Genomic DNA, 57290 nt, shown 5'->3' on the forward strand with positions numbered 1-57290 from the left:
TTTCCGACTCTACCAGACCGTTTTCCGATCCGATTTCCTCGGTGCTTTCCAGGTCTCCCGCTTATCTCGCGGTTTCCCTTTCCGGCGGTTCCGACTCTATCAGACCCTTTCGGTTCTGATTCCCGGTCAGCGGGAGTCGCCTTCCCGGCTGTTGGGCCGTTCCGACGTCTCAAACCTTAGCGGATCCGTTCGGCAGTTGCTAATCGAGCTGCCGGCCCCCGATCGAATTGAATTCGGGCACGCCGAATTCAACCCCGGAGGAGATCGTGCTGATGGTTTGTGTGCCGCTACTGCGGCGGAGGCGCTACCGGAGAACCGTTACGGCTCCGCGGCAACCCGAAGAACTCTACGGATCTGGGACGGCACTGTCAACCGCCCCTGTCAAGATCTTTTAGGCCGAACGGGCGCGGACCGTTCAGTGGACCGTTCAGTCGAGATCGCTGAGCCGGCCGCCCGCATCCGGCTGAGCGTGCTCGACGCGGCGAAGGAGCCTGGTCAGGACCTCGCCGAGGGTGGTGCGCTCCGCGGCGGAGAGGTCCTGGAGGAGATCTTCCTCGAAGACCGTCGCCATGCGCATCGCCCTCAACCACTTCTCGCGGCCCTCGGGCGTCAGCTCCACGATCACCCGGACCCGGTTGGTCTCGTCCCTCTCACGGGTCACCAGGCCCTCGGTGACCATGCGGTCGATCCGGTGGGTCATCGCGGCCGGCGTCAGGCCGAGCCGCTTCGCCAGGTCGCTCGGCCCCAGGCGATAGGGAGCGCCGGAGAGGACGAGCGCCTTGAGGACCTCCCATTCGGCGTTGCTGATGCCGAGGTCGGCGGTCTGGCGGCCGTACGCGACGTTCATCCTGCGGTTGAGGCGGGAGAGCGCCGAGACGATCTTCTCGACCTGTGGATCGAGGTCCTGGAACTCGCGCTGGTAGGCGGCGATCTGCTCTTCGAGAGTCGGCTCGCTGCCGAGGCCGGTGCCGACCGTGCCGGGGTTGTCGCCCATGGGAACAAGTATCGCACGGGGCGCGTTCGTGTTGAAGTCCTTCGATGTGTACAGTTTAGCTTCGAACTTTAGCTTCTAAGTCTTCGGTCCTAAGGGCTGAGGGCTCCTACCTGATTGAGGTGAACGTGACCAGGGCGATGGGCGCAGCGATGCGCCGGATCCACGTGGGCAACGCACTCAGCGCGTTCGGGCTCGGTTTCACCGTCCCCTACCTGTACGTCTATGTGGCGCAGGTACGGGGGCTGGGAGCCATGACGGCGGGGACGGTGCTCGCCGTCTTCGCCGTCGCCGCGCTGATCGTGCTGCCGTTCGCCGGCCGGGCGATCGTGCGGCGCGGTCCACTGCCGGTCCTGCTCGTCGCCCTGGTCACCGCCGCGCTGGGCGCGATGGGCCTGGGGCTGGCCGGCACCGCCGCCGCCGTGCTGGCCGCCGCGGCCGCGCTCGGAGCCGGGCAGGCCGTGATGCAGCCCGCGCTGGCGACGATGATCGTGGACTGCTCGACCGCGGAGACGCGCTCGCGGGCGTTCGCGACGCAGTTCTTCCTGCAGAACCTCGGGCTCGGCGTGGGCGGCCTGATCGGCGGGCACCTCGTCGACACGACGCGTGTCTCGTCCTTCACCCTGCTGTTCGGCATCGAGGCGGCGATGTTCCTGTTGCTGGCCGTGGTGATGTCGACGGTGCGGCTGCCGCGGGCCCCTCGCGTCGAAGCTGCCCCGCAGTCCGCGCGGGGCAGCTGGAAGCAGCTGCTCGGCAACCGGGCCATGGTGCAGCTGTGCGTGCTGGGCTTCGTGCTGTTCTTCGCCTGTTACGGACAGTTCGAGTCGGGGCTGGCCGCGTACGGGGTCGAGGCCGCGGGCATCTCGACGTCCGCGCTCGGGACCGCTCTGGCCGCCAACACGGCGATGATCGTGGTTGCTCAATTCGCCGTGCTGAAGTTCGTGGAGCGGCAGAAGCGGTCGCGGGTGATCGCGGCGGTGGGGCTCCTCTGGGCCGTGGCGTGGGTCGTGGCGGGGTACGCCGGGCTCGGGCACGGGAGCCGGGAGATGGCGACGGCCGCGTTCGTCTCCACGTACGCGCTGTTCGGGCTCGGTGAGGCGATGCTGTCGCCGACGCTCGCGCCGCTGGTGGCCGATCTGGCTCCGACCGGGATGGCGGGGCAGTACAACTCGGCGTTCGCCCTGGTGAAGCAGCTCGCGCTGGCCGTGGGGCCGGCGGTGGGCGGGCCGATGGGGGCTTCGCTGCACGCGCCGTACATCGTGACGTTCCTGCTGTTCTCGCTGGGGATCACCTACCTCGCGCTGCGGTTGGGGCGGCAGCTGACCGCCGTCCAGGACCAGCCGTGGCTGGTGCGCAAGCGGGTGGTGGCCCGGGGTGGGGCCGCCGTGCAGCCCGTGGCCGCGGAGGCCTGAGGCGCTCGGGGCGGATCGTGTACGCCGCACGGGGAGAGGCGGCCGTCGTTCTTGGACGATGCCCGCCTCTCCTTTTCCGTGTGCTCAGCGGACCGCGGTCACCAGGGTCGCCGTGAAGGGGAAGGTGGTCGTCGCGGCGGGGAGCTGGGCCCGGATCGTCTCGGCGGCCCGGGTGAGGGCCTCGTCGCCGCCGGTGTCGACGAGGGTCTGGCCCCAGGGGATCGAGGAGAGGTGGCCGGCGATGTAGTCGTCCAGTGGCGGGAGGTCGATGGCGAAGGTGAGGTCGCGGCGGGCCGTGGAGCGGAAGCCGGCGCTGTCGAGGGCTGCGGTCACACGGTCCGCGGCGTCGAAGGCGGCCCGGAAGCCCGCCGCGGCTTCCGGGCCGTCGTACTGCTCGAGTGCCCGGCACTGGGCCACGAAGTACGGGGAGTCGTCCAGCCGGGCCCAGAGCGTGGCGGCGAAGCGGCCTGTGGGCCGGGTGACCCGGGCCGTCTCCCGCAGGGCGGCGTCGAGGTCGGGGAAGAACTGGGCTCCCTGCTGGCAGAGGACGGCGTCGAAGGTCGCGTCGGGGTAGGGCAGGTCGTCGGCGGGGGCTGCGGTGAACTCGATGTCCGGGTAGAGGCGCGGGTGACACGCCTGGGCGATCTTGAGCATTGCCTCGTTGAGGTCCGCGCCGGCAACCCGGCCGGTGGGGCCGGCCTGTGCGGCGGCGGCGCGGGCCGCGAAGCCGGTGCCGCAGGCGAGGTCGAGGACGGAGGCGCCGGGGAAGAGGTCCACGGCGTCCACGAGTGCGGTGACGAAGGGCGCCATGAGGGGCGCGACGTAGTGTTCGTAGCGCTCGGGGGCGCTTCCCTTGAGGTGAAAGCCCGTTGCGTCTGCCATGCAGAGCTAGTAGCACCGGGGGGCGTGTTCGCCTAGGTGCCGCGCGCGGGGGAATGCGTGTTCGGCCGTTTTCCTGCGCGCCGTCGTCCCGTCGTCGGGCGTGGTCGTCCGGTCATCGGGTGCCGTCGTCCGGTGATGGGCGCGGTCGTCCGGTCATCGGTGCGTGGTCATTCCGCCGGTTTCGGCAGGACGAACTCGCACCAGACCGCTTTTCCGCCGCCCGGGGTGCGTCTGCTGCCCCAGTGGGTGGCGATGGTGGCGACGATCGCGATGCCGCGGCCGGACTCGTCCCCCGGTTCCGCGCGGCGGCGGCGCGGCAGGTGGTCGTCGCCGTCCGTGACCTCGATGATCAGTCGGCGGTCGGTGCGGCGCAGCCGGAGTCGCATGGGCGGGATGCCGTGCTGGAGCGAGTTGGCGACCAGTTCGCTGGTGGCGAGGACGCCCAGGTCGTGCAGGTCGGCGGGGAAGCGCCAGCTGGTGAGGACGCCCGAGGCGAAGGCACGCGCGCGCGGGGCCGCTTCGACTCCGCCGAGGAGCTCCAGGGCCGCGTTGCGGAACAGTTCTCCGTCGGGTCCGGTGCGGGCCGGATGCTGGAGGACGAGGACGGCGACGTCGTCGTCGTGGTCGGCGGTGACGCCGGCCGAGCGGACGAGGCGGTCGCAGACGACCTGGGGCGTGCCGGTGGCTCCGGCCAGGGCGCGCTCCAGGGCGGCGATGCCTTCGTCCAGGTCTTCGTTGCGGCGCTCCACCAGGCCGTCGGTGTAGAGGACGGCCGTGGAGCCGGGGCCGAGCGGGATCGTGCCGGAGGCGTGCATCCAGCCGCCGGTGCCGAGCGGCGGGCCGGTGGGCTCGTCGGCGCGCAGCACGGTGCCGTTGTCGTCGCGGACGAGGATGGGCAGGTGTCCCGCGGAGGCGTACACCAGCCGGCCCTCGTTGGGGTCGTGGATGGCGTACACGCAGGTGGCGATCTGGTTGGCGTCGATCTCCATGGCGAGGCCGTCGAGGAGCTGGAGCACCTCGTGCGGGGGCAGGTCGAGGCGCGCGTACGCCCGGACGGCCGTGCGGAGCTGGCCCATGACGGCGGCGGCGCGGACGCCCCGGCCCATGACGTCGCCGATGACGAGGGCGGTGCGGCCGCCGCCGAGGGTGATGACGTCGTACCAGTCGCCGCCGACCGCGGCTTCGGTGCCGCCGGGCTGGTAGGTGGCGGCGATGCGCAGGTCGTCGGGCTCTTCGAGCTCCTGTGGCAGGAGCGAGCGCTGGAGCGTGACGGCGGTCTCGCGCTGGCGGCGTTCGCTGGTCCTGAGGCGTTCGGCGGCCTCGGCGTGGTCGGTCACGTCGGTGGCGAAGATCAGGACCGCGCCTTCGCCGTTGTCCTCGGCGGCGGGGGTGCAGGTGAAGGTGTAGTGGCGGCCGTCGGGGGCCTTGCGCGACTTCAGGGTGCGGGGCTTGCCGCTGCGCAGGGCCTGGTCCAGCAGCGGCATGAGCCCGAGGTCGCGGAGTTCGGGCAGAGCATCGGCTGCCGGTTCGCCGCAGGGGCGCGCGCCGAAGGCCGCCGTGTAGGCGTCGTTGACGTAGGCGAGGCGGTGGCCGGGGCCGTGGACGAGGGCCACGAGGGCCGGGACGCGGTCGAGAACCTCACGCACCGGGAGTTCGTCGACGGCGGGCACAGGGGGCGTGCCGGTGAGCTGTTCGGCGCGGGCCGCGGGCACGGAGCCCTCGCCGCGCCGGTCCGTGGTGGTGACCGGGTGCTCGGCCCGCGCGGCGGCGCGGCGCTGTGTTCCGGGGAGCCGGGCGCTCCAGCGCGTGAAGTTCACGAATCCTTGCCTCGTGTCAGTCGTCGTCGGCCGGCTCCGGGCCCGGCCTGCTCCGGGGGCCGCGCGGCGGTGGCCGCACATTGTTGCAGCACCCGGGGTGTGGAGCTGGTGGGGACGGCCTGGTGGGTTCGGCGGGAGCCTGCGCCGGCCCGCCGGGGCTCTGGAAGGGGCGGTGAAGGGACTTGGAGGGGACGCGGAAGGGGGTCGGGGCGGTTCGGGAGCGGCTCGGGATGGGCTCGGGCGCTCGGGATCGGGCTATGAGCAGGGAGCAGTCTGACAGTGTGGCCGCCGTCCGGGCCGACATTCGTCAGACGTGGGGGCGGCCGGTGGAGTTCCTGTTTCGGTCAGGACTTTCGGTCAGGACGACCCCTTCGGGTCGTCGGAAGACTCCTCAGAAGGCTTTCCACCGGCAGCGAGTTCGAACTCCGCGCGAGGATGTTCGAGTGATCCGAGCGAGACGATCTCCCGTTTGAAGAGTCCGGAGAGGGTCCACTCGGCCAGCACCCGCATCTTGCGGTTGACGGTGGGCACGCGGCTGAGGTGGTACGCGCGGTGCATGAACCAGGCCGGGTAACCCTTGAGCTTGCGCCCGTAGACGTGGGCGACGCCCTGGTGGAGCCCCAGTGAGGCGACCGAGCCGACGTATTTGTGGGAGTACGTCTGCAGGGGTTCGCCGCGCAGGGAGCGCACGATGTTGTCGGCGAGGACCTTGGCCTGGCGGACGGCGTGCTGTGCGTTGGGTGCGGTCTCCCTGCCGGGCTCGTCGACGGTGACGTCGGGGACGGCCGCGGTGTCTCCGGCCGCCCACGCGTGCGGGACGCCGTCGACGGTCAGCTCGGGGGTGCATTTCAGCCGACCTCGTTCGGTGAGCGGGAGGTCGGTGGCGGCGAGGAGCGGGTGGGGTTTGACGCCGGCGGTCCACACGATCGTGCGGGTGGGGAAGCGGGCGCCGTCGCTGAGGACGGCGACGCGGTCGGCGCAGGAGTCCAGGCGGGTGTTCAGGCGTACGTCGATGTTGCGGCGGCGCAGTTCACTGACCGTGTAGCGGCCGAGGTCGGCGCCGACCTCGGGCAGGATGCGATCGGACGCCTCGACGAGGATCCACTTCATGTCCTCGGGCTGGACGTTGTGGTAATAGCGCGTGGTGTAGCGGGCCATGTCCTCCAGCTCGCCGAGGGCTTCCACGCCCGCGTAGCCGCCGCCGACGAAGACGAAGGTGAGGGCCGCGTCACGGATGGCGGGATCGCGGGTGGAGGAGGCGATGTCCATCTGTTCGATCACGTGGTTGCGCAGCCCGATGGCCTCTTCGACGGTCTTGAAGCCGATGGCGTGGTCGGCGAGCCCGGGGATGGGCAGGGTGCGGGAGACGGAGCCGGGCGCGAGGACGAGTTCGTCGTACGTCAGCTGCTGGGGGCCGGCGCCCTCTTCCTCGGTGGCGAGGGTGGTGAGGGTTGCGGTGCGTTTGGCGTGGTCGACGGCGGTGACCTCGCCGACCACGACCCGGCAGTGGGGCAGGACGCGACGCAGCGGCACGACGACGTGCCGGGGGGAGATGGACCCCGCGGCCGCCTCGGGGAGGAAGGGCTGGTAGGTCATGTACGGGTCGGGGGTGACGACCGTGATCTCGGCGTCGCCGCGGGCCAGTTCCTGTTTCAGCCTGCGCTGCAGCCGCAGGGCCGTGTACATCCCGACGTAGCCGCCGCCGACAACGAGAATGCGCGCACGTTCCTTCACCATCCCATGACGCACCCGGCGCTTGCGTTTGTCCACAGCCTCGACAATTTGTGTGACCGCGAGCCGGGTGGCCGAGGGGTTGGCCGAAACACCGGAGTGCGGGACAGAAGCGCAGGTCAGGTGGGGCGTATCGGAGCGCTGGAGGGGGCGCAATCGGGACGTATGCCGCTCGTACTCCGATCGGGGGTCGCTCCGTGCGGAACGTGCCCCTTCTGAATTGACTCTCTCTCAACTATGTTCGTCTGACGACGGGGTGTCAGGGGGAAGCGCTCTGCGGGTCCGCGACGGGCGGGCCCGTGGCGACCGTCCCCTGTGTTCCACGCCCCGGCTTTCGATGGCGGGGAAAGTCTCCGGGGGGAGACGTCATTACCGGGGGATTATTCATGCACATGCAGAGTTCGCATTGGTCGTCGACGGCGTCCACGTCGGCCCTCGCGCCCAGCGGCGCGGTCGGGGCGGCACTGGGCGGCGGACGCGGAGAGGGCGCGCGGACAGCGCCGCTGCGCGTGGATGCACAGCGCAACCTGGAACACGTACTGCGGGCGGCACGCGAGGTGTTCGGCGAGCTGGGCTACGGCGCGCCGATGGAGGACGTGGCGCGGCGCGCGCGGGTCGGCGTCGGCACGGTGTACCGGCGCTTCCCCAGCAAGGACGTGCTGGTCCGGCGGATAGCCGAGGAGGAGACCTCCCGGCTGACGGACCAGGCGCGCACGGCGCTCGGTCAGGAGGACGAGCCGTGGTCGGCGCTGTCGCGCTTCCTGCGGACGTCCGTGGCGTCAGGCGCCGGGCGGCTGCTGCCGCCGCAGGTGCTGCGGGTCGGCGTCGCGGAGGACGACGGGGAGAGCGTGCCGGTCGAGGCGGCCCGGGTGCCGCAGCAGCGGACCCAGCCGGGCTCCGGCGAGCTGCGGCTCGTCCCGGAGGACGGCCCGACGGCGACTGTCGACGACAACGGGGCGACGGCGCTGCTCGAGGTCGTGGGCCGGCTCGTGGAGCGGGCGCGGGAGGCGGGCGAACTGCGCGCCGACGTGTCGGTGTCGGACGTGCTGCTGGTCATCGCGACGGCGGCGCCCTCGCTGCCGGATCCGGCGCAGCAGGCGGCGGCCTCGGCGCGACTGCTGGACATCCTGCTGGAGGGTCTGCGCTCGCGGCCTTCCTGACTCGTGAGGGTGACGGTGGGCGGGGGTCCCGAGCGGCCCCCGCCCGCCGTGCACCACGGCCGGCGGACCGGGGCATGCGCATGCCGTCTACAACTCCCCTGCACAGCAGGGGAGTTGTCTCTGTCCCCTTGAGGGGGGAGACGCGGTGCCGGACTGCGACAGATCCCCACGGACGAGTGGACGGCCCGTCCGACGGGGTCCTGACCGAAAGCCAATATGGCACTCTGACCCGGTGGTCGGGACGGGTGGGGCAGGCGTCGGGAGTCTTCCGCGATGAGCGTTGACGGTCGGGACGAACAGGTGCCGAGCCAGGGCGGACGCGCGAGCGGCCGGGCGGGCGACCCCGCGGCGACCCCGCCCGACCACGCTTTCGAGGGCACGGTTCCGGCCCAGCGGGAGCGGCGGGCCGACGGCGGCGTCCTGCCGCCGCCGCGGGATCTGCCCCCCGCAGACACCGACCTGATCGGCCGGATGCGCTCGGGCGACGACACGGCCTACGAGGAGCTCTACCGGCGCCACGCCGACGCCGTGCGCCGCTACGCCCGTACCTGCTGCCGGGACGCGCACACCGCCGACGACCTCACCGCCGAGGTGTTCGCGCGCATGCTCCAGGCGGTGCGCGGCGGCTCCGGACCCGAGTACGCCGTCCGCGCCTACCTCCTCACCTCCGTACGGCGGGTGGCCGCCGGCTGGACGCGGTCGGCGAAGCGGGAACAGCTCGTGGACGACTTCGCGGTGTTCGCCGCCCGCTCCGCCCGCGCTTCGCAGATGTCCGACGACGACACGCTCGACCTGGGCGCCGACGTCCGCGCGATGCACGAGGCCGAGCAGTCCATGGCCATGCAGGCCTTCCGCTCCCTTCCCGAGCGCTGGCAGGCCGTGCTGTGGCACACCGAGGTCGAGGACGAGTCGCCGAGCGAGGTCGCCATGCTCTTCGGCCTCGACGCCAACGGCACCCGCGTGCTCGCCAGCCGTGCCCGCGAGGGCCTCAAGCAGGCCTACCTCCAGGCGCATGTCAGCGCCACGCTCACCAGCGACGAGGAGTGCGCCGGCTACGCCGACCAGCTCGGCACCTACGCCCGTCGCCGGCTGCGCACCCGCGCCGAACGGGGGCTGCGCAAGCACCTGGAGGAGTGCTCCAGGTGCCGGCTGGCGGCGCTGCAGATCGAGGAAGTGGCCGGCAGCATCCCCGCCGTGGTGCCTGTCGCGGTCATCGGGTGGTTCGGCGCGGCCGGCTACGCCAAGGCCCTCGCGCTCCTCGGCGGCGCCGGGGCGGGGGCGGCGGGCGCCGCGGCCGCCGGGGGCGGTTCCTCGGGCGGGGCGGGCGCCGGGGGCGGTGCGCCGGCCTCGGAGGCACTGGCCGCGCCCGTGAAGGCCGGCATCGCGGCGGGCGTGGTCGCGGTGGCGGCCGCCGCGGTGGCCCTCGCGCTCGTAGGCCACGACGCCCCCGCCCGGCAGCCCGAGGCACGGCCTGCGGCCTCCGCCCCCGCGCCGGTCGCGCAGCCCGAGCAGCCGACGCCCGCACCGACACGCGCGCGGCGGCCCGAGCCGCAACCGCCGGTGATCGTGCCGGCCGCCGCCCCTACGCCGACGGCCGCCTCCGAGGCGCCGGCCACCCCGGCCTCCCCGGCCCCCGCTGCCACGACCGGCCCGCCTCCCCCGACCGCCGCGGAGCCGACGCCCCCGCCCGCTCCGACACCCACCCGGACACCCCCGCCCGCCCCTCCGCCCGCCCCGGCCGTCTATCCGCTGGGCGAGCTGCCCTTCGACGTCGTCGGCGACGGGACCGGGCCCGAGATCCGGCTCCGCGGGAGCAGCTGGGTGTGGCAGCGGTCCGCGCTGTCCGTCGCTGACCAGCGGTACGCGGGCGGGGTGACCGTGCACGGCGGCTCCTCCGTCACCGTCGACCTCCACCGCGCGTGCACCGCGTACGACGCGCTGGTCGGCCTCGACGACCTGACGCTCAGACTCGGCGGGGTCGCCTTCTCCGTCTACGGCGACGGGAACCGGCTCTGGTCGTCCGGGACGGTCGGGGGCGGCGACCCGGCAGTCCCCGTCCATGTGGACCTCGCCGGCCGGACGACCGTGCGACTGGTCGTCGAACCGCGAGACGCCCTGGGCTCGGTGGCCCTCGCGGACTGGGCGGAGTCCCGGTTCACCTGCTCGTAGACGCCTGCGCGCCCTCGGTGTCACCGGCGTCCGCCGGGTCGGCGGAGGAGGCGTCGACGGAGTAGGTGTCGGCCGGGTCGGCGTACGGGGTGTCGGGCAGATCGGCGGACGGGACCGGGTGGTCGTGGACGGCCGCGGTGATCTCGTGCAGGGCGTCGTCGGACGTCATGTGGGACGCCCGGGCCCGCTCGGCCGCATGCCGCTCGGCGCCCAGGGCCTCACGGACGGCGGCCTCGGCGCCTTCGGCGCGGGCGTTCTGCGGCATGGGCCGCGGCTGGGGGTCGCGCAGACCGTCGGCGGCCGCGAGGAGCCGTGCGGCGCGCGGGAAGTCGCCGAGCCGGACCAGCAGGACCGCCGCGTCGTCCACGATCGACGACGTGACGGAGTCGGCGCACTGGTCGGCCATCGCCTGCCGCAGCGTGTCGGCGAGCATCGGCAGGGCGTGCCGAGGCCCGGCCTCGACGGCCGCGAGTTCCGCCTCGAGCATGCTCAGCGCCGCCGCGAACTGCGGTGGCGGTGTCCCCGCGCCCGCCGCCGCCCGGCCCTCGTCGCAGAGCGCTCGCGCGTGGACCGCGTCCTCCTCCACGTACAGCGCGATATGGGCGCGCAGCAGCAGGACGAAGGCACGGACGTCCGGCACGCCGTAGCGGTCGGCCGCGCTGCTCGCCTCGTCCAGGGTGGCCAGGGCGTCGTCCACGTCCCCCGAGCGGTAGGCGATCTCCGCGAGCCGGGCGATCAGGAACGGGGTCTCGGCGTACGCCCCGACCTCGTAGGCGAGCCGCAGCGCCTCGCGGTACTCCTGCTCGGCCTCAGCGAAACGGCAGCGCGCCATCTCCGCCTCGGCGGCCGCACCGCACACCTGGGCCCGCATCCAGCGGTCGCCGACGCGCAGGCTCAGCACGCGTACTTCCGCCAGGTCGTCGTCGACGCCGTGCAGCCCACCGGGAGAGTCGACGACCATGTGCGTGCGGAACATCAGGGCGCAGCCGAGCTCCCAGTCGCCGCCGTACAGCCGGCAGTTCTCGACCGCCTGGTCGAGGATTCCCCGGACGTCCACCGTGTCCCGCATCTGGAAGGCCGTGACCGGCCAGATGAGGCCGGGCATCCGCGCCGCCTGCGGGCCGCCGGGCTCGTAGCGGGCGCGCAGCCGGGCCAGGTACTCCGGGTAGCGCGGGTCCGTCGAGGTCTCGGTCGGCTCGGACTCGGACAGCAGGAACAGATGCAGCATCCGCAGGTTCGTCCGCTGCGCGGACCGGGAGCGGACGTCACCCCCGGCAGCACCCTCCGCGAGGGATTCGGCGTCGGGCTCGGCGTCGGGCTCGGCGTCGGGCTCGGCGAGGAAGATCCCGACGGGGTCGACAGAAGCCATCCGGGCCGCGAGGTCGGCGGGGAGGCCCGGGCCGACGGCACAGGCTTCAGTTTCCCGAGCGGCGGAGGTCTCCGTTCCCGGCGGCCGGAGGGAGTCCAGGACCACGCCGAGGCGCAGGGTCCGGTCGGTCCACTGCGCGCCCTCGTGCCGGTAGTTGCGCAGCCACCAGAACCAGCCCGCGGCCAGGCATACGGCGGCGGCCTCCTCCTCGTCGCCCGCCGTGAGCGAACGGTCGAGGCCCACGCGGATGTTGTCGAGCTCGGTCTCCAGACGGGCGATCCAGGAAAGCTGTTCGGCGGAACGGAGCAACGGGTCGGCACGCTCGACCAGCGCACGCACCCACGCGCGATGTCGTCGCTCCGTCGCCGCGCGGGACCGCGGCTGCTCGGCCGCGCGTTCCAGGGCGTACTCGTGGATCGTCTCCAGCATCCGGTAGCGCATGCCGTCGCCGGCCTGTCCGGCGTGCGGGGCGGCCACGACCAGGGACTTGTCCACGAGCGCTCCGACGAGCTCCGCCACCGGGCCGGTGCACACGGCCTCAGCGGCCTCCAGGTCCCAGCCGCCCGCGAACACGGACAGCTCGCGCAGCAGGGTGCGCTCGCGTTCGTCGAGCAGGTCCCAGGACCAGTCGACGACCGCCCTCAGGGTCTGTTGGCGGGGCAGGACCGTGCGGCTGCCGGAGGTGAGCAGCCGGAAGCGGTCGTCCAGGCGGTCGGCGATCTGCCGTGGGGTCAGCAACCGCAGGCGGGCGGCGGCCAGTTCGATGGCGAGCGGCAGACCGTCCAGCCGTCGGCAGATCTCCGCGATCGCCTCCTCGCTGCGCAGGGCGGTCGCCGCGTCCGGGCGGACGGCGGCCGCGCGCTCGGTGAAGAGGCGGTGCGCGTGGTCGGGGAGGAGGGGCTCGACCGGGCGGACCGCCTCGCCCGGCACTCCCAGGGGTTCGCGGCTGGTGGCGAGGATCGTGAGCCCGGGGCAGCGGGTGAGGAGGGTCTCGGCGAGGTCGGCGGCGGCGCCGATGACATGTTCGCAGTTGTCAAGGATCAGGAGATGGCTGCGCGGGGCGCAGTACTCGACGAGCAGGGCGACCGGGTCGTCCTGCGCGGGGGCCAGTTCGGTGGTCATCAGCACCGTCTCGCGCAGGCCGAGGGCGCTGACCACCGCGCCGGGCACCGCCTCCGGCCGGTCGAGCGGCGCCAGCTCGGCCAGCCACGCCTGCGGAAGCCCGGCGGCGGCTTCTTCGGCGAGACGGGTCTTTCCAGAGCCGCCCGGTCCGGTGAGCGTCACGAGACGGGCCCTGTGCAGATCGGAACGGATGGCGGCGATCTCGGGTTCCCGGCCCACGAAAGAGGTAAGCCGCGGACGGAGGTTGCCGGTGCGTTCGGGAAGCCCGGGTGGGAGCGGGGAATGGGGTCCGCGCGTCCGGCCTCCCCCGGCGCCGGACCCGGGGGCCCCCTCGGAACCCCCGGGAAGGAGGGACGCATGGGGCTGGGGGGAAGGCGCCGGTCCTGGACGGGAGACGGACCCCGGGCGGAGGGCGGACTCCGAGCGAAAAGCGGGCTCCCAGCGACGAGCCGGCTGCGGGCCATGGCCCTGCTCCGGACCTCGGCCGGGCTCTGGACCGCGGCCGGGCTCCGGACCGCGACCGGGCTCCGCGCCGCCGCTCCGCTTCGCGCCGTGGGCGGACTCCCGGTCGTCCAGGTTCAGGAGTCCGGCGTGCAGGGCGCGCAGCTGGGGGCCGGGGTCCGCGCCGAGGCCGTCTGCGAGGGTACGGCGGGCGGTCTCGTAGGCCGTGAGGGCGTCGGCGGCGCGGCCGGAGTCGCGCAGGGCCCGGATGAGGAGCGCGTGCAGCGCTTCGTCGTAGGGATGCGCGGCGGCCAGCTCCGTCAGGCGGGGCACGGCCTCCCGGGCGCGGCCGAGGAGCAGGTCCGCCTCGAGGCGGGCGCGGGACGCCTCCAGATGGAGGGCTTCCGGACGGGCGGCGGGCGTGCGGTCGGGCAGGTCGGCGAGCGCGCGTCCGCGCCACAGGGCGAGGGCGTCGTCGAGGGAGTCGGCGGCGGCGGAGGCGTCGCCCTGCCGCAGGGCTTCGACGCCCCGGCGGACCAGTCGCTCGAAGACGAAGAGGTCGACGTCGTCCTCCGTCGCGGCGAGCCGGTATCCGCCGGGTGCGGAGGTCACGGCGTCCTTGCCGACGGCGCGGCGAAGTCGGCCGATCAGGGCTTGGAGAGCGGCGGGGGCGTCCTGGGGCGGCGCCTCGGGCCAGACCTCGTCGATGAGGGTCTCCGGGGCGGTGAGACGGCCGGGGCGGAGGGCCAGGGCGGTGAGGAGGGCGCGCAGGCGTGCTCCGGGAACGGGTACGGCGACGCCCTGGTCGTCCTCGGTCTGGGTGACGCCCAGGATTCTGTACCGCACCGGGTCATTGTCGTCCGGGGCGAGGCGTGGGGCACGCGATTTCGCGACGCGAGGACAACGGCGGTCCGCGGCTCGCGGCTCCGCGCCCGGCGGCAACAGCTGGGGCTAGGGCAACGACGACGGCAATCGTCGTCCCCGACAGGACCCGCCCGTCAGCCTCCGAGGCGACCGCGCACCCTCCGGAAGAGACCGCCCGCCACCCCCCCAAGAAGACCGCGCACCCTCCGGAAGAGACCATCCGTCACCCCCCGGAGGAGACCGCCCGTCTCTGGGGAGCGATGCCCGCGGGCACGGCACGCGCGCGTGCCGGGGTGCCGGTCCAGCAGGTGCCCCGGCGGGAGAGCAGCCGGCGGAGCCAGATCTCCAGGGAGATCAGGTCGGCGAGGCCGTCCAGGGGAAGGGGCTCGCCCGCAGCCGCGGCGCGCAGGGCCCTGCGGACGACTCTCGCCTCGATCAGCCCCGCTTCCGCGAGCAGCGGGGCCTCGAAGAGGCTGAGGAGAGGGTCGATGGCCATGCGCAGGCCCGCCCGGGCGGCGGCGGACGCGGAGGCCTGCGAGGGGGCGCCCCAGCCGGGAGGCAGGTCGGTGACGCCCGCGCCCTTCAGGACGGTGCGCAGGATCGCGGCGCGCGCCCCGGGTTGCACGCGCAGGGTCTCGGGGAGCGCCCGGCAGGCGCGGACGACCTGGTTGTCGAGGAACGGCGCGTGCAGTCGCTGGGAGCGGATCTCCGCGGCCTGTTCCAGGACCCGCAGGTCCATGGCGTGCCGGGTGAGGGCCGCACGCGCGCGGTATTCGCCCGGGCGCTGGCCGGGTCCGCCGCCGGTGCGGTGCGCGGCACTCTGCAGGCGAACCGATACTTCAGCGAGCGCCTCGCCTGTCAGCCAGCGTGCGGCAGGGCCTGCTCCGCCCCACGTCAGGGCGGCCAGGGACGCCCCCAGGGCGCCTCCGGAGCCGTCGGCGCCGAACCTGCGGTGCAGAAGCCGTTCGGCGAGACCCTCCACGCCCGCGCGGTACGGCGTGCGGGCCAGCCGCCGGGCCGCGCCGTACACGCGCGCGGGGACGAGCACGGAGCCGTCGGCCTTGGTGAGCGCTGCCACGGGCCGCACGAGGTGCCGGCGTTTGCGGTCCATCAACAGGTCGGCCAGGCGGGCCGGGTGGGCGTCCAGGACCTGGCGGGCGCCGTAGCCCGTGAAGTGGTCCGCGCTGCCCGCCGCGAGCCGTGCGCGGTGCCGGGCGACCATGACCAGGCTGGGGCCCGGTTCGTCGGTCAGCGGACCGTCCATGTCGGCGTACGGCAGGGTCTCCTCGGCGCCCGCCGCCACGACGTGGTGCAGGCGGGGGCCGGCCGCGAGGGCGCCGGCCCGCTGCAGTTCGTCCTCGCCTCCGCCGACGGCCAGGTCGTTGAAGGTGACGGCCAGCAGCCGCTCGCCCGCGCCCGTGCCGTGGCCGAGCAGCGTGCCCGGCATGCCGGGCAGACCCGCCGCGAGGAGTGCCAGCGTGCCGGAGGCCGGTCCGCCGGAGAGGTCGGCGCCGATGCCGGGCATCGGCATCCCGCGCGCGGCACGCCGTTCGGCGGGGCCCATGCCGGGCACCGGGCCGGGGTCGATGTCGGGAACGTGCCGGGGCGCGGAAAGACGCGCGCGCACCGCTTCGACGAGGGCGTCGCGCACGGCGTCGACCGCGCTGTCGGGATCGGCCGGCGGCGCCGCCACGGCGAGGGAGGCCACCGGTTCGTATCCGGCGATCTCGCGCGCCCCGGCGCGCAGGATCAGCGCGTGCCCCGGGGGCACGCGTCGCACGCCGTCGTACGGAGTGGAGTCGTGCAGGGCCGCCGGCACGTCGGGAGCGGCGAGCAGGGCAGCCAGGTGGCCGAAGTCGAGGTTGGCCTCGACGAGATCGGCCAGCGGCAGCGCGGCCGTGGCGTACGCGGTGCCGCCCTCCCAGGGGGTGTGGAACACCGGGCGCGCGCCCGCCAGATCCCCGCAGACGGTGAGCCTGCGGCCGACCCGCACGACCGCCGTGTAGCTGCCCGGCCAGGCCGTCAGATGCCGAAGTGCCCCTCCGCGCGCGGCGGACAGCCCGATGCGCAGCTGCTCGTCGGTCGCACCGCACGTGCCGAGCACCGCGATCCGGTTCTGCGCGTCGGCCGACACCACCCGCACTTCGTCGGGGCGCCAGTCGCCGACCGCCCACAGCGGATCGGGGTCGCCCCACAGGAGATGGGAGCCCACCGGCTGCAACGTCTCGCCCTCGTAGCCGACTTGGGCCCCGTACGCCGCCGCGTCGGCGTCGTGCCGGCCGTCATAGCCGACGGACCCGCCCGACGCGCCCGCGGCGGTGCTGCTCCATCCCACCAACCACCGCATCGACGCCTCCACAGGCTGTGGACAACCGAGTGCACCGTAAGAACGGTTCACATGCTGCCACGAAGAACGCGCCGCGGACGGGGGCGACGCCGCTCGCGATCCGTGGAATGCGCCAGTGTGAAGACGTCGGCGCCGATGGGTGCGGTGATGTGCACCCTGGTGTCTGCGACGTGAATGCGCCCCCGGTACGCTCCCCCAGGACGCCGCGCGCGCCCTCGATTTCCGTGGTGAGAGGCGTTGTCCCGCACGGAACGCGGGGGCGATTTTCGGCCAAATACCGCGGGCGTGCCCGGCGTTGGAGGCCCTCGGCGCAGGCTCCCACAACGCTCCGTGCACGCGCGTGCCCTTGCAAACCCGCGCCGGCCCGGGAGACGGAAGGCGCCTCCCGGACCGCTCCGCCGCCCGCGGGGATGAAGGCGGCGGTGTCCCCCAGCCCACTGGATCCAGTACAGCGGGCCGACCCACGCACGACCCATGGAACCGCTCGCCCCATGGCCGGAGAAGAGCGCACGGCCGGGCGCACGGCCACACGGGCGGGAGCACGCCGCGACGGTCCGTACCTGCCCCCGCACTTCCGTACGGACCACAATCCCGCCAACCGGAAGAATGCCCCTTAACGCTTGGGATGCGGCGAACTACGCTGGGTTTACGAATGCCGCATGGTTATGCCAGCGCGGCAGCCGTCTGTGTCGAGGGGTGGCGCAATGTCCAGGGAGCAACGCGGGCCGAACGAAAAACTCGGCGCCGTTCTCGCCCTCGCGGGAATCAGCAACGCAGGACTCGCGCGACGCGTCAACGACCTTGGCGCCCAACGCGGGTTGACTCTTCGCTACGACAAGACGTCCGTGGCGCGCTGGGTGTCGAAGGGCATGGTGCCGCAGGGCGCCGCACCGCACCTCATCGCGGCCGCCATAGGGCAGAAGCTCGGCCGTCCGGTGCCGCTCCACGAGATCGGCCTGGCGGACGCGGATCCCGCTCCCGAGGTGGGCCTCGCCTTCCCCAGGGACGTCGGCCAGGCCGTGCGCTCGGCCACCGACCTCTACCGCCTCGATCTCGCGGGCCGCCGGGCCGGCTCGGGAGGCATCTGGCAGTCGCTGGCCGGATCGTTCGCAGTAAGCGCGTACGCAACGCCCGCCTCACGATGGCTGATAACCCCGGCCGACAGTTCGGTCGCCCGCGACGTACACCTGCTGGAAGGGTCCGGCGCACCGCTCAAAGTCGGCCACAGCGATGTGCAGAAGCTGCGGGAGGCCGCCGAGGACGCCAGACGCTGGGACTCCAAGTACGGCGGCGGCGACTGGCGTTCGTCGATGGTCCCGGAGTGCCTGCGGGTGGAGGCGGCGCCGCTGCTGCTCGGCTCGTACTCCGACGAGGTCGGCCGGGCGCTGTTCGGCGCGAGCGCCGAACTGACGCGGCTGGCGGGGTGGATGGCCTTCGACACCGGCCAGCAGGAGGCCGCGCAGCGGTACTACATCCAGGCGCTGCGGCTGGCCCGCGCGGCGGCCGACGTACCCCTCGGGGGTTACGTCCTGGCCTCCATGTCCCTCCAGGCTACGTACCGCGGTTTCGGCGACGAGGGCGTCGACCTCGCGCAGGCGGCTCTGGAGCGCAATCGGGGGCTGGCCACGGCTCGCACCATGAGCTTCTTCCGGCTGGTGGAGGCACGCGCCCACGCACGCGCGGGGGACGCGCATGCCGCGGGCGCGGCGCTGAAGGCGTCCGAGGGCTGGCTGGAGCGCTCCCGTGACGGCGACCACGATCCGTCCTGGCTGGGCTTCTACTCGTACGACCGGTTCGCCGCCGACGCCGCCGAGTGCTACCGCGACCTGAAGGCTCCGCGTCAGGTACGCAGATTCACCGAGCAGGCGCTGTCGCAGCCGACGGAGGAGTTCGTGCGCTCGCACGGGCTGCGGCTCGTCGTCTCGGCGGTCGCGGAACTGGAGTCGGGCAACCTGGACGCGGCCTGCGAGCAGGGCGTGCGCGCGGTGGAGGTGGCCGGCCGCATCTCGTCCGCCCGGACCACGGAGTACGTGAAGGACCTGCTGCACCGGCTGGAGCCCTATGGGGACGAGCCGCGGGTGGTGGAGCTGCGGGAGAGGGCGCGGCCGTTACTCATGACCCCCGCGTGAGCGTTCCGCGCGGAGCGGGGGTCCCTGATCGGCCGCATCCGGCCGTCGCTCCGGTTCTCACCGCTTTCCGCCCCTTTGCGGAGGCTGACGCTTCGGGGCCGGCCGCGCGGGTCACCACTCCGTGGAGGAGTGCCGTCCCGCGTCGGGTTTGAAGAGATTGTCAGTGGCGCAGTGCACTATCGAAGCCGGGAGGTGGTGCACGTGCCGAAGATCGCTTACGACTGTGACGTGCTCGTGGTGGGCGGCGGCATCGTGGGGCTGGCCACGGCGTATGCGATCACGCGGGCCGCGCCGGGCACACGGGTCACGGTGCTGGAGAAGGAGCCCGGGGTGGCCCGCCACCAGACCGGCCGCAACAGCGGGGTCATCCACAGCGGGATCTACTACCGGCCGGGCACCCTGAAGGCGCGGTACGCGGTGCGCGGCGCCGCCGAGATGACGAAGTTCTGCGCGGAGTACGGCATCGCCCACGCCGTCACCGGCAAGCTGATCGTCGCCACGGAGCGGTCCGAGCTGCCCCGGCTGCACGGGCTCGTCCAGCGCGGCCGGGAGAACGGTATTACCGTGCGGGAACTGGGCGCCGCCCAGATCGCGGAGTACGAGCCCGAGGTGCAGGGTCTCGCCGCCATACACGTGCGGACGACGGGCGTCTGCGACTACACGGCCGTCGCCCAGCAGCTGGGTGAGGCGTCCGGGGCGGAGATCCGGTACGGCGCGCGCGTGGTGCGGATCGACCGGCGGCCGGAGCGCGGAGTCGCCGTGCTCACCGCCCGGGGCGACGTCGTACGGGCCCGGGTGCTGGTGAACTGCGCAGGGCTTTACTGCGACGAGATCGCCCGGCTGACCGGCGACGAGCCGGAGGTGCGGATCGTCCCGTTCCGGGGCGAGTACTACGAGCTGGCGCGGCCGGAGCTGGTGCGCGGGCTGGTCTACCCGGTGCCCGATCCCGCCTTCCCGTTCCTCGGCGTGCATCTGACCAGGGGCATCGACGGAGGTGTGCACGTCGGCCCCAATGCGGTGCCGGCGCTGGCCCGGGAGGGATACGGCTGGGGCGTCGTGAATCCCCGGGAGGCCGTGGCGACGGCGGCGTGGCCCGGCGTGTGGCGGATGGGCCGCCGGCACTGGCGGTACGGCCTGGGCGAGCTGCGGCGGTCGGTCTCGAAGGGCGCCTTCGTGGACGCCGTGCGCAGAATGCTTCCCGCGGTGGAGGAGACCGACCTGGTGCCGACGGCGGCCGGCGTCCGCGCGCAGGCGGTCCTGCGCGACGGCGGCCTGGTGGACGACTTCCTGATCCGGGAGGGCCCCCGGACGGTCCACGTGCTGAACGCGCCCTCACCGGCGGCGACGGCTTCCCTGCCGATCGGCCGCGAGGTGGCCCGCAGAGCCTTGAGCGCACTGGCCGACGCGTGAGGCGGCCGCACGTCGTGCGGAACGCGGCCACCCGACCGGTCCGGAGGGACGGCACCGGCCCCGGAGGGACCAGACGCGGAGGGACCGGACAGAGAGGGACCGGACGCGGGGGGACCGGACAGAGAGGGACCGGACGCGGGGGGACCGGACAGGGAAGGACCGGACAGGGAAGGACGGCACCGGTCCCCGAGTGACGGGGCACGGAGGGACCGGACACGGACCGGGAGGGACCGGGCCGGGGAGCACGTGGGCTCCGTGCGTTCGCGCAGGCCCCGTAAAATCGACCCCACTGTGTCTGATTCCGTGAGTGTTCCCGATGTCCCCCCGTCCTCTCCGCGTGGTGAGCACCACCCGGGGGAGCCCGTTCGGCATACCCGCGCCAAGGGGGAGCCGCGGTTCCCCGACGGGCCGCGGGCCGATCCCGCCGGTTCTCACTTCGAGCGGCGGATCCGCAGCTTCCAGCCCCGGCGCAGCCGGGTGACGGCCGGGCAGGCGGACGCGCTGCAGCGGCTGTGGGCGAAGTGGGGGCTGGACATCGACGGCCGTCCGGTGGACCTCGCCGAGCTGTTCGGCGCGGGAGACCGCCCCGTCGTGGTGGAGATCGGTTTCGGCATGGGCGAGGCGACCGCGCAGATGGCCGCCGCCGACCCCGGCACCGACATCCTCGCGGTGGATGTGCACACGCCCGGCCAGGGCAACCTGCTCAGCCTCGCCGACCGCAACGCGCTGACCAACGTCCGGGTCGCCAACGGCGACGCGATCATTTTGCTGCGCGAGATGCTGCCGCCGGACTCGCTCGACGGGCTGCGCGTCTACTTCCCCGACCCCTGGCCCAAGAAGCGCCACCACAAGCGGCGGCTGATCCAGCCCGAGTTCCTCGACCTTGCGGCGACACGGCTGAAGCCGGGCGCGCTCGTGCACTGCGCGACCGACTGGGAGCCGTACGCGGAGCAGATGCTCGAGGTGCTGACCGCGCACCCCGACTTCGAGAACACCCGGGCCGACGGCGGGTTCGCGCCGCGCCCCGACTTCCGGCCGCTGACCCGTTTCGAGGGCCAGGGGCTGGACAAGGGTCACGTGGTGAACGATCTGCTCTTCCGGCGCGTACAGGATCGCGTCCAGCCCGGGGATCACTGACCGAACAATTCCCTCCACCACAGTCCCCTCCCTCGTTAGGGTCGATGCCGTGGCCATCAGTTCCCCGTTTCCGCCCAGTCCACCGCAGCCGCCGCATCCCGGCGGCGGGCCCGAGGGCGGTGTGCTCCGGCACGCTCACTGGTGGCAGCACAGGTGGGTCCGGTACGGCGCACTGATCACCCTGCTCGCCCTGTCCGGGCTGGTCATCCTCGCCCTGGTCCGCGAACAGACCGGCACCGAGGGTCTCCTCGTGGGGCTGGGGCTCGCCGTGCTGCCCGTGCCGCTGCTCGTCGCCGCCTTCCGGTGGCTCGACCGGGTCGAGCCCGGCCCGTGGCGGAACCTGCTCTTCGCCTTCGCCTGGGGCGCGTGCGCGGCGGCGCTGATAGCCATCATCGCCAACAGTTTCGCGACCAGATGGATAGCCACCGCGACCGCGGACCCGTCCGGCGCCGACACCCTCGGCGCGACCGTCATAGCGCCGGTCGTCGAGGAGTCCGCCAAGGCCGCGGCCGTCCTGCTCGTCTTCCTCTTCCGCCGGCGGGACTTCACCGGCATCGTCGACGGCGTGGTGATAGCCGGGATCACCGCCACCGGCTTCGCCTTCACCGAGAACATCCTCTACCTCGGCACCGCCTTCGGAACCGACCAGCTCACGGGCGACAGCGGCATCGCCTCCGTCACCGCCGCGACCTTCTTCGTGCGCGTCGTCATGTCGCCGTTCGCGCACCCCCTGTTCACCGTCCTGACCGGCATCGGCTTCGGCTTCGCCGCGCTCTCCGGGGAGCGTCAGCACACGCGGCGTGTGCTCCTTCCGCTGTGCGGGCTGCTCCTCGCGATGGGCATGCACGCCCTGTGGAACGGCTCCTCGTCCTTCGGCGAGCTCGGGTTCCTCGCGGTGTACGCGGCGATCATGGTGCCCGCGTTCGGACTGCTGACCTGGCTGGTGGTGTGGACACGCCAGCGCGAGCTGCGCACGGTGCGCGAGGAACTGCCCGCCTACGCGGCCGCCGGCTGGCTCACCCCGGCCGAGCCGTTCGCACTCGGCTCGATGCGGGCCCGGCGGCTGGCCCGGGTGTACGCCGGGCGTCACCTCGGCAGGCCGGCGGCTCGCGCGGTGGCCCAGTACGAGGCGTACGCGACATCCCTCGCGTTCCTGCGTCACCGCGGCCGGCAGGGGCGGGCCGGGGCCGATTTCCTGGTCCGCGAACGGGAGTTGCTGAACGAGCTGTGGCGGCGGAAGGACGTCGCCCGCCCCGCCCTGGACCACGCGGCCCGCATGACGGCCCCTCCGGTACGGATGCCCCCGCCGCCCTGGCCGGCGTACGGGGCCTACGGGTACGGCCAGGGCCAGGGCCTGGGCCCGGGGTACGGCCCACCGGGGCAGGCGTACGGCCCGACGCAGGGATACGGGCAGGGCGGCCCGGCGTACGGGCCGGGCCCGGCGTACGGGCAAGGCCCGGCGTACGGGCAAGGCCCGGCGTACAGCCAGAGCCCGGCGTACGGCGGCCGGCCGCACTCCCCCGGAAACGACCACAGGAACGGCCACACGCCCGGGTACGGATACGGGCACGGTCAAGAGCCCGGATACGGGTACGGCTACGGATATCCACCGGGCCCCCACCCCGCGGCCAACCCTCACCAGTAGAGCCGCCCAGCGTCACGCACCAGCGGCCGGCCACCTCACGCTGATCGGACAGCCCGGGCACGCCGAACCCGTCACGAATCAGAACGACAGGCCGGACGCGCCGAACCCGTCTGGAGTCAGCACGACAGGCCGGACGCGCCGATCAGTTCATGCCGACGCCTGGGTCAGGCGGGTGACCTCCGCCTCCGTCAGTTCCAGGTCCGCCACCGCCAGCAGCGCCGGGAGCTGCTCGACCGTGCGGGCGGAGGCGATCGGCGCGGCCACCGTCGGCTGCGCGGCGAGCCACGCCAGGGCGACCGTGGCCACCTGGGCGTCGTGGGCGCCGGCGATCTCGTCCAGCACGGCGAGGACGCTGCGGCCCCGAGCCGTGTCGAGGTGCTTGGCGGCGCTGCCCGCGCGGGCGCTCTCGACCGTGGTGCCGGGCCGGTACTTGCCGGTGAGGAAGCCGGAGGCCAGCGCGAAGTACGGGACGGCGGCGAGGCCGAAGCGGGCGGCGAGATCCTGGAGGCCGCCCTCGTAGGTGTCGCGCGAGACCAGGTTGTAGTGGGGCTGGAGGGCGACGTACCGGGCGAGTCCCTCGCGGTCGGAGAACTCCAGGGACTCCCGGAGGCGTTCGGGCGAGATGTTGGAGGCGGCGATGTGCCGCACCTTGCCCGCCTTCACCAGCTCGTCGAGCGCGCCGACGATCTCTTCGACGGGCACCTCGGTCTTGTCGAAGTGCGTGTAGTAGAGGTCGATGTGGTCGGTGCCGAGGCGGCGCAGGGAGGCGTCGGCGGCGGCCTTGATGTTGTCGGCGGACAGACCGGGGAAGTCGGGGTGCTGGCTGACCTTGGTGGCGATCACGACGTCGTCGCGGTTGCCGCGGGCCTTCAGCCACTTGCCGATGACGGTCTCGGACTCACCGCCGCTGTTGCCCTCGACCCACGCGGAGTAGGAGTCGGCGGTGTCGACGAAGTTGCCGCCCGCGGCCGTGTAGGCGTCGAGGACGGCGAAGGAGGCCGCCTCGTCCGCGGTCCAGCCGAAGACGTTGCCGCCGAGGGCGAGCGGGAAGACCTTGAGGTCGGAGGAGCCGATGGTGCGTAGGGAAGTCATGCTTCGTCTCAACGGACGCGGCAGGCACGCCATTCCTCGCGTGACACGAAGAACAGATGAACAAGCGGCAGCCCTGACGTCGGGGGTGGCCGTCAGGGCTGCCGTTGCTCGATGGTCCTCAGAGCTCCTCGAGAGACGACTCAGGCCTCCTCGAGGCACGGCTCAGGGGTTGAGGCCCTTGCTGCGCAGCCAGGCCGCCGGGTCGATGCCCTCGGCGTTGCCGTTCGCGTGGACCTCGAGGTGCAGGTGCGCCCCGGTGACGTTCCCGGTGGCGCCCACGCGGCCGATCACGTCACCGGTGGCGACCTTCTGGCCGACGCTGACGCTGATCGACGACTGGTGGCAGAACCAGAGTTCGGTGCCGTCGTCCAGGGTCAGGATGGTGCGGTAGCCGTAGGCGCCGGCCCAGCCCGCCTCGGTGACGGTGCCGCTGTGGACGGCCTTGATGAGCGTGCCGGTGGGCGCGGCGAAGTCGAGTCCGGTGTGGTAGCCGGAGGACCACAGGGAGCCGGCCTGGCCGAACGTCGAGGTGATGGTGTACGAGGAGGTCGGCAGCGTGTACTGCTTGGCCAGCTCGGCCAGGCGCGCGGCCTCGACCTTGGCGGCGGCCTCCTCGGCGGCCTTCTTCTTCGCGGCGGCGGCCTTGGCCTCCGCCTCCTTCTCGGCCTTGACGACGGCGTCGGCCTTCGCCTTGGCGGCCGCGGCGGCGGCCTTGACCTCGACCTGGGTCTTCTGCGACTCGGCCTGGGCCATGATGCGGCTGCGCAGGGCCTCGCCGGCGTCGGCGACGCTCTGGTCGGCGTCGGCGTCGGCGTCGGCGTCGGCATCGACGGCGGCCTCGGAGCCGAAGCTCGCCAGAGCGGACGCGGCTTCCGGGGCGGGCTTGTCGTCGGAGATCAGCGAGCCCACGCCCGGCAGGTCCGGCATGGAGATGGAGACCGGGGCCTTGCCGGTGTTGGCGCTGGCCATCCCGCCCGCGCTCACGGCGGCTATGACGCCGACGCCGAGGACGGTGGAGCTGCGGGCGAATCCGCCGCCGCGCTGCTTGGCGACGCGGTGCTTGCCGCGTACCGGGCGAATGGACTCCGCGGTGGGGTTCCACTCCTCCCAGGGGCCCTCGTCGGTGCGGTAGCCGCCGTAGCCGAAGGTGTCGGTGGGGGACTGGACCGGCGCGTACGGGGCCTCGGGGGCCGGCGGGTTGGACGCCACGCGGGCGCACTCCTTTCCTTCCGTCGCCTACCGGGTTAGCTGACGGGTTCGGAGTCGGAAGGTCTCCTACGCGCGTATACCGGCCGTGGACTCTGCGAGTTCACGGAGGCTTCCGCGTGATTCACCCCAAGGTGGTGGTTCCCCGGTTCCCTTGCGGGATTCGGCGCGTGCGCACGGAGCCGACTCTGGTGTCGGCTGGGACGGCCGCGCTGCGTTATCGAACGTTAATAGACCCGGGGGTGCGTTTCCAAGCCGTTCTGCTTGATCAACAACATTTCTGGCCTGGACTTTCTGGCCAGCAGCGGTGAAAAACGGGCGAGTTGACCCTCGTTCAGGATGCCCCACCCGTCACACGCGTAGACACGGCGACTCGGGGCCGGCGCACAGGGCGGCCGCGCGCGCACGCAGCGTCACAAAAGCGCGAGGACGCGAGGGAAGTGAGGAAGCGGGGGCGAGGACGCGCCACGGGGCGAACGCACCGAGGGCCGGAACCCTTTCGGATTCCGGCCCTCGGCCTTCAGTAGCGGGGACAGGATTTGAACCTGCGACCTCTGGGTTATGAGCCCAGCGAGCTACCGAGCTGCTCCACCCCGCGTCGTTGTGACTCCAGTGTACGTCATCCGGGGGACGCCCAGAACCAGGCTTTGTCGCGCCCCCGCCGCGACTCCCGCCCGGGCTCCCGGCCCGGGCTCCCGCCGCGGCCTCACACCAGGTGCCGGTTCGGGGCCTTCGCCCGCTCCTCGTACTCCGGCAGCACGAGGACGTCGACGCCCGCGGCGGCCAGCAGGCCGGTCCCGTCCGCCGCCGTCACGAAGGTGTCCGGCTCGCGCCACGCCGTGACCACCCTGCGCACGCCGGCGTCCAGGATGAGGCGGGCGCACGGGGCGGGGCGGGAGGAGCGGCGGGCGCAGGGCTCGAGGCTGCTGTAGACGGTGGCGGCGGCCAGCCGGGGGTCGGCTGGGCCGAGCTTCGCGAGCGCCGCCTCCTCGGCGTGCACGACCGGGTCGCCGCCCTCGCGGGAGTGCCCGCGGGCCAGCTCCGTCCCGTCGGCGGCCACGATCACCGCGCCGACGCTGAACGCCGTGTCCGAGGGCGGGCACTGGGCGGCCAGCTCGCAGGCGAGGGCCAGCCAGTGCCGGTCGGCAGCGGCGGCGAGCGGTCCGGCGCCCGGGGCGGTGGGCTCGTAGCGGTGCAGGACGACGTCCTCGATGCGCCGTGTCTCCACCAGCCGCAGCCGTCCGCCCTGGTAGGCGCCCGGCCCGAAGAGGCGGGGCGCGTCCGGGTCGCCCACGAACAGCGGGGCGAGGACGAGCTGGAGTTCGTCGGCGAGGCCCTGCTGGAGCAGCTGGGTGTGGACGGTTCCGCCGCCCTCGACCATGAGACGCCGGACGCCGAGCTCGTCGTGGAGGTGGGTGAGAAGGCGGCGCCAGTCCAGTTCGGGGCCGAGCGGGACGACGTGTGCGGCGATGCCGAGCGCGCGGGCCCGTTCGGCGCCCTTCTCGGTCGTGTACACGACCTTCTCGCCGCCCGTGTGCCAGAAGTTCGCCGCCGGGTCGAGGTCGCCGGAGCCGCTGACGGTGACCTTGAGCGGGTAGGCCGGCCGGCCGACGGCGACCCGGGCGGCGCGGCGCTCGGGGGAGTTCACCAGGAGCCGGGGGTTGTCGGCGCGGATGGTGCCGGCGCCGATGAGGATGGCGTCCACGGAAGCCCGTACCGCGTCGACGCGGTCGAAGTCGGCGGGGCTGGAGAGCAGCAGGCGTTCGGGCGTGGTGTCGTCCAGGAAGCCGTCGAGGGAGACGGCGGCGGACAGCAGGACGTACGGGTACGGCATCGACGTGCTCCCGGGCTCGGTCCGACGGCGGTCTTGGTGCGGGACGTCTTGGTTCAAGTTTGAAACAACCTACACTGGGTGCATGACGACTCGCTGGCTCACCCCCGAGGAGCAGCGCGCCTGGCGCGCCTACGTTGCCGGCTACCTCCTGCTGGAGGACGCGATCGACCGGCAGCTCCAGCAGGAGGCCGGCATGCCCCACCTGTACTACTCCATCCTCGCCAACCTCTCGGAGATCCCGGAGCGACGACTGCGGATGACCGAGCTCGCGGAGCAGCTGAAGATCACCCGTAGCAGGCTGACCTATGCGGTGTCCCGGCTGGAGAAGGACGGGCTGGTGCGGCGCGAGGACTGCCGCTGGGACAAGCGCGGCACCGTCGCGGTCCTGACGGACGAGGGCATGGCGATCCTGCAGAACCTCGCACCCGGCCATGTCGAGACGGTCCGCGCCGGCCTGTTCGACCGGCTCACCCCCGAGCAGGTGGGCCAGCTCGAGGAGATCTTCACGCAGGTCGTCCGGGGTTTCCAGGAGGACGCGGGCGGCGAGGCCGGACCCGAGGAGCTCCCGTGGCGGCGGCGTTCGTCGCCCTGCTCCGGAACGCCGGGGACCCCGGGGGCCTCCGGGGTCTCGTGAGCCGCACCACAAACCAGTTGCTTCAAATTTAAAGCATGGGGTAGGGTCTCGTTTCGTCGGAGTTGCTTCAAATCTGAAGCAACACCCGGCCCAGTGTCACCCTGTCAACGCCCTCCGGACCCGGGAGCCCCTCATGCCCGACACCCCCGCCGCCACCCAGCGCGCCCGCGTCCGGGTACCGCTCCGCTTCCACGACGGCTACTCCGTCGACGCCGAACTGGTCACCTTCCACGGCCTCGTCGACGGCCAGGAGCACGTCGCCGTCGTCCTCGGCGAGCCGGCCCCGGGCTCGGTCCCGCTGGTCCGGCTGCACTCCGAGTGCCTGACCGGCGACGCCTTCGGCTCCGCCCGCTGCGACTGCGGCCCCCAGCTGCGCGAGGCGGTCGAGCGGATAGCGGCGACGGGCGGCGCCCTGCTCTACCTCCGCCAGGAGGGCCGCGGCATCGGCCTCTACAACAAGCTCGACGCGTACGCCCTCCAGGACCAGGGCCTCGACACCTACGAGGCGAACGCCGCGCTCGGCCTGCCCGAGGACGACCGTGACTACACGTCGGCCGCCCAGATGCTGCGCGCCCTCGGCATCACGAGTCTGGACCTGCTGTCCAACAACCCCGACAAGGCAGAGCAGTTGCGCGATCTGGGCATCGACGTCCACGACCGCGTGCCGACCGGCGTCTTCACCACCCCGCACAACGTCCGCTACCTGCGCGCGAAGGTCCTGCAGACCCAGCACACGCTGCCGCTGGCCTCCCTCACCGGCCTCAGCGCGGTCTGACGCCTTCGGCCTCCGGTACGGGCAGGCGCATGCCCCGGGACTCCGCGACGCGCAGGGCGTCTCTCAGGCACTCGGCGAGCCGGAGACCGGCGTAACGCACCTCGGTGTACGGCGACGCGGGGTCGTCCAGCAGCGGGCGGGCGAGGCCGAGCACATCCTCGGCCGTGGCGAGCTGCTGGGCCTCCAGCTCGTCGGCGAGACGGGAGAGGCGGCTGCCCTGGTCGTCGGTCACCAGGTAGCAGGGTTTCCCTTCGGGGGACGGCCAGGGCAGCAGCCGGGGGGACGAGGAGAAGGCCGGCTTCGTCACGCGGCCGCCTCCTGCGCGCCGATCAGGTGCCCGTCCAGGTCGATCCCGAAGTCTGCGGCCAGGACGAGGGCGAGGCGACGACGCTGCCGGAGCGCGGCTTCCCGGTCGTGCGCGGCGAGATAGGGGCGCACGAGCACGGAGTCGGCGCCGTCGAGAGAGCCGACGAGACCGTACGGGGAACGGTGCAGGGGGAGGCGCGGAGCCACGGGGGCGGGGTCATGCCGTACGGCGGTGAAGTGCAGGCAGAGCCTGGCCCGCTGACGATGCGTGCGACGCCGTTTCCCGGTGCCGGGCGCGAGAAGAAGACGCATCCATTCGAGGGTGCGACGGATAAGGTCGTGCATGTCGACGCTCCTTTGCGGCGTTGGCCACGCCCCGGGAGGTCTAGCCACCTCGCCGGGGTCTTTCCGTTTTCGAAGCTACACCGGTCTATAGCCCTCTACATACAAGTAGAGAGGGATCCACACGATCGTGCACATCATTACCGCTCTACGTTGGACAAATGAGCGATACAGAAGAGTCGGACGCCACCCTGGACCCGATGAGCGCGCGGCCTCTCTACGTGCAGCTGGCCGACGTCATCGCCAAGAAGATCGCCGCTGGGGAGCTGGCTCCGGACAGACCGATCCCCTCGGAGAACCACCTCGCCGACGAGTACGGCGTGGCGCGGCTCACTGCACGGAGGGCCGCACAGGAACTCCGCGAGCGCGGACTGATCGTCACGGTGCGCGGCAAGGGATCCTTCGTCGTCGAACAGCCGCCCGGCGACGCACCCCAGGAGAGCGACCCGGACGCCTGACGAACGAAGCGGCGCCCGGGCCTGCCCCCGCGCACTCAGTCGGCCGTCACTGAAGTCGAGCCCGGAGAAGACGGGCCGTCCGGTCTGCCTGGTCGGCCGTCACCCACTCCGCCTCGGGCCGCCGGAGCAGCTCGAAGACGCCGGGCCCACGATGCTCCGGCGGCAGATCCGTCATGCGCGGAACGATGTGGAAGTGCACGTGCGCGAAGCCCTCGGCTTCGGCGAATTGGACGACGTAGGTCTTGGCGCAACCCGTCAGGCTGCGGAGCGCCCGGGAGAGCTTGACCTGCCACGTCCCCAGGGTGGACGCCTCGGCGTCGGTGAGGTCGTGGACTGCGGCGACGTGGCGTCGGGGAAGCAGCACCAGCCAGCCGGGGACCGCCGTGTTGAAGGAGTGGGCCACCCGCCAGTGCTGGTCGTGCACGACGCACTCGCGTGGCGGAAGGTCGTCGAACTGCTCTTCCTTGCTGCAGGTGAAGCAGTCGGGAGTCGTCATGAACCGAGATCGTAGAACAGCGGCGCCCGGGTCGGCCGAAGCCGATCCGGGCGCCGCTCGGCAGGTCAGAGGGGGTGACCCCTCCCCCGCACCGGTAGGCCCTGTGGGACTCGAACCCACAACCAATGGATTAAAAGTCCACTGCTCTGCCAATTGAGCTAAGGGCCCCGGTGATGTTGCCTCCCCGAGCATAGCGGGACGCGGCCGGGTCTCCGATCGGGTATCGGGGACACGGCCGCGTCGAAGGACGGGAACCGACCGGGATCGGTCACGGGTTGGGCGGTTTGCCGGGTGTGCTCGCCCGTGCCGCCTCTCTGGCGAGGGTCTTCTCGTGCTCGGGGTTGAGGAACCAGTCGCGCGCCGAGAGCTGCCACCACCCGCCCGCGAAGCCCAGGACCGCGAGGACGGCGATCGGGGCGTAGTTGAACGTCTCCCAGGTGACCGGGGAGAGCTGGGGCAGCATGAACAGGACGGTGATGACGGCCACCCACGCGACCGCCACCACGCCGATCGCCTTCGACCAGCGGCCCAGGTGCCACGGCCCCCGCGCGAAGGCGTCGCCCTTGCGGATGCGCAGCAGCGTCGGGATGACGTACGCGATGTAGAGGCCGATGACGGCGATGGAGGTCACGGCCGCGTACGCGGTCACGTTGATCAGGTAGGGCAGGCCCAGCACCAGCGCGCCGCCGGCCGCCAGCCAGACCGCCGCGACGGGCGTGCGGGTGCGCGGGCTGACCGTGTGCCAGATGTGCGAGAAGGGCAGCGCCCCGTCGCGCGAGAAGGCGTAGATCATGCGGCTGTTGGCGGTCACCGACGCCATCCCGCAGAACAGCTGGGCGCCGATGACGACGAGCAGCAGCAGCTTGCCGGCGGTCGCGCCGAGCGCGTCCAGCAGGATCTGGGCGGGCGGCGCGCCGGTCGGCGAGGCGAGGGCGGCGTCGTAGGACTGGATGGCGTAAGTGAAGCCGAGCAGCAGGACGAAGCCGGCGATCCACGAGGTCCAGATGGACTGCACGATGCCCTTGGGTCCGGCCGTCGACGCGTCGTGCGTCTCCTCCGTCATGTGGGCGGAGGCGTCGTAGCCGGTGAAGGTGTACTGGGCCATCAGCAGGCCGAGCAGGACGACGTACACCCCGCTGCCCCAGCCCGTGTTGTTGACGAACTCGCCGAACACGAAGGACGTCGACTGGTGCTTGTCGGGGACGAAGGCCAGCGCGCCCACGATGACGCCCACGCCGAGCACGTGCCACCACACGCTCACGCTGTTGAGGAGGGCGACGATGCGGACCCCGAAGGTGTTCAGCAGGCCGTGCAGCAGCAGGATGCCGGCGAAGAGCAGGACCGTCCGGCCGGGCGTCACCTCGAAGTCGAACTGGAGGTTCAGGTACGCGCCGAGGAAGGACGCGGCCCCGAAGTCGATGCCGGCGGTCACCGCGACCTGCCCGAGCACGTTGAACCAGCCCGTGAACCAGGCCCAGGCCGCGGCCGAGCGCGGGGGCGCCAGCCGGTGCGCCCAGAAGTACAGGCCGGCCGACGTCGGGTACGCCGAGCAGATCTCGGCCATCGACAGGCCCACGAACAGCGTCATGAGGCCGACGACCACCCAGCCCCAGGTGATCACCGCCGGGCCGCCGGTGTTCATGCCGAACAGGTACAGCGTCAGGCAGCCCGACAGGACCGAGATGATCGTGAAGGAGACCGCGTAATTGGAGAACGCCGACATGCGGCGGGCGAGAACCTGGGTGTAGCCGAGCTGGGCAAGCCGCTCTTCGTCCGAGAGGTTCCCGGGAGAGCTGCCGCCCACTGCGCCGTCATCTGTCATGCCCCCAGCAATTCCCACGCCGGGGGCGTGACACACGTCACGACTTGGCCAGAAAATGCCCTTGCAGACCTGCCGTGCCGGCGCCGATCTTCACGCGGGTGGTGCAGGAGCCCCGGCCGTCGCCGGGAATCCGGTACAGCCCGCCGGCCGTGTCCCGCGCGACCAGGTGGCGTGGTGGGTGCAGGCGGCCGAACCTCGCTCTCGCGACATGCGAAAACGCCGTGGCCCCCACCGGTCGGTCGGTGGGGGCCACGGCGTTCACGCGGGTGCGCCGGCGTCAGCGGGTGCGTCAGCCGTTGCGCTTCCAGCGGGGCTTGTCGTCGCGACGGCCGGCGCCGGGCGCGGTGCCGCGGTGGTCGTCACGACGGCCGTACGGACGCTCGTGGCCACCGGAGCGGAAGCCCGGACGGTCGCCCTGACGGTCCCGGTTGAACGGACGGTCGCTGCCACGGTGGGTGGAGGGGCGCTCGTCACGACGGTCACGGTTGAAGCCGCCGGACTGACGGTCGTCGCGGCCGAAGCCACCGGAGGGGCGCTCGTCACGACGGTCACGGTTGAAGCCGCCCGAGGGACGGTCGTCACGGCGGAAGCCACCGGAGGGGCGCTCGTCACGACGGTCGTCACGGCGGAAACCGCCCGAGGGACGGTCGTCACGGCGCTCGAAGGAACGGCCGCCACGGTCGTCACGGTTGAAGCCGCCACGGTCGCCGCGGTTGTTGTCACGGTCACGGTCGCGGTTGAAGCCACCGCGGTCGTCACGACGCTCGAAGGAACGGCCGCCGCGGTCGTCGCGACGGTCGTCACGGCGCTCGAAGGAACGGCCGCCACGGTCGTCACGGTTGAAGCCACCGCGGTCGCCGCGGTTGAAACCGCCACGGTCGTGGTCGCGACGCTCGAAGGAACGGCCGCCACGGTCGTCGCGACGGTCGTCACGGCGCTCGTAGTTGCCCCGCTCGTCACGGCGCTGCCGCGGCTCGTACGCGGGACGCTCCGCGGGCTGCTCGGCGACCGCGGCCACCGCGGCCTCGGCCGGCGCCTCCACCACGGCGTCCTGCTCGACGACCGCCTCGGCGGCCGCGACGACGGCCGCCTCCGGGTCCTCGCCACGCTCACGCGCCACGCGGGCCACCAGACGGTCGGCCTCCTCGCGCAGCTCGGCAGCCCGGCGCTGCGCACGCTCCAGCTCCCTGGTGAGCTCGGAGACCTCACGCTCGGCCTGCTGCGCCGCGTTGCCCGCGGACTCGGCCTGGACCTCCGTCATCGAGCGGGCGCCGGTGATCTCGGCGACCGCCGGGTCGAAGGCGGCGCCGCCCTGGATGATGTGACGCCCGGCGTCGACGCCCGCGTCCTCCATCAGGCGGAAGATCTGACGGCGCTGGTGCGGCAGCGAGAGCGAGACGACCGTGCCGGTGCGGCCGGCGCGCGCCGTGCGGCCGGCGCGGTGCAGGTAGTCCTTGTGGTCGCCGGCCGGGTCCACGTTCAGGACCAGGTCGATGCCGTCCACGTGGATGCCGCGGGCGGCGACGTCGGTCGCGACGAGCGCGTTGACGTAACCGTCCTTGAAGTCGGCCAGCGTGCGGGTGCGCGCGCCCTGGGTCATGCCGCCGTGCAGCGCGTCCGCCTTCACACCGGCGTCGCGCAGCTGCTCGGCGATACGGTCGGCGCCCAGCTGGGTGCGGACGAAGATGATGGTGCGGCCCTTGCGGGAGGCGATCGCGGAGGTGACCGGCGCCTTGTCCTTGGGCTTCACGATCAGGATGTGGTGCGACATGGTCGTGACGTTGCCCTGGGCGCTGTCGACCTCGTGCGTGACCGGGTTGCTCAGGTAGCGCTTGACCAGCGTGGAGATCTCGTTCTCCATCGTGGCGGAGAACAGCATCCGCTGGCCGCCGCCGGGGATCTGGTCGAGCAGCTCGGTGACCTCGGGCAGGAAGCCCAGGTCGGACATCTGGTCGGCCTCGTCGAGGACGGCGATCTGCACGTTCTCGAGGGAGCAGGCGCCGCGGTTGATGATGTCCCGCAGCCGGCCCGGGGTGGCGACGAGGACGTCGACGCCGCGCTCCAGGGCGTAGATCTGGTTGCTCATCGACGTACCGCCGCAGACGACCTTCATCTTCAGGCCGAGGACGTCGCCGTAGGGCTGCAGCGCGTCCGCGACCTGCATCGCCAGCTCACGCGTCGGCGTGAGGATGACGGCGCGCGGCTTGCGCTTCTCGGTGTGCCCGCCGGCCAGCGTGGCCAGGGTCGGCAGACCGAAGGAGAGGGTCTTGCCGGAGCCGGTGCGGCCACGGCCGAGGATGTCCTTGCCGGCCAGGGCGTCCGGGATGGTCGCGGCCTGGATCGGGAAGGGGCTGGTCACGCCGTTCTGCGCGAGCTTGCGCACGACGCCCTCGGGGAGACCGAGGTCGGCGAAGGTGAGTTCGGGGGTCTCGACGGAGGCCTCGGCGGCCTCGGTGACCTCGATCGCCGCTTCGTCGATCGTCGCGCCGTCGTTCTCGGGCATGACGGCGTGATCAGTACTGGAAATGGACATGCGAATGCGAAACCTTCCGGAGTCTCTTCGGCACGCGCCCGTCAACTCCGTGTTCGCATTGCAAGGACCGCCTCTATGCGGTCAGCCACGGCAAGGGAGAGTACGCGCCACACGGCGCGCTCTGCAGTGGCGCCGGGCAAATGGGATCAAACGATCTACTACCATACGCACCCCGGCCGCGGAAGGCAAACCGAGGCCATCGTCGCAGCTCAGCCGCCCGGCCTAGCGGGATCGCGGTCCGCGGGGCTCCCGCCCGACGAGCTCCGCGCACCCCCGCCGGAGAGGGCGAACCGTTCCGGTCACGCCCTAGACCGGCGCACCGGCCTGCGGCGCCGGCTCCCGGTCGAGCAGCTGGGGCGCCGTCCCTCCGCCGTCCTCGTGCGCCGACGCCGAGGGCTCGGCGACCGTCGGCTCCGGCGTGGGGGACGGCGGCTCCGGCGTCGGCACGGGCGGCACCGGGTCCGGCGACCGGGTGGGGGCGGGCGGCTGGGCCCCGCTCTGCGTCGGCGCTCCCGGCCCGGCGGTCCGTCCGGGCCGGACCGCCCCGGGCGACGCCGCGGCGCTCCCGCCCGCCGACGGCGAGGCTCCCGCGGACGCCGAAGCGCTCGCCCGCCCCCCGGCGCCCTTCCCATGCCCGTGCCTGCCGTCGCCGCCCGCCGCGCCCACGCCGAACCCGCCGCCCGCGCCCCGCGAGTCGCCGCCTCCCGCCTCACCGCCCTGCCGGCCGGCCGAGTGCGAGGGCTTCGCCCGGCCGCCGTCGTCGTCTCCCACGCTCATACAGCCGGCGGCCGCGGCGACGGCCATGACCGTCACAGCCAGACGGACGGGAAGGTACAAGGGGCGCACAGGGCCACCTCCGGGGCAGGCGTAAGGAGTCACGGTGCCCAACTCCCGCCGCCCGCAAGAGGACACGCCCGGGTCGCGCGCCCCTGCGCCGGACGGCTCAGCCGTACCCGAGGGCGTGCAGCCGGGCGTCGTCGATGCCGAAGTGGTGGGCGATCTCGTGCACCACCGTCACCTCGGTCTCCGCGACCACCTCCGCCCGGGACTCGCACATCCGCAGGGTCGGCCCGCGGTAGATCGTGATCCGGTCCGGCAGGACCCCGGCGTACCACTCGCCGCGATCGGTCAGCGGGGTCCCCTCGTACAGCCCGAGCAGCTCGGGATCGTCCGCCGGCGGTTCGTCCTCGACGAACACCGCGACGTTGTCCATCAGCCGCGTCAGTTCCGGCGGAATCCGGTCCAGCGCCTCGGCCACCAGTTCCTCGAACTCCTCGCGCGTCATCTCCAGCACAGGCCCATTGTCGGGCACACCGCCTCCGGGGGGAGCGTGCGAACGGCCCGCATATCCGCGCCTGGACCGGGGCATACGCCACCAATGGTCCGTGTCCGCCTCCCCACCGCAGCCCTGCGACGCCTCAAGCCCGCCCGGCGCCGGAACACCGTCCCCGAACTCGCCGCTCCCCCACGGCCCTGGCTGCGCGCCTTCGGCCTCACCGCCGTCGTCATCGCCGGCGCCTGGCTCGGGCTGCTGGTCGTCGGGAACGTCCGCGTCCCCGTCGGCCCCATGGACACCACGATGACCCTGCGCCCCTCCTTCACCGGCGGGACGAAGATCAACATCTCCCCGCTGGGCGCGCTCAGCCTGGACAGTCACCTGGCGCCGGTCCGCCTCGACGTGAACGTCGACCAGCTCGACCCCGCCCGCTCCCAGGCCCTGGTCGACCACCCCGAACGCCTCTCCGGTCTCCAGGACGAGGTCGCCCGCGACGTCGAGCACGGCACCCTGGACCTCGCGGTCCGCTCCTGCGTCGCCGTGGTCTCCGGCGCCACCGCGCTCGGCCTCGCGGTCTACCGCCGGCCGCGCCGCGCCCTCGCCGCCGGCGGCCTGGCGCTCGCCCTGCTGGCCGCCTCGGGCGCCACCGCCTACGCCACCTGGAACCCCAAGTCGGTGCTGGAGCCCCGGTTCTCCGGCCTGCTGTCCTCCGCGCCGTCGCTCGTCGGCAACGCGCGCAGCATCGTCACCGAGTTCGACGTCTACCAGCAGGAACTCGCCCGCCTGGTCACCAACGTCACCAAGCTCTACGACGTGACCTCCACGCTGCCCGCCTACTCGCCGGACCCGACCACCGTGCGCGTCCTGCACGTCTCCGACATCCACCTCAACCCCGCGAGCTGGAAGATCATCTCGTCGCTGGTGGAGCAGTACAAGGTCGACGTCATCGTGGACTCCGGCGACACCATGGACCACGGCAGCGCGGCCGAGAACGGCTTCCTGGACCCCATCGCCACGCTGGGCGCACCGTACGTGTGGGTCAGGGGCAACCACGACTCCCTCGTCACCCAGCGCTATCTGCAGGGCATGAAGAACGTGCACGTCCTCGACGGCGGCCGCGCGGTCACCGTCGCCGGTCTGCGATTCGCCGGCATCGGCGACCCGCAGTTCACGCCCGACCGCTCCACCGCGCCGGGCGCCGCCGAGTCGCAGGAGACGGCGGGCGCGCGACTGGCCGAGGCCCTGCGCGCGCAGCGGGCGGCCGGCGCCCCGGCCGACGTGGCCGTGGTCCACGAACCCTCCGCCGCCCGCGGCACCGACGGCGAAGTGCCCCTCGTCCTGTCCGGCCACCTCCACCACGAGGAGACGGAGGTCATGAAGAAGGGCACCCGGCTGCGCGTCGAGGGGTCGACCGGCGGCAGCGGTCTGCGCGCCGTGGAGGGCAAGTACCCCGACCCGATCGAGGCGTCGATCCTCTACTTCGACCGCGGCACCCGCCGCCTCCAGGCCTGGGACGAGATCAAGCTCGGCGGTCTGGGCCTGACGACGGCCGAGGTCAGCCGCCACCTCCCGAAGGAGAACCAGCCGGGCGCCGCTCCGTCCTCCGGCCCGTCCGGCCCGTCCCCCGGCTCGCCCTCCAGCCCCTCCCCGAGCCCGTCCGCCGTCCCCTCGGGGACCGCCTCCCGGAAGGCCCCGTAAACCGTTTTGGCGATACCCCCCGGCATCCCATATGCTCATGACGTCCCCGACGCGCTGAGAAGCGCCCAGGCGGGCCGATAGCCCTCATCGTCTAGCGGCCTAGGACGCCGCCCTTTCAAGGCGGTAGCACGGGTTCGAATCCCGTTGGGGGCACGTAACACCGTGTGCGACACTGTCGTACGCAACAGCTTGGTCCTGTGGAGCAGTTTGGAGTGCTCGCCACCCTGTCAAGGTGGAGGCCGCGGGTTCAAATCCCGTCAGGACCGCTGAGGTTTCACATGAAACCTCGTGGCTGGGTAGCTCAGTTGGTACGAGCGATCGCCTGAAAAGCGATAGGTCGCCGGTTCGACCCCGGCCCCAGCCACCAGAACGCAAACCCTCTCCGGGCTCCGGAGGGGGTTTTCGTCATGATGCGCCCGACGGCCGCGGCCAAAAGCGCTCGCCCCTTCTTCGGCCGGGATGAGATCCTGGACCGCGTATGTCTACGCACCCCGCCCCCGGCGCCTCCACTCCGGGCACTCCCGCCGCCGACGGCTTCGGCGGCCTCGCCTCCCGTCTGGCCGAGCTGTCCCTGCGCGACGCGCACCGCCTCGGACGCAGGCTCGAAGGCGCACGCCGGATCCGCAAGCCGGAGGCCCGTGCCGCCGTCCTCGCCGAGATCGGGGCGGAGGTCGCACAGGTCGAGGAACGGGCGGCCCTGCGACGCAGCCGCGTGCCGGCCGTGTCGTACCCCGAGCAGCTTCCGGTCAGCCAGAAGAAGGACGAGATCGCGGCCGCCATCCGTGATCATCAGGTCGTCATCGTCGCCGGTGAGACCGGCTCCGGCAAGACCACGCAGATTCCCAAGATCTGCCTCGAGCTCGGGCGCGGCGTCCGCGGCATGATCGGGCACACGCAGCCCCGCCGTATCGCCGCCCGCACCGTGGCCGAGCGCGTCGCGGAGGAGCTGCGGACCCCGCTCGGGGAGGCCGTCGGCTGGAAGGTGCGGTTCACCGACCAGGTGAACCCGGACGCCACCTTCGTGAAGCTGATGACGGACGGCATCCTGCTCGCGGAGATCCAGACCGACCGCGAGCTGCGCGCCTACGACACCATCATCATCGACGAGGCACACGAGCGGTCCCTCAACATCGACTTCCTGCTGGGCTATCTCGCCCAGCTGCTGCCCAGGCGGCCGGACCTCAAGGTCGTCATCACCTCCGCGACGATCGACCCGGAGCGCTTCTCGCGGCACTTCGGCGACGCCCCGATCGTCGAGGTCAGCGGACGCACCTACCCGGTCGAGGTCCGCTACCGGCCGCTCCTCGAGGAGGACGCCGAGGACGCCGACCGCGACCAGATCACCGCGATCACCGACGCCGTCGAGGAACTGATGGGCGAGGGGCAGGGCGACATCCTCGTCTTCCTCTCCGGTGAGCGGGAGATCCGCGACACGGCGGACGCGCTGGAGAAGAAGAAGTACCGGTTCACCGAGGTCCTGCCGCTGTACGCCCGGCTCTCGCACGCCGAGCAGCACCGGGTGTTCCAGCAGCACACGGGCCGCAGGATCGTTCTGGCGACGAACGTGGCCGAGACGTCCCTGACCGTCCCGGGCATCAAGTACGTCATCGACCCCGGCTTCGCCCGCATCAGCCGCTACAGCCACCGCACCAAGGTCCAGCGGCTGCCCATCGAGCCGATCTCGCAGGCCAGCGCCAACCAGCGCAAGGGCCGCTGCGGCCGCACCAGCGACGGCATCTGCATCCGGCTGTACGACGAGGACGACTTCCTCGCCCGTCCCGAGTTCACGGACGCGGAGATCCTGCGCACCAACCTGGCGAGCGTCATCCTGCAGATGACCGCGGCCGGCCTCGGCGACATCGAGAAGTTCCCCTTCATCGACCCGCCGGACCACCGCAACATCCGCGACGGCGTCCAGCTGCTCCAGGAGCTGAACGCGCTGGACCCGGCCGAGAAGGACCCCCGCAGGCGGCTCACCCAGACCGGCCGCAAGCTGGCCCAGCTGCCGGTCGACCCGCGCCTCGCCCGCATGGTCCTGGAGGCCGACAAGAACGGCTGTGTGCGCGAGGTCATGGTGATAGCCGCCGCGCTGTCGATCCAGGACCCGCGCGAACGCCCGGCCGACAAGCAGACGCAGGCCGACCAGCAGCACGCCCGCTTCCGGGACGAGACGAGCGACTTCCTCGCCTACCTCAACCTGTGGCGGTACGTCCGCGAGCAGCAGAAGGAGCGGGGCTCCTCCTCCTTCCGGCGTATGTGCAAGCAGGAGTACCTGAACTTCCTGCGCATCCGTGAGTGGCAGGACATCTACACGCAGCTGCGCACGGTCGCCAAGCAGATGGGCATCCACCTGAACGAGGAGGACGCGCCCGAGCAGAGCGTCCACGTCTCCCTCCTCGCCGGTCTGCTGTCGCACATCGGCATGAAGGACGTGAAGACCGCCGGGGGAGAGGGCGGGAAGAGCCCGGCCAAGAACGAGTACCTGGGCGCGCGCAGCGCCAAGTTCGCGATCTTCCCGGGGTCGGCCCTCTTCAAGAAGCAGCCCAGGTTCGTGATGTCCGCCGAACTGGTGGAGACGAGCCGCCTGTGGGCGCGCGTCAACGCGAAGATCGAGCCGGAGTGGGTCGAGCCGCTCGCCGGGCACCTCCTGAAGCGGACGTACAGCGAGCCGCGCTGGGAGAAGGACCAGGCGGCCGTGATGGCCGACGAGAAGGTGACGCTGTACGGCGTCCCGATCATCGCCCAGCGCAAGGTCAACTACGGCCGGATCGACCCGGAGACCTCCCGCGACCTGTTCATCCGCAACGCGCTCGTCGAGGGCGACTGGCGCACGCACCACAAGTTCTTCGCCGACAACCGCCGGCTCCTCAGCGAGGTCGAGGAGCTGGAGCACCGCGCGCGGCGCCGGGACATCGTGGTCGACGACGAGACGCTGTTCGACTTCTACGACCAGCGGGTGCCGCAACACGTGGTGTCGGGGGCGCACTTCGACTCCTGGTGGAAGCACGCGCGGCACGAGCAGCCGGACCTCCTCGACTTCGAGCGCGAGATGCTCATCCGGGAGTCGGCGGAGGCGGTCACCAAGGCCGACTACCCGGACTCCTGGCGCCAGGGGCCCCTGAAGTTCCGGGTCACGTACCAGTTCGAGCCGGGCGCGGACGCTGACGGCGTGACCGTCCACGTCCCCCTCCAGGTGCTCAACCAGGTCACGGACGAGGGCTTCGACTGGCAGATCCCCGGGCTGCGGGAGGAGGTCGTCACGGAGCTGATCCGTTCTCTTCCCAAGCCGATCCGGCGCAACTACGTGCCGGCGCCGAACTTCGCGAAGCGTTTCCTGGACCGGGCGGTCCCCTTGCAGGAGCCCCTGACGACCGCCATGGCCCGGGAGCTCAAACGGATGGTCGGCGTCCCCTTCGAGGCCGACGACTTCGACTGGTCGAGACTGCCGGACCACCTCAAGATCACCTTCCGGATCGTCGACGAGCGGCGTCGCAATCTGGCCGAGGACAAGGACCTGGAGTCCCTGAAACTCCGGCTGAAGCCGAAGGCCAGGCAGGCCATCTCCCAGGCGGCCGCGGCCACCGCCGAACGGCAGGGCGGCGAGTCCCTGGAGCGCTCGGGCCTGACGGACTGGACGATCGGCGCCCTCACCCGCGTCTTCGAGACCCGCCGCGCCGGTCAGCCGGTGAAGGCGTACCCGGCGCTCGTCGACGACGGACCGACGGCGGACACCGTCTCCGTACGCCTCTTCGACACGGAGGCGGAACAGGCCGAGGCGATGTGGAAGGGCACCCGCCGGCTGATCCTGCGGAACATCCCGGTCAACCCGGCAAAGTTCGCATCCGAGAAGTTGACGAACGTTCAAAAGCTGGCGCTGTCCGCGAATCCGCACGGTTCCGTCCAGGCGCTGTTCGACGACTGCGCGATGGCCGCGGCGGACCGGCTGATCGCCGACTTCGGCGGGCCGGTCTGGGACGAGGAGTCGTACCGCAAGCTGTACGAGAAGGTGCGCGCGGAGATCGTCGACACGACCGTGCGGGCGGTCGCCCAGGTGCAGCAGGTCCTCGCGGCCTGGCAGTCCTGTGAGCGCCGGCTGAAGGGCGTGCGCAGCCCCGTGCTGCTGGCGAACCTGGCGGACGTGCGCACACAGCTGGACGCCCTCGTGAAGCCCGGCTTCGTGACCTGGGCGGGGCTGCGCCGGCTGCCCGACCTCATGCGCTACCTGGTGGCCGCGGACCGGAGGCTGCAGCAGATGCCGACCGGGGCGCAACGGGACACCGCGCGCATGGAGAAGGTCCACGAGATGCAGGACGAGTACGCGTGGCTGCTCGAGCAGCTGCCCGCGGGCAGCCCGGTTCCCCAGCAGGTCCTGGACATCCGCTGGATGATCGAGGAGCTCCGGGTCAGCTATTTCGCCCATGCGCTGGGCACGGCGTACCCGGTCTCCGACAAGCGGATCGTGAAGGCGATCGACGCCGCGGCGCCGTGACGGACTGCGTACGGAGAGTGAGTTCGACCACCGGGCTCACCCTCCTGTACAGTCCTTCTCGCAGCACAACGCAGCATCAAGTGCCGCAAAAGCAAGGTCCTGTGGAGCAGTTTGGAGTGCTCGCCACCCTGTCAAGGTGGAGGCCGCGGGTTCAAATCCCGTCAGGACCGCACTGAACGAATGAGGCCCGCATCCCGGCAAGGGATGCGGGCCTCATTCGTGTGACGACCTGCGCCGACCGGCCGCCGCCCTGCCGAGCCGAAGGCCGCGCCCGCGGCGGGGCCGCCAACGGACACGGCACATCCCCTCAGGACCGCAGCGAGAGCCCGGATCTTTTGGTCCGGGCTCTTTCGCGTGCGCCTGCGGGCGCGCACCCGGCGGCGCCCTTGACGGCGTCACATTCGGCCGGTACCCCAGAACTCAGGGCCCGTTCCCCGCGGCGCCCGCGCGGAGGTGGGGCATGGCGGCATCGGTCAGGCACGAAACGCGGGCCCTGCTCCGCGCGCATCTGTCGGCCGCGTCGTCCTACCGCCACCTGACCCGCCACTGCCCGATCTGCCACCGCTTGCTGAAACTGGCGATGGACGGCGCGCCTTGGGGCGCCCAGACCCCCGAGGGGCCCGCCGAGGGGGCTGCCGAGGGCGAGAGCCCCTCCCTCCGCGACCCGGACACGGCCGGCGCCGCGAACCCGGCGGGCCCCTCGGCGGCGGCCGACGCGACGGAGGCCGCCGATTCCCGCCCGGCGTGACGCCGTGGGCCGCGGACCGTACCCACAGCCGGACTCCTGTGGCACAGTGAAGTTCAATCGTCTACTAGCGCACGTGACTCACCGGTAACAAGCCTTTGGGTATGTGACGGGTGTCACTGCATGAGTTTTGAAAACCCGGGTTCTTACCACTCTCCTACAAGTGGTCAATTTAATATGTGCAATTGCACCACTCCGGAGGATGCCCCCCGGAACCCTCCCAGAGCCTCCCCAGACTCCGACAAGGTCGCTCACAGAGCCACCTGATACCACCCGTGGAGTGACCCCAAGTGCGCTGGAGCGCACAAAAAGATCGCGCCGGACTCGGCGGAGTCCGGCGCGATCGACGACGTTTCCCTAGGGGCGAGGGCCCTGTTGGGGCAGGACCCACGTCGTTTGATGCCAGGTTTCGGGCGTGCGCTCAGGTGGGGGAACCTGACGGATTGCCCGATATGCGGTTGTCAGGCCTCGCTGCGCTGCTGCGGGATACCCGCGAGCAGTGCGCGGACCTCAGCCTCGCGATAACGGCGATGCCCGCCGAGCGTGCGGATCGACGTGAGCTTGCCGGCCTTCGCCCACCGCGTGACCGTCTTGGGGTCGACGCGGAACATCGTGGCGACCTCAGCCGGGGTCAGCAGCGGCTCAGCATCAGGGGTGCGAGCGGTCATGAGCGGCCTCCTCGGGAGAACCGATCGTTCTCGGTTCTTTCCTCTAAATTCTGCACCTTGACCCGCGTTGCCCGAAATGGCGGATGCGGGTCGAGTCGGTTATAGGACGAACGGCTTGTCCTCGGCACTACAACTACACCATCCGTCCAGCCGCGTCGGCCAAACCGATGGAATTGCCCCCCAGGTGTTCATCGGCGACGGAAGCCGATGGACCATGCCATAGCGGACAGTCACACCACTGTGACGATCAGTCACAGAGTGATCGCGAGCCACCAGACCCCGCAAAGCGTGCAATGCTGAGATTTCCCCCCACGATGGAACATAAGTAGGCGGACGGAGTCCTCCCCGGACTCCTTGTCCTATTTTGGCACGAGGAGGGGCAACCGGCGCAAGGGCCGTGTACGTGCGGTCCGTCACCCTTGCGGCAAAAGCCCGGATCGGGACCTACGTCCCGTCAGTTCCGTGAAGTGCCGCCGACCGTACGCTGCTCAACCCCTTCACGGCCGTGACGCACGTCACTAATGAAAGCGCTGTCGCATCTGTCACATCGTCAGTTCACAGCCGGTCCACGGCACGCTCAGTTCGCCGAACGCCGGTCCCGTACCGACCGCCACCGCTCCACGAGCCGCGCGTACGCCTCGCCGGCCGCCGCGCCGTCCCCGGTACGCAGCGCCTCGATGCCCTCGGCCACGTCCCTCGCCGAGTGATCGTCCTCGAGGTCGCCGGCCGGCAGCACGTGCACCAGACCGCCGTAGTCCAGTTCCACCAGCGAACGCGGATGGAACTCCTCCAGCCAGCGGCCCACGTCCAGCAGGCCCTCGATGAGCGGCCCCTCGTCCATGGAGTCCTTCAGCGTGCGCAGCGAACGGGCCACCCGGCGGCGCGCCTGGACCATCGGCGTGCGATAGCGGAGCACCGGGGCGGCCTCCCCGGTCTCCTTCTCGTACGCGCGCTCCTCGTCGGAGACCAGTACGAACCAGTGCAGCGGCACCTGCCAGACCGCCGTGCGGATCCACGGGCGGGCGTCGGGATTGCTCTCCAGCCAGCGTTCGTGGTCGCGGGCGGCCTGCAGGCGCACGACCTCGGGGAGCGCCGCCTCCAGAACCGGCCGGGGCAGCTCCTCGTCGACTTCCGCCAGGGCCAGCCAGCCGCGCAGCCGGGTGCGCCAGGGGCAGACGCAGAGCACGCCGTCCACCTCGGCGACGAACGCGTCGCCGCTCTCGTGCACCGGTGCCGCGACCGGCGGGGTGGGCAGCAGTCCGGCCAGCGAGCGACGCAGCTCGTCCTGGTAGGAGGGCAGGTCGGGGCGGCGGGCGTAGCGGGCCCAGTGGGTGCGCTCGGGCTCCGGGAAAGCGGCCAGCGGCTCGTACACGCGCAGATAGACCGCGTACGGAACGATCACCGAGGACACCTTGGGCACGCCTGCTCCCTCCCCCTTCGGCCGACGGGGAAACCCCTGCGAATCGTCGCACGGCGGTGCTCCGGGAGAAGGTGATCCTCCGCACTGCGAGATCGGCGGGCCGTGCAGGCTCTACGCTCAGAACACGGGCCCCGCCACCCCTACGGTGCCCGTGTCCCGACCGCCGCTAGTTACCCGGGAGTCACCACAGTGACCGACGTATCCGGCGCACCTGCTGATGTACTGCGCACCCTGTTCCACTCGGACCAGGGTGGTCATGAGCAAGTCGTGCTCTGCCAGGACCGTGCGAGCGGCCTCAAGGCCGTCATCGCCCTGCACTCCACCGCTCTGGGCCCCGCCCTCGGCGGCACCCGTTTCTACCCGTACGCGACCGAGGCGGAGGCCGTCGCCGACGCGCTGAACCTCGCCCGCGGGATGTCGTACAAGAACGCCATGGCCGGACTGGACCACGGCGGCGGTAAGGCCGTGATCATCGGTGATCCCGACACGATCAAGTCCGAGGCGCTGCTGCTCGCGTACGGCCGTTTCGTGGCCTCCCTCGGCGGTCGCTATGTGACCGCGTGCGACGTCGGCACCTATGTCGCCGACATGGACGTCGTGGCGCGCGAGTGCCGCTGGACGACCGGGCGCTCGCCGGAGAACGGCGGCGCGGGCGACTCCTCCGTGCTGACCGCCTTCGGCGTCTACCAGGGCATGCGGGCCTCCGCACAGCACCTGTGGGACGATCCGTCGCTGCGCGGCCGCACCGTCGGCATCGCGGGCGTCGGCAAGGTCGGCCACCACCTCGTGCAGCATCTGCGCGAGGAGGGCGCCCAGGTCGTGATCACGGACGTCCGCGAGGACGCGGTGCGCAGAATCCTCGAGCGGCACCCGGAGGGCGTGACGGCCGTGGCCGACACCGAGGCGCTGATCCGGGTCGAGGGCCTCGACGTCTACGCCCCCTGCGCTCTCGGCGGGGCGCTCGACGACGACTCGGTGCCGGTGCTGACGGCGAGGATCGTCTGCGGTGCGGCCAACAACCAGCTCGCCCACCCGGGCGTGGAGAAGGACCTCGCCGACCGCGGGATCCTCTACGCGCCGGACTACGTGGTGAACGCCGGCGGGGTCATCCAGGTCGCCGACGAGCTGCACGGCTTCGACTTCGACCGGTGCAGGGCGAAGGCGGCGAAGATCTTCGACACCACGCTCGGAATCTTCGCACGTGCGAAGGAAGACGGCATTCCGCCGGCCGCCGCGGCCGACCGGATCGCCGAGCAGCGGATGCACGAGGCGGCTCGGGCGCGCGGCTGGTGATCTTCCGGCGGGGCCTCAGGGCGTCCCGTCCGAGGGTTTCGGCGGTACCGGCGGGTGGAAAGTTAGAGAGAACTCTCACTCCTCCCGGCGGGTCGGCCGCCGATAAGTGGTTAAAATCGCCACTGACCAGCGAGGACGGGGCGCTCGAAGGGTGCTGCGCACACGCGCGTGGTACGGGCGACGTACCGTACGGGCGTGGGCTCAGGTACCGTGGGAGCCCTACGACGGGCTCTCCATGGAGAGGCCGTCCTGGATCATGAACGCGTGTCAACCTGGGGCCGTCGAGCCCCGTCGTTGAGGGGGTCGAGCCATGGGGCGCGGCCGGGCCAAGGCCAAGCAAGCGAAGGTCGCCCGCCAGCTGAAGTACAACAGCGGCGGGACAGATCTGTCGCGTCTGGCCGAAGAGCTGGGCGCATCGCCATCGAACATTCCGCCGAACGGTCAACCGTTCGAGGATGATGACGATGAGCAAGACGACGACCCGTACGCCCGGTACGCCGAGCTGTACGGGGACGATGACGAGGATGACGGCGAGGACTCCTCGCAACACCGTCGCGGCGCTTGACCTTGTACTGAGCACTCACCCGGTCGGTGACTTCGGTCACCGACCGGGTCTTGTGCTGCCTGCGCGGCCGCCGGTTCTCCGGCGGTCCTAGGCGGCGTAGTCCCCGACCAGCTCCGCGCCGGTCGGGTTCTCGCCGCGCTCGGTGATCTCGCCGGCGATCCAGGCCTCGACGCCGCGGTCGGCCAGTGTCGCGAGCGCGACGTCCGCCGACTCCTCGGGCACGATCGCCATCATGCCGACGCTCATGTTGAGGGTCTTCTCCAGCTCCAGGCGCTCGACCGAACCGGTCCTGCCGACCAGGTCGAAGATCGGGGCCGGGGTCCAGGTGGAACGGTCCACGACGGCGTGCAGCCCGTCCGGGATCACGCGGGCCAGGTTGGCCGCGAGACCGCCTCCCGTGATGTGCGAGAAGGCGTGCACGTCCGTGGTGCGGGTGAGGGCCAGGCAGTCCAGCGAGTAGATCTTGGTGGGCTCCAGGAGCTCCTCGCCGAGCGTGCGGCCGAGCTCGTCGATCCGCGCGTCCAGAGACAGCCCGGCCTGGTTCAGCAGGACGTGCCGGACCAGCGAGTACCCGTTCGAGTGAAGGCCGGAGGCCGCCATGGCGATCACCGCGTCACCCGTGCGGATGCGATCCGGGCCGAGCAGCCGGTCGGCCTCCACGACGCCCGTGCCGGCGCCGGCGACGTCGAAGTCGTCCTCGCCGAGGAGGCCCGGGTGCTCGGCCGTCTCACCGCCGACCAGGGCGCAGCCGGCGAGCACACAGCCCTCGGCGATGCCCTTGACGATGGCGGCGACGCGCTCGGGGTGGACCTTGCCGACGCAGATGTAGTCGGTCATGAACAGCGGCTCGGCGCCGCACACCACGATGTCGTCCATGACCATGGCGACCAGGTCGTGGCCGATGGTGTCGTACACGCCCAGCCGGCGGGCGATGTCGACCTTCGTGCCGACGCCGTCGGTCGCGGAGGCGAGGAGGGGACGCTCGTAGCGCTTGAGGGCTGAGGCGTCGAAGAGGCCGGCGAAGCCGCCGAGGCCGCCGAGGACCTCGGGGCGCTGCGTCTTCTTCACCCACTCCTTCATGAGCTCCACGGCGCGGTCGCCCGCTTCGATGTCGACGCCCGCAGCTGCGTAGCTGGCACCAGTTGTCTCAGACATGACGGTGAGAACTTTCGTGTCGTACGGCAGGTGTGACGGACTGTCTACGGACGGCGGATCGCGTCGGCCGCGGCCGTGGCGGCCGGACCCGCGGCCAGCTCCGTCTCCAGGAGCTGCTTGCCGAGCAGTTCGGGATCGGGGAGCTCCATCGGGTATTCGCCGTCGAAGCAGGCGCGGCAGAGGTTCGGCTTGGCGATGGTGGTCGCCTCGATCATGCCTTCGAGGGAGATGTACGAGAGCGAGTCGGCGCCCAGGGAGGTGCCGATCTCGTCGATGGTCATGCCGTTGGCGATCAGCTCCGCGCGCGTGGCGAAGTCGATGCCGAAGAAGCAGGGCCACTTCACGGGCGGCGAGGAGATGCGGATGTGCACCTCGGCCGCCCCCGCCTCGCGGAGCATGCGGACCAGGGCCCGCTGGGTGTTGCCGCGCACGATCGAGTCGTCGACGACGACCAGGCGCTTGCCCTTGATGACTTCCTTGAGCGGGTTCAGCTTCAGGCGGATGCCCAGCTGGCGGATCGTCTGCGACGGCTGGATGAACGTCCGGCCGACGTAGGCGTTCTTCACCAGGCCTGCGCCGAACGGGATGCCGGACGCCTCCGCGTACCCGATGGCGGCGGGGGTGCCGGACTCTGGTGTCGCTATGACGAGATCGGCGTCGACCGGCGCTTCCTTGGCGAGCTTGCGGCCCATCTCCACTCGGGAGAGGTACACGTTCCGCCCGGCGATGTCGGTGTCCGGGCGAGCCAGGTACACGTACTCGAAGACGCATCCCTTGGGCTTCGCTTCCGCGAACCGCGAGGTCCGCAGACCGTTCTCGTCGATGGCGACGAACTCGCCCGGCTCGATCTCGCGGACGTAGCTCGCCCCGCAGATGTCGAGCGCGGCGGACTCGGAGGCGACCACCCAGCCGCGCTCGAGCCGGCCGAGGACCAGCGGGCGGATGCCCTGTGGGTCGCGGCCCGCGTACAGCGTGTGCTCGTCCATGAAGACGAGCGAGAAGGCGCCCTTGACCTGCGGGAGGACCTGGTGGGCGGCCTCCTCGATGGTCAGCGGCGTGCCGTCCTCGTCGACCTGCGCCGCGAGGAGCGCGGTGAGCAGATCGGTGTCGTTGGTCGCCGCGACGCGCGGGGTGCGGCCCTCCTGCTTGGGCAGGTCGGCGACCATCTCGGCGAGCTGGGCGGTGTTGACGAGGTTCCCGTTGTGACCGAGCGCGATCGAACCGTGCGCGGTGGCGCGGAACGTCGGCTGGGCGTTCTCCCACACGGAGGCGCCGGTGGTCGAGTAGCGGGCGTGACCGACCGCGATATGACCCTGGAGCGAACCGAGTGAGGTCTCGTCGAAGACCTGGGACACCAGGCCCATGTCCTTGAAGACGAGGATCTGCGAGCCGTTGCTGACCGCGATCCCCGCGGATTCCTGACCTCGATGCTGTAGGGCGTAGAGCCCGAAGTAAGTGAGCTTGGCGACCTCTTCACCGGGAGCCCAGACACCGAAGACGCCGCATGCGTCCTGGGGGCCCTTCTCACCGGGGAGCAGATCATGACTGAGTCGACCGTCACCACGTGGCACGCCACCGAGTGTAGGCGAGATCGACCACTGGTCCGAATTGGCGATACCCGCCGGTAACTGGATCACCGGTCGGCCACGACACGCATGATCAACACGTTTATGCAGGTCAGGGACAGAGTTTGGTGATCCACTCCGGGATCGGGCGGGCCGCGGCGGCGGCCGGAGGGACGGCCGCGGCGCGGGCATGAGTGAGCTGTCGCACACCAATAGGGGCCCAAAGCCGGCCGGGTCTCATTTTCCGGTCAGTCGGACCTGGTCGCCGGCGGCCGTGCCGAGGGTGAGCGTGGCGCCGTCGACCTCGGCGGTGAGGGCGCCGTCGGCGAGCGTGGCGGCCAGCGTGCGCTCGAACGCCATGCGCTGCTTCTCGCAGGCCATCCTGGTCGACCGCATGTCGCTGAACCGGATGCGGTCGCCCTGCACGGCGGCCTTCGCGGTGAAGTGGTTGCAGCCGTGATCGCCCGTCGCCCTGCCGTCCTCGATCTCGACGTACGCGCCGGACGGGGCCCGCTGGACGGTCCCGTCGACGGTCACGCTGTCGACGTTCCACCGGACCCCGGTGACGGGCTGCTCGGCGCGCACCTCCCCGCTGCCGGGCTGCCGGCCGCCCGCCTTCTCGCCGCCGCAGGCCGCGGCGAGCGGGACGAGCAGCACGACGGCGGCCAGCGCCGTGCGACGCCGGTACGGGTGCGCGTGCGTGGGGCTGTGCGTCTGCCTGGACATACCGGTTCGACGGGGCGGGTGGGGTGGTCGGTTCCGTCCCGGGCCGGGTTCAGGCCATCAGGCCGGATTCAGGCCATCAGGGGGAGCAGCGCCGCGAGGTCAGCCCGCTCGCCGCTCGCCGCGACCTTCGCCTGCTGGACGGCGTCCTCCCAGGTCATCCGGCCGGCGGCCAGCCGGATCCAGGTCAGCGGGTCGGTCTCGACGACATTGGGCGGGGTGCCCCGGGTGTGCCGGGGGCCCTCGACGCACTGCACGACGACGTAGGGCGGGATCCGCACCTCGGTAGCACCGCCGGGCGCCTTGGCCGCGAGGGCGTCGGCCAGGAGCCGGGTGGCGGCGGCGAGCGCCTGGCGGTCGTACGGGACGTCCAGACCGGGGACGGCCGCGTTCAGGTCGTCGGTGTGCACGACCAGCTCGACGGTGCGGGTGACGAGATAGTCGGCCAGGCTGATGGCGCCGGTGCGGGCGGCCAGCAGCCGGTCGCCGGGGACGGCGGCGAGGGCGGCGGCCAAGCGCTCCTCGGTGCGGGCGAAGAGGACGTCCAGATCGGGGTCGCCCGCGGCGAGCTCCCGGGTGCGGTCGTCGATGTCGGCGGCGCGAGCGGCGGTGGCGAACGGCCACTCCAGGAGCGTGAGCTGCGCCTTCGCCGGTTCGTCCCGGTCGATGTTGCGGCTGACGGTCTCCACCGCCATGGTCACGTGCGCGGCCAGCTCCCGCACGGTCCATCCAGGCAGCCGTGTGGGCAGCGCGAGCTGCTCGGGCGTGAGGGAGCCCACGGCCCGCCGCACGTTTGCGAACTGGGCCGTCACCGCGGAACGGGTCCTGACGGGGTCGTAGGCGCGGGCGCGCTTCTTGGCCGGAGGCATGACGGCGAGCGTAGTGGCCGCAAGGTGACACCGGGGCCGGCCGCCCGGCGCGAGGGTGCGCCACCGTCGCGCGCTCGACGGCGAAGGCCCCGCCCATGGGAACGGGCGGGGCCTTCACCGTCGTGCGGGTGCCGCGGGTGCCTACGCGAAGAGCGCCGGGATGGTGTCCTCGTGGGCCTTGCGCAGCTCCTCCAGGGACAGCGCGAACTCGCCCTGGAGCTCGACCGTGTCGCCGTCCACGACGCCGATGCGGGTGACGGGCAGACCGCGCGCCCCGCACATGTCGTTGAAGCGGAGTTCCTCGGACCGCGGGACCGCCACCACGGCACGTCCCGCCGACTCGGAGAACAGGAGCGTGAAGGCGTCGAGCCCGTCCGGGACGACCAGCCGCGCACCCTTGCCGCCGAGCAGCGCCGACTCGACGACCGCCTGGACGAGACCGCCGTCCGACAGGTCGTGCGCGGAGTCGATCATGCCGTCACGGGAGGCGGAGATCAGGATCTCGGCGAGCAGCCGCTCCCGCTCCAGGTCGACCTTCGGGGGCAGGCCGCCGAGGTGGTCGTGGACGACCTGGGACCAGGCCGAGCCGCCGAACTCCTCACGGGTGTCGCCGAGGAGGTAGAGCAGCTGGCCCTCCTCCTGGAAGGCGACCGGCGTGCGCCGGGCCACGTCGTCGATGACGCCCAGCACCGCGACCACCGGGGTCGGGTGGATGGCCGCCTCGCCCGTCTGGTTGTACAGGGAGACGTTGCCGCCGGTCACCGGCGTGCCCAGCTGCAGGCAGGCGTCGGCGAGACCGCGGATGGCCTCCGCGAACTGCCACATCACCGCCGGGTCCTCGGGCGAGCCGAAGTTCAGGCAGTCGGAGACGGCGAGCGGCTTGGCGCCGGTCGTCGCCACGTTGCGGTACGCCTCGGAGAGGGCCAGCTGCGCGCCCGCGTACGGGTCGAGCTTGGCGTACCGGCCGTTGCCGTCGGTCGCGATGGCGACGCCGAGGCCGGTCTCCTCGTCGATCCGGATCATGCCCGAGTCCTCGGGCTGCGCGAGGACGGTGTTGCCCTGCACGAAGTGGTCGTACTGCGAGGTGATCCACTTCTTGGACGCCTGGTTCGGGGAGGCCACCAGCTTCAGGACCTGGTCCTTCAGCTCCTCGCCCGTGGTCGGCCGCGGCAGCTTGTTCGCGTCGTCCGCCTGGAGGGCGTCCTGCCAGTCCGGGCGGGCGTAGGGACGCTCGTAGACCGGGCCGTCGTGCGCGACCGTGCGCGGGTCGACGTCGACGATCTTGCCGCCGTGCCAGAAGATCTCGAGGCGGTCGCCGTCGGTCACCTCGCCGATGACGGTGGCGATGACGTCCCACTTGTCGCAGATCTCGAGGAACCGGTCGACCTTCGCCGGCTCGACGACCGCGCACATGCGTTCCTGCGACTCGCTCATGAGGATTTCCTCGGGCGAGAGCGTGGAGTCGCGCAGCGGCACGTCGTCCAGCGTCACGCGCATGCCGCCGGAGCCGTTGGAGGCGAGCTCGGACGTGGCGCAGGACAGACCGGCCGCGCCGAGGTCCTGGATGCCGACGACCAGCTTCTCCCTGAAGGCCTCCAGGGTGCACTCGATGAGGAGCTTCTCCTGGAACGGGTCGCCGACCTGCACGGCCGGGCGCTTCGAGGGCTTGGCGTCGTCGAAGGTCTCGGACGCCAGGATCGACGCGCCGCCGATGCCGTCGCCGCCGGTCCGGGCCCCGTAGAGGATGACCTTGTTGCCCGCGCCGGACGCCTTCGCGAGGTGGATGTCCTCGTGCCGCATCACGCCGATGGCGCCGGCGTTCACCAGCGGGTTGCCCTGGTAGCAGGCGTCGAAGACGACCTCGCCGCCGATGTTCGGCAGGCCGAGGCAGTTGCCGTAGCCGCCGATGCCCGCGACGACGCCCGGCAGGACGCGCTTGGTGTCGGGGTGGTCGGCGGCGCCGAAGCGCAGCGGGTCCACGACCGCGACCGGCCGCGCGCCCATCGCGATGATGTCGCGCACGATGCCGCCGACGCCCGTGGCCGCGCCCTGGTAGGGCTCGACGTACGAGGGGTGGTTGTGCGACTCGACCTTGAAGGTGACCGCGTAGCCCTGGCCGACGTCGACGACGCCGGCGTTCTCGCCGATGCCGACGAGCAGCGCATCGGACTGGGGGGCCTTCTCGCCGAACTGGCGCAGGTGCACCTTGGAGGACTTGTACGAGCAGTGCTCGGACCACATGACCGAGTACATGGCCAGCTCGGCGCCGGTCGGGCGGCGGCCGAGGATCTCGACCACGCGCTCGTACTCGTCCTTCTTCAGGCCGAGTTCGGCCCAGGGCAGCTCGACGTCGGGGGTCTCGGTCGCGTGCTCGACCGTGTCCAGAGGCGTCCGGCTCATGCGTTGACCAGCTTCTTGAGGATCGAGGTGAAGAACGGGAGACCGTCGGTGCGGCCGGAGCCGATGAGCGGCTCGACGGCGTGCTCCGGGTGCGGCATGAGACCCACGACGTTGCCGGCCGCGTTGGTGATGCCGGCGATGTCGCGAAGGCTGCCGTTGGGGTTGACGTTCAGATAGCGGAAGGCAACCCGGCCCTCCGCCTCCAGCTCGTCGAGCGTGCGCTCGTCGGCGACGTACCGGCCGTCCATGTTCTTCAGCGGGATGTGGATCTCCTGGCCGGCCGTGTAGTCGGTCGTCCAGGCGGTGTCCGCGTTCTCCACCCGCAGCTTCTGGTCGCGGCAGATGAAGTGGAGGTGGTCGTTGCCGAGCATCGCGCCCGGGAGCAGGTGGGCCTCGGTGAGGATCTGGAAGCCGTTGCAGATGCCGAGGACCGGCAGACCGGCCTTCGCCTGCTCGATGAGGGGCTCCATCACGGGGGAGAAACGCGCGATGGCGCCCGCCCGCAGATAGTCGCCGTAGGAGAAACCGCCGCACAGCACCACGGCGTCGACCTGGTGGAGGTTCTTGTCCTTGTGCCAGAGAGCGACGGGCTCGGCGCCCGCGAGGCGGATCGCGCGCTGGGTGTCCCGGTCGTCGAGGCTGCCGGGAAAAGTGACGACGCCAATACGAGCGGTCACTTCGCGGCCCCCGCGACGGCTTCTTCCGACTCGACCCGGACCGTGAAGTCCTCGATCACGGTGTTGGCGAGGAAGGATTCCGCAAGATCGTGGATGCGGGCGAGGGCGGCCTCGTCGACCGGTCCGTCAACTTCCAGTTCGAATCGCTTTCCCTGACGTACGTCGGAGATGCCTTCGAAACCCAGCCGCGGCAGTGCGCGCTGCACCGCCTGGCCCTGGGGGTCGAGGATCTCCGGCTTGAGCATGACGTCGACTACGACGCGTGCCACTGGCACTCCCGGTGGTGTGGTGCTGAGCAGGCTCCTGCAGGTGTCTCCAACAGGTGTCTTCAGACTACCCGCACAAAATTTCTACGCGAGTAGAGTTGTAGGAAACTACGTGAGCGCCATCACGATCAGGTATCGGACCAGTGCCTTCGTGAAAATTTCAGGGAAAGATCCGGGGTGCGTCCGCGTTCCCTATTGCCCCGGGACACGCGGGCAGATTTAGTCGGGCTTCACATTGCAATGCCGGGCACTGTACAAATGAATTGTCAATAGCCGATACTTTGCCCCATAACAGGCGAACAGTCGACATCTCCGTGGCGTCTTGGCACGTCATCGCAGAGCTGTCGCACGAAGGGACCGATATTCGTGGCGCAGAAGGTCGTGGTCACTCTCTTTGACGACATCGACGGCTCGGAAGCGGCGGAAACGATCGCCTTCGGGCTCGACGGCAAGTCGTACGAGATCGACCTGAATGAAGGCAATGCCGAGAAACTGCGTAAGGCGCTCGCGCCCTACGTGGACGCCGGCCGCAAGCGGTCGAGGTCCGGCAAGGCGTACAAGCAGACGGAGGTCGCCCCCGACCCCGCCGCCGTCCGCGCCTGGGCCCAGGCCAACAAGATGGACGTGCCGGCACGCGGCCGTATCCCCAAGAAGGTCTACGAGGCGTTCGCCGACGCACAGTGAGCTCCGCCCCGTGTGCTGGGCCGACGGCCGGTCACTCGCCCCCGGCGGGAACCGACTTGCGCTGCACCCCTCCCGGTCGGCTAGAGTCTGGAGCACGCCGCCGGGCGAGGCCGAAAGGCCCAGCTCACGGAGTACACGCGGGTGTAGTTCAGTAGTAGAACATCCCCCTTCCAGGGGGAAGGCGCAGTGTGCAATTCCTGTCACCCGCTCTGCACCGCCGATCCGACCACTGTTGTGGATCAGGTAGGCTGGTGCTCGCGCCGATCGGTGAAAGCCGGTCGGAGGCAATGCGGACGTAGCTCAGTTGGTAGAGCGCAACCTTGCCAAGGTTGAGGTCGCGAGTTCGAGCCTCGTCGTCCGCTCCATCGAAAAGACCCCGGTCCAGTGGACCGGGGTCTTTTCGTGCGCCTCGGCCGCCCGGACCGCCGTGGGCGCCGCGCTGGCCGTCTGACATTTGTCATACGCACTGGTGACACCTCGCACTGCCGGGCCCTCCCCTCCGCGGGGAGGCTCGAGACATGGACACGAATGAGCACGTGATCGAGGTCACCGGCCTCCGGCGTGTGTACGGGGGCGAGTTCGAAGCGGTCCGTGGAATCTCCTTCCACGTGCGCCGCGGTGAGGTCTTCGCGCTGCTGGGCACCAACGGGGCCGGGAAGACGTCGACCGTCGAACTGCTGGAAGGGCTGGCGCGTCCGGACGGCGGACGGATCAGGGTCCTCGGGCACGACCCGTACGCCGAACGGGCCGCCGTGCGGCCGCGCACCGGCGTGATGCTCCAGGAGGGCGGCTTCCCCTCCGAACTGACCGTCGCCGAGACCGCGCGGATGTGGGCCGGCTGTGTGAGCGGCGCCCGTCCGGCCGGGGAGGCGCTGGCGCTCGTCGGACTCGCCGAACGGGCGGACGTCCGGGTCAAGCAGTTGTCCGGCGGCGAGCGGCGACGCCTCGACCTGGCGCTCGCGGTGCTCGGCGACCCCGAAGTCCTGTTTCTCGACGAGCCGACGACCGGCCTGGACGCCGAGGGCCGGCGCGACACCTGGGACCTGGTGCGCGCCCTGCGCGACGCCGGCACGACGGTCCTGCTCACCACGCACTACCTGGAGGAGGCGGAGAACCTCGCCGACCGGCTGGCCATCCTGCACCGGGGCCGCATCGCCGCCTCCGGAACGCCCGCGGAGGTGACCGGCGCCCGGCCCTCCCGGATCGCCTTCGAGCTGCCCGAGGGGTACTTCGTGGGCGACCTGCCGCCGCTGGGGGAGCTCGGCGTGTGCGGGCACGAGGTCGACGGTCGCCTCGTACGGCTGCGCACACGGGAGTTGCAGCGGGCGGCGACCGGGCTGCTGGTGTGGGCCGACCGGTCCGGAGTCACACTGCGCGGGCTCGACGTGCGGTCGGCCTCACTGGAGGAGGCGTTCCTCGGCATCGCCCGGGAGGCGTCGGACGACCCCGAGGACCACCTGGGCGGCGGAGGCGGACGAGACACGACGGTCGCGGTACGAGGGGGGCGGACGACATGAGCGAGGCGCGCGGGACCGATGGAGCGAGCGATGTGAGCGGGGCACGCGGGGCGAGCGATGTGAGCGGGGCAGGGACAGCAGGCAAGGCGGGCGAGACGGGCGATATGAGCGAGGCGGGCGGGACGAGCTGGGCGGGCAGCGCCGGCGGTACGACGGCGGGGGGCGGCATGGGCGGGACCACGGCGGGGGGCGGCACCGGCGGGACCACGGCCAGGGGCGTCATGGGCGGGACGACGGCCAAGGGCGTCATGGGCGGGACGACGATGGAGGGGGCCGCCGGTCGGGTGGTCGTGCGTGCGGTCACTACGCCCCTCGGCCGGATCGCCGCCCTCGGCCGGGCCGAGCTGACGCTTCTCGGGCGCAGCAGGAGCACACTCGCCCTGGCGCTCCTCGTGCCGCTCGTACTGCCGGTCAGTCTGGCCTCGGTGGTCGACGGCATGGACGTGGCGGACGCCGGGCTCACCGCCGGTCTGGTCCTGCTGCCCGCCGCCATCGGCTTCTCGCTGCTGTTCGGGGTGTACCAGGCGCTGTCGTCCGTCTACACCGCCCGGCGCGAGGAGTTGGTGCTGAAACGGCTGCGCACCGGTGAGCTGAGGGACGCCGAGATCCTCTGCGGATCGGCGCTGCCGGTCCTCGCCACGGGGCTGGCCCAGTCCCTGGTACTGGTGGCCGGCTCCACCGTCCTGCTGGACATACCGGTCCCGAAGGCGCCCCAGCTGGCCGTTCTGGGGCTGCTGTCGGGGCTCGCGCTGTGCGCGGCGCTCGCGGCGCTCACCGCGGCCGTGACCCGGACCGTGGAGAGCGCACAGGTCACCACGGCGCCGTTGGTGCTGGTGTCGATGACCGGCTCCGGGATGGCCGTCCCGCTGGAACTGCTCCCCGACCGGCTCGCGTCCTTCTGCGAACTGCTGCCGCTGTCCCCGGTGATCACCCTGATCCGGGGCGGCTGGACCGGGAGCCTGTCCGCCTACGAGGCCCTCGGCGCACTGGCGACCGCGCTGGCCTGGACCCTCCTCGCGGTGTTTGCTGTACGGCGGTGGTTCCGGTGGGAGCCGAGGCGCTGAGGAGCGGTGGAACGGTGTTCGGCTGGATACGGGGGTGGCACGGACGCCACTGGCGCGAACGCAGCAAGGCGGAGCGCGTCGAGCTGCAGAGC

General features: G+C 71.7%; 43 protein-coding genes, 8 tRNA genes, 1 pseudogene and 1 riboswitch (1 of these 53 running past the window's edge). Of the genes and pseudogenes, 25 read left to right on the top strand and 27 right to left on the bottom strand.

All coding sequences use genetic code 11. The features are described 5' to 3' along the window. Nucleotides 1-427: 427 nt before the first annotated feature. Nucleotides 428-994: a MarR family winged helix-turn-helix transcriptional regulator gene (locus ACN6LD_RS13410; RefSeq protein ID WP_319197729.1), complete on the bottom strand. Its 567-nt coding sequence runs from the start codon at nt 992-994 to the stop codon at nt 428-430. Nucleotides 995-1131: 137 nt separating this feature from the next. Here ACN6LD_RS13410 and ACN6LD_RS13415 point away from each other — a divergent pair, with 137 nt between their 5' ends. Continuing rightward, nucleotides 1132-2403: an MFS transporter gene (locus ACN6LD_RS13415; protein WP_319197731.1), complete on the top strand. Its 1272-nt coding sequence runs from the start codon at nt 1132-1134 to the stop codon at nt 2401-2403. Between the two features lie 84 nt (nt 2404-2487). Here ACN6LD_RS13415 and ACN6LD_RS13420 read toward each other — a convergent pair whose 3' ends face one another. From ACN6LD_RS13420 to ACN6LD_RS13430, 3 genes are all read right to left on the bottom strand, one after another. Next, the gene (locus tag ACN6LD_RS13420; protein WP_445043270.1) at nt 2488-3285 is read right to left on the bottom strand and encodes a class I SAM-dependent methyltransferase; all 798 of its coding nucleotides are present in this window, start codon (nt 3283-3285) and stop codon (nt 2488-2490) included. Between the two features lie 167 nt (nt 3286-3452). Further along, nucleotides 3453-5102 carry an ATP-binding SpoIIE family protein phosphatase gene (locus ACN6LD_RS13425; RefSeq protein ID WP_445043271.1) on the bottom strand — a complete coding sequence of 550 codons (1650 nt, stop codon included), beginning with the start codon at nt 5100-5102 and terminating at the stop codon, nt 3453-3455. 357 nt (nt 5103-5459) lie between these two features. Beyond that, nucleotides 5460-6839: an NAD(P)/FAD-dependent oxidoreductase gene (locus ACN6LD_RS13430; RefSeq protein ID WP_445043272.1), complete on the bottom strand. Its 1380-nt coding sequence runs from the start codon at nt 6837-6839 to the stop codon at nt 5460-5462. Nucleotides 6840-7219: 380 nt separating this feature from the next. On the opposite strand from ACN6LD_RS13430, the gene ACN6LD_RS13435 reads away from it, so the two are divergent. Both ACN6LD_RS13435 and ACN6LD_RS13440 read left to right on the top strand, forming a co-directional pair. Continuing rightward, the gene (locus ACN6LD_RS13435) at nt 7220-7993 is read left to right on the top strand and encodes a TetR/AcrR family transcriptional regulator (RefSeq protein ID WP_445043273.1); all 774 of its coding nucleotides are present in this window, start codon (nt 7220-7222) and stop codon (nt 7991-7993) included. Between the two features lie 273 nt (nt 7994-8266). Then, nucleotides 8267-10162, top strand: coding sequence for a sigma-70 family RNA polymerase sigma factor (locus ACN6LD_RS13440; RefSeq protein ID WP_445043274.1), 1896 nt, complete (start codon nt 8267-8269; stop codon nt 10160-10162). Here ACN6LD_RS13440 and ACN6LD_RS13445 read toward each other — a convergent pair. Continuing rightward, nucleotides 10149-13940 (bottom strand): AfsR/SARP family transcriptional regulator, encoded by a 3792-nt coding sequence (locus tag ACN6LD_RS13445; RefSeq protein ID WP_445043275.1) that lies wholly within the window; start codon nt 13938-13940, stop codon nt 10149-10151. The two genes, ACN6LD_RS13440 and ACN6LD_RS13445, sit on opposite strands and share 14 nt — an antisense overlap. 241 nt (nt 13941-14181) lie before the next feature. Further along, nucleotides 14182-16305 carry an asparagine synthase-related protein gene (locus tag ACN6LD_RS13450; protein ID WP_319192644.1) on the bottom strand — a complete coding sequence of 708 codons (2124 nt, stop codon included), beginning with the start codon at nt 16303-16305 and terminating at the stop codon, nt 14182-14184. 704 nt (nt 16306-17009) lie between these two features. Here ACN6LD_RS13450 and ACN6LD_RS13455 point away from each other — a divergent pair. The 4 genes from ACN6LD_RS13455 (at nt 17010) to ACN6LD_RS13470 (ending at nt 22626) form a co-directional block, all read left to right on the top strand. Continuing rightward, nucleotides 17010-18434, top strand: a complete 1425-nt coding sequence (locus tag ACN6LD_RS13455) for an MFS transporter (RefSeq protein WP_107443239.1) — start codon at nt 17010-17012, stop codon at nt 18432-18434. A 192-nt stretch (nt 18435-18626) separates the two neighbouring features. Next, entirely contained in the window at nt 18627-19844 is a 1218-nt protein-coding gene (gene lhgO, locus ACN6LD_RS13460; RefSeq protein ID WP_445043308.1) for an L-2-hydroxyglutarate oxidase, read from the top strand. Nucleotides 19845-20135: 291 nt separating this feature from the next. Next, a complete protein-coding gene (gene trmB / locus ACN6LD_RS13465) occupies nt 20136-20981 on the top strand; it encodes a tRNA (guanosine(46)-N7)-methyltransferase TrmB (RefSeq protein WP_415924916.1) in 846 nt (281 codons plus the stop codon). 49 nt (nt 20982-21030) lie between these two features. Then, nucleotides 21031-22626 carry a PrsW family intramembrane metalloprotease gene (locus tag ACN6LD_RS13470; protein WP_445043276.1) on the top strand — a complete coding sequence of 532 codons (1596 nt, stop codon included), beginning with the start codon at nt 21031-21033 and terminating at the stop codon, nt 22624-22626. A gap of 147 nt (nt 22627-22773) precedes the next feature. Here the strand turns inward: ACN6LD_RS13470 and ACN6LD_RS13475 are convergent, their stop codons facing one another. The 4 genes from ACN6LD_RS13475 to ACN6LD_RS13490 form a co-directional block, all read right to left on the bottom strand. Next, nucleotides 22774-23718 (bottom strand): aldo/keto reductase, encoded by a 945-nt coding sequence (locus tag ACN6LD_RS13475; RefSeq protein ID WP_445043277.1) that lies wholly within the window; start codon nt 23716-23718, stop codon nt 22774-22776. A 162-nt stretch (nt 23719-23880) separates the two neighbouring features. Further along, nucleotides 23881-24927 (bottom strand): M23 family metallopeptidase, encoded by a 1047-nt coding sequence (locus ACN6LD_RS13480; protein WP_445043278.1) that lies wholly within the window; start codon nt 24925-24927, stop codon nt 23881-23883. Between the two features lie 9 nt (nt 24928-24936). Then, a riboswitch (cyclic di-AMP (ydaO/yuaA leader) is annotated at nt 24937-25103 on the bottom strand. 345 nt (nt 25104-25448) lie between these two features. Further along, nucleotides 25449-25522: transfer RNA gene (locus ACN6LD_RS13485), tRNA-Met, on the bottom strand. A gap of 108 nt (nt 25523-25630) precedes the next feature. Next, a complete protein-coding gene (locus ACN6LD_RS13490) occupies nt 25631-26758 on the bottom strand; it encodes a dihydrofolate reductase family protein (RefSeq protein ID WP_319192650.1) in 1128 nt (375 codons plus the stop codon). A gap of 82 nt (nt 26759-26840) precedes the next feature. Here ACN6LD_RS13490 and ACN6LD_RS13495 point away from each other — a divergent pair, with 82 nt between their 5' ends. Both ACN6LD_RS13495 and ACN6LD_RS13500 read left to right on the top strand, forming a co-directional pair. Then, complete coding sequence (locus ACN6LD_RS13495) at nt 26841-27392, top strand: MarR family winged helix-turn-helix transcriptional regulator (RefSeq protein ID WP_319192652.1); 552 nt, start codon at nt 26841-26843, stop codon at nt 27390-27392. 133 nt (nt 27393-27525) lie between these two features. Beyond that, nucleotides 27526-28167, top strand: coding sequence for a GTP cyclohydrolase II (locus tag ACN6LD_RS13500; protein ID WP_445043279.1), 642 nt, complete (start codon nt 27526-27528; stop codon nt 28165-28167). Here ACN6LD_RS13500 and ACN6LD_RS13505 read toward each other — a convergent pair. Beyond that, the gene (locus ACN6LD_RS13505) at nt 28154-28474 is read right to left on the bottom strand and encodes a hypothetical protein (protein WP_319192657.1); all 321 of its coding nucleotides are present in this window, start codon (nt 28472-28474) and stop codon (nt 28154-28156) included. The genes ACN6LD_RS13500 and ACN6LD_RS13505 overlap by 14 nt on opposite strands. Continuing rightward, nucleotides 28471-28818 (bottom strand): hypothetical protein, encoded by a 348-nt coding sequence (locus ACN6LD_RS13510; RefSeq protein ID WP_319192658.1) that lies wholly within the window; start codon nt 28816-28818, stop codon nt 28471-28473. The genes ACN6LD_RS13505 and ACN6LD_RS13510 overlap by 4 nt, the downstream gene beginning before the upstream one ends. A 158-nt stretch (nt 28819-28976) precedes the next feature. Between ACN6LD_RS13510 and ACN6LD_RS13515 the strand changes: the two genes are divergently transcribed. Beyond that, nucleotides 28977-29273, top strand: coding sequence for a GntR family transcriptional regulator (locus tag ACN6LD_RS13515; protein ID WP_445043280.1), 297 nt, complete (start codon nt 28977-28979; stop codon nt 29271-29273). A 46-nt stretch (nt 29274-29319) separates the two neighbouring features. Here ACN6LD_RS13515 and ACN6LD_RS13520 read toward each other — a convergent pair whose 3' ends face one another. The 6 genes from ACN6LD_RS13520 to ACN6LD_RS13545 form a co-directional block, all read right to left on the bottom strand. Continuing rightward, nucleotides 29320-29769 (bottom strand): HIT family protein, encoded by a 450-nt coding sequence (locus tag ACN6LD_RS13520; RefSeq protein WP_319192661.1) that lies wholly within the window; start codon nt 29767-29769, stop codon nt 29320-29322. 95 nt (nt 29770-29864) lie between these two features. Beyond that, nucleotides 29865-29937 (bottom strand) — tRNA-Lys (locus ACN6LD_RS13525). A 100-nt stretch (nt 29938-30037) separates the two neighbouring features. After that, entirely contained in the window at nt 30038-31591 is a 1554-nt protein-coding gene (locus ACN6LD_RS13530) for an amino acid permease (RefSeq protein ID WP_319192662.1), read from the bottom strand. A gap of 289 nt (nt 31592-31880) precedes the next feature. Then, the gene (locus ACN6LD_RS13535) at nt 31881-34124 is read right to left on the bottom strand and encodes a DEAD/DEAH box helicase (protein ID WP_319192665.1); all 2244 of its coding nucleotides are present in this window, start codon (nt 34122-34124) and stop codon (nt 31881-31883) included. Nucleotides 34125-34430: 306 nt separating this feature from the next. Further along, nucleotides 34431-34970 (bottom strand): hypothetical protein, encoded by a 540-nt coding sequence (locus ACN6LD_RS13540; RefSeq protein WP_445043281.1) that lies wholly within the window; start codon nt 34968-34970, stop codon nt 34431-34433. 97 nt (nt 34971-35067) lie between these two features. After that, on the bottom strand, nt 35068-35418 hold the full coding sequence (locus ACN6LD_RS13545) for a metallopeptidase family protein (protein ID WP_057576326.1): 351 nt from the start codon (nt 35416-35418) through the stop codon (nt 35068-35070). An 84-nt stretch (nt 35419-35502) separates the two neighbouring features. Between ACN6LD_RS13545 and ACN6LD_RS13550 the strand changes: the two genes are divergently transcribed. The 7 genes and pseudogenes from ACN6LD_RS13550 to ACN6LD_RS13580 all read left to right on the top strand — a co-directional run. Next, nucleotides 35503-37098 carry a metallophosphoesterase family protein gene (locus ACN6LD_RS13550; protein ID WP_445043282.1) on the top strand — a complete coding sequence of 532 codons (1596 nt, stop codon included), beginning with the start codon at nt 35503-35505 and terminating at the stop codon, nt 37096-37098. A gap of 80 nt (nt 37099-37178) precedes the next feature. Further along, nucleotides 37179-37251 (top strand) — tRNA-Glu (locus ACN6LD_RS13555). A gap of 38 nt (nt 37252-37289) precedes the next feature. Next, nucleotides 37290-37364, top strand: a tRNA-Asp gene (locus ACN6LD_RS13560). A 24-nt stretch (nt 37365-37388) separates the two neighbouring features. Continuing rightward, nucleotides 37389-37465, top strand: a tRNA-Phe gene (locus ACN6LD_RS13565). 111 nt (nt 37466-37576) lie between these two features. Beyond that, nucleotides 37577-41587, top strand: a complete 4011-nt coding sequence (gene hrpA / locus ACN6LD_RS13570; RefSeq protein WP_319193465.1) for an ATP-dependent RNA helicase HrpA — start codon at nt 37577-37579, stop codon at nt 41585-41587. 95 nt (nt 41588-41682) lie between these two features. Next, nucleotides 41683-41757 (top strand) — tRNA-Asp (locus tag ACN6LD_RS13575). A 290-nt stretch (nt 41758-42047) separates the two neighbouring features. Beyond that, nucleotides 42048-42242 (top strand): annotated as a pseudogene (locus ACN6LD_RS13580) (DUF6274 family protein); the annotation flags it as partial. Nucleotides 42243-42793: 551 nt separating this feature from the next. On the opposite strand, the gene bldC reads toward ACN6LD_RS13580, so the two are convergent. Together bldC and ACN6LD_RS13590 are read right to left on the bottom strand one after the other, a co-directional pair. Beyond that, a complete protein-coding gene (gene bldC, locus ACN6LD_RS13585) occupies nt 42794-43000 on the bottom strand; it encodes a developmental transcriptional regulator BldC (RefSeq protein ID WP_003949541.1) in 207 nt (68 codons plus the stop codon). A gap of 577 nt (nt 43001-43577) precedes the next feature. Further along, entirely contained in the window at nt 43578-44420 is an 843-nt protein-coding gene (locus ACN6LD_RS13590) for a hypothetical protein (RefSeq protein WP_319193467.1), read from the bottom strand. Between the two features lie 189 nt (nt 44421-44609). On the opposite strand from ACN6LD_RS13590, the gene ACN6LD_RS13595 reads away from it, so the two are divergent. Both ACN6LD_RS13595 and ACN6LD_RS13600 read left to right on the top strand, forming a co-directional pair. Beyond that, nucleotides 44610-45713 carry a Leu/Phe/Val dehydrogenase gene (locus ACN6LD_RS13595; protein WP_319193468.1) on the top strand — a complete coding sequence of 368 codons (1104 nt, stop codon included), beginning with the start codon at nt 44610-44612 and terminating at the stop codon, nt 45711-45713. Between the two features lie 310 nt (nt 45714-46023). Next, nucleotides 46024-46278 (top strand): DUF3073 domain-containing protein, encoded by a 255-nt coding sequence (locus ACN6LD_RS13600; protein WP_057576334.1) that lies wholly within the window; start codon nt 46024-46026, stop codon nt 46276-46278. A gap of 87 nt (nt 46279-46365) precedes the next feature. Here the strand turns inward: ACN6LD_RS13600 and purM are convergent, their stop codons facing one another. From purM to purS, 7 genes are all read right to left on the bottom strand, one after another. Beyond that, nucleotides 46366-47433, bottom strand: a complete 1068-nt coding sequence (gene purM / locus ACN6LD_RS13605; RefSeq protein ID WP_319193470.1) for a phosphoribosylformylglycinamidine cyclo-ligase — start codon at nt 47431-47433, stop codon at nt 46366-46368. 44 nt (nt 47434-47477) lie between these two features. Next, nucleotides 47478-49004, bottom strand: coding sequence for an amidophosphoribosyltransferase (gene purF / locus ACN6LD_RS13610; protein WP_319193472.1), 1527 nt, complete (start codon nt 49002-49004; stop codon nt 47478-47480). Between the two features lie 231 nt (nt 49005-49235). Continuing rightward, nucleotides 49236-49724, bottom strand: coding sequence for an META domain-containing protein (locus ACN6LD_RS13615; protein WP_319193473.1), 489 nt, complete (start codon nt 49722-49724; stop codon nt 49236-49238). 68 nt (nt 49725-49792) lie between these two features. Continuing rightward, on the bottom strand, nt 49793-50590 hold the full coding sequence (locus tag ACN6LD_RS13620) for a maleylpyruvate isomerase family mycothiol-dependent enzyme (protein ID WP_319193474.1): 798 nt from the start codon (nt 50588-50590) through the stop codon (nt 49793-49795). 141 nt (nt 50591-50731) lie between these two features. Further along, on the bottom strand, nt 50732-52990 hold the full coding sequence (purL, locus tag ACN6LD_RS13625) for a phosphoribosylformylglycinamidine synthase subunit PurL (RefSeq protein WP_319193476.1): 2259 nt from the start codon (nt 52988-52990) through the stop codon (nt 50732-50734). Next, the gene (gene purQ / locus ACN6LD_RS13630; RefSeq protein ID WP_319193477.1) at nt 52987-53667 is read right to left on the bottom strand and encodes a phosphoribosylformylglycinamidine synthase subunit PurQ; all 681 of its coding nucleotides are present in this window, start codon (nt 53665-53667) and stop codon (nt 52987-52989) included. Before purQ ends, purL begins: the two co-directional genes overlap by 4 nt. Beyond that, on the bottom strand, nt 53664-53936 hold the full coding sequence (gene purS, locus ACN6LD_RS13635; RefSeq protein ID WP_057576348.1) for a phosphoribosylformylglycinamidine synthase subunit PurS: 273 nt from the start codon (nt 53934-53936) through the stop codon (nt 53664-53666). The genes purQ and purS overlap by 4 nt, the downstream gene beginning before the upstream one ends. Nucleotides 53937-54299: 363 nt before the next feature. Here purS and ACN6LD_RS13640 point away from each other — a divergent pair, with 363 nt between their 5' ends. The 6 genes from ACN6LD_RS13640 to ACN6LD_RS13665 form a co-directional block, all read left to right on the top strand. Continuing rightward, on the top strand, nt 54300-54617 hold the full coding sequence (locus ACN6LD_RS13640; protein WP_057576350.1) for a histone-like nucleoid-structuring protein Lsr2: 318 nt from the start codon (nt 54300-54302) through the stop codon (nt 54615-54617). A gap of 137 nt (nt 54618-54754) precedes the next feature. Beyond that, nucleotides 54755-54826, top strand: a tRNA-Gly gene (locus tag ACN6LD_RS13645). Nucleotides 54827-54906: 80 nt separating this feature from the next. Further along, nucleotides 54907-54982, top strand: a tRNA-Gly gene (locus ACN6LD_RS13650). Nucleotides 54983-55135: 153 nt separating this feature from the next. Then, nucleotides 55136-56134 (top strand): ABC transporter ATP-binding protein, encoded by a 999-nt coding sequence (locus tag ACN6LD_RS13655; protein WP_445043283.1) that lies wholly within the window; start codon nt 55136-55138, stop codon nt 56132-56134. A 248-nt stretch (nt 56135-56382) separates the two neighbouring features. After that, on the top strand, nt 56383-57198 hold the full coding sequence (locus tag ACN6LD_RS13660) for an ABC transporter permease (RefSeq protein WP_445043309.1): 816 nt from the start codon (nt 56383-56385) through the stop codon (nt 57196-57198). A 14-nt stretch (nt 57199-57212) separates the two neighbouring features. Then, nucleotides 57213-57290, top strand: partial view of a sensor histidine kinase gene (locus tag ACN6LD_RS13665; RefSeq protein WP_445043284.1) — the start only. It continues 1371 nt past the right edge of the window; only the first 78 of its 1449 coding nucleotides appear in the window; its start codon is at nt 57213-57215; its stop codon lies off the right edge, out of view.

The organism is Streptomyces sp. SAS_272, assembly GCF_052543235.1.

Excerpts from the sequence above, each read along its gene's own strand:
- ACN6LD_RS13410 (WP_319197729.1), bottom strand. The coding sequence starts at position 994 with ATGGGCGACAACCCCGGCACGGTCGGCACCGGCCTCGGCAGCGAGCCG.
- ACN6LD_RS13490 (WP_319192650.1), bottom strand. The coding sequence starts at position 26,758 with ATGCCGTACCCGTACGTCCTGCTGTCCGCCGCCGTCTCCCTCGACGGC.
- ACN6LD_RS13550 (WP_445043282.1), top strand. The coding sequence starts at position 35,503 with ATGGTCCGTGTCCGCCTCCCCACCGCAGCCCTGCGACGCCTCAAGCCC.
- ACN6LD_RS13430 (WP_445043272.1), bottom strand. The coding sequence starts at position 6,839 with ATGGTGAAGGAACGTGCGCGCATTCTCGTTGTCGGCGGCGGCTACGTC.
- ACN6LD_RS13420 (WP_445043270.1), bottom strand. The coding sequence starts at position 3,285 with ATGGCAGACGCAACGGGCTTTCACCTCAAGGGAAGCGCCCCCGAGCGC.
- ACN6LD_RS13520 (WP_319192661.1), bottom strand. The coding sequence starts at position 29,769 with ATGACGACTCCCGACTGCTTCACCTGCAGCAAGGAAGAGCAGTTCGAC.
- bldC (WP_003949541.1), bottom strand. The coding sequence starts at position 43,000 with ATGACCGCTCGCACCCCTGATGCTGAGCCGCTGCTGACCCCGGCTGAG.
- ACN6LD_RS13510 (WP_319192658.1), bottom strand. The coding sequence starts at position 28,818 with ATGCACGACCTTATCCGTCGCACCCTCGAATGGATGCGTCTTCTTCTC.
- ACN6LD_RS13655 (WP_445043283.1), top strand. The coding sequence starts at position 55,136 with ATGGACACGAATGAGCACGTGATCGAGGTCACCGGCCTCCGGCGTGTG.
- ACN6LD_RS13435 (WP_445043273.1), top strand. The coding sequence starts at position 7,220 with ATGCACATGCAGAGTTCGCATTGGTCGTCGACGGCGTCCACGTCGGCC.
- ACN6LD_RS13660 (WP_445043309.1), top strand. The coding sequence starts at position 56,383 with ATGGGCGGGACGACGATGGAGGGGGCCGCCGGTCGGGTGGTCGTGCGT.
- ACN6LD_RS13495 (WP_319192652.1), top strand. The coding sequence starts at position 26,841 with ATGACGACTCGCTGGCTCACCCCCGAGGAGCAGCGCGCCTGGCGCGCC.
- ACN6LD_RS13535 (WP_319192665.1), bottom strand. The coding sequence starts at position 34,124 with ATGTCCATTTCCAGTACTGATCACGCCGTCATGCCCGAGAACGACGGC.
- hrpA (WP_319193465.1), top strand. The coding sequence starts at position 37,577 with ATGTCTACGCACCCCGCCCCCGGCGCCTCCACTCCGGGCACTCCCGCC.
- ACN6LD_RS13620 (WP_319193474.1), bottom strand. The coding sequence starts at position 50,590 with ATGCCTCCGGCCAAGAAGCGCGCCCGCGCCTACGACCCCGTCAGGACC.
- ACN6LD_RS13515 (WP_445043280.1), top strand. The coding sequence starts at position 28,977 with ATGAGCGATACAGAAGAGTCGGACGCCACCCTGGACCCGATGAGCGCG.
- ACN6LD_RS13500 (WP_445043279.1), top strand. The coding sequence starts at position 27,526 with ATGCCCGACACCCCCGCCGCCACCCAGCGCGCCCGCGTCCGGGTACCG.
- ACN6LD_RS13415 (WP_319197731.1), top strand. The coding sequence starts at position 1,132 with ATGGGCGCAGCGATGCGCCGGATCCACGTGGGCAACGCACTCAGCGCG.
- purL (WP_319193476.1), bottom strand. The coding sequence starts at position 52,990 with ATGAGCCGGACGCCTCTGGACACGGTCGAGCACGCGACCGAGACCCCC.
- ACN6LD_RS13455 (WP_107443239.1), top strand. The coding sequence starts at position 17,010 with ATGTCCAGGGAGCAACGCGGGCCGAACGAAAAACTCGGCGCCGTTCTC.
- ACN6LD_RS13475 (WP_445043277.1), bottom strand. The coding sequence starts at position 23,718 with ATGACTTCCCTACGCACCATCGGCTCCTCCGACCTCAAGGTCTTCCCG.
- purM (WP_319193470.1), bottom strand. The coding sequence starts at position 47,433 with ATGTCTGAGACAACTGGTGCCAGCTACGCAGCTGCGGGCGTCGACATC.
- ACN6LD_RS13440 (WP_445043274.1), top strand. The coding sequence starts at position 8,267 with ATGAGCGTTGACGGTCGGGACGAACAGGTGCCGAGCCAGGGCGGACGC.
- ACN6LD_RS13450 (WP_319192644.1), bottom strand. The coding sequence starts at position 16,305 with ATGCGGTGGTTGGTGGGATGGAGCAGCACCGCCGCGGGCGCGTCGGGC.
- ACN6LD_RS13600 (WP_057576334.1), top strand. The coding sequence starts at position 46,024 with ATGGGGCGCGGCCGGGCCAAGGCCAAGCAAGCGAAGGTCGCCCGCCAG.
- ACN6LD_RS13530 (WP_319192662.1), bottom strand. The coding sequence starts at position 31,591 with ATGACAGATGACGGCGCAGTGGGCGGCAGCTCTCCCGGGAACCTCTCG.
- ACN6LD_RS13615 (WP_319193473.1), bottom strand. The coding sequence starts at position 49,724 with ATGTCCAGGCAGACGCACAGCCCCACGCACGCGCACCCGTACCGGCGT.